The 56,581-nt window shown below is 69.6% G+C and carries 57 protein-coding genes and 2 pseudogenes (2 of these 59 cut by a window edge); 34 read left to right on the forward strand and 25 right to left on the reverse strand.

Features of this window, described 5'->3' with window-relative positions; genetic code table 11:
- Positions 1–175: the 5' end (the start) of an HNH endonuclease signature motif containing protein gene (locus tag EES41_RS44230; RefSeq protein WP_123080175.1), read on the reverse strand. The gene continues 269 nt to the left of window position 1, outside the view; only the first 175 of its 444 coding nucleotides appear in the window; the start codon lies at positions 173–175; the stop codon falls past the left edge of the window.
- Between the two features lie 498 nt (positions 176–673).
- Between EES41_RS44230 and EES41_RS41565 the strand changes: the two genes are divergently transcribed.
- The 3 genes from EES41_RS41565 to EES41_RS23325 are packed head-to-tail and all read left to right on the forward strand — an operon-like array spanning position 674 to position 2,014.
- Positions 674–874, forward strand: a complete 201-nt coding sequence (locus EES41_RS41565; protein ID WP_164495928.1) for a hypothetical protein — start codon at positions 674–676, stop codon at positions 872–874.
- Positions 871–1,509 carry a hypothetical protein gene (locus tag EES41_RS23320; protein WP_123080176.1) on the forward strand — a complete coding sequence of 213 codons (639 nt, stop codon included), beginning with the start codon at positions 871–873 and terminating at the stop codon, positions 1,507–1,509. Before EES41_RS41565 ends, EES41_RS23320 begins: the two co-directional genes overlap by 4 nt.
- Positions 1,510–1,552: 43 nt before the next feature.
- Complete coding sequence (locus EES41_RS23325) at positions 1,553–2,014, forward strand: hypothetical protein (RefSeq protein ID WP_123080177.1); 462 nt, start codon at positions 1,553–1,555, stop codon at positions 2,012–2,014.
- Between the two features lie 70 nt (positions 2,015–2,084).
- Here EES41_RS23325 and EES41_RS23330 read toward each other — a convergent pair whose 3' ends face one another.
- Together EES41_RS23330 and EES41_RS23335 are read right to left on the reverse strand one after the other, a co-directional pair.
- Positions 2,085–2,891: an IclR family transcriptional regulator gene (locus tag EES41_RS23330; RefSeq protein ID WP_123080178.1), complete on the reverse strand. Its 807-nt coding sequence runs from the start codon at positions 2,889–2,891 to the stop codon at positions 2,085–2,087.
- Positions 2,892–3,014: 123 nt separating this feature from the next.
- Entirely contained in the window at positions 3,015–3,845 is an 831-nt protein-coding gene (locus EES41_RS23335; RefSeq protein ID WP_367995784.1) for a zinc-binding alcohol dehydrogenase family protein, read from the reverse strand.
- 376 nt (positions 3,846–4,221) lie between these two features.
- On the opposite strand from EES41_RS23335, the gene EES41_RS41570 reads away from it, so the two are divergent.
- From EES41_RS41570 to EES41_RS23390, 12 genes and pseudogenes are all read left to right on the forward strand, one after another.
- On the forward strand, positions 4,222–4,521 hold the full coding sequence (locus EES41_RS41570) for a hypothetical protein (protein WP_164495929.1): 300 nt from the start codon (positions 4,222–4,224) through the stop codon (positions 4,519–4,521).
- On the forward strand, positions 4,496–5,320 hold the full coding sequence (locus EES41_RS23340; RefSeq protein WP_164495930.1) for a PD-(D/E)XK nuclease family protein: 825 nt from the start codon (positions 4,496–4,498) through the stop codon (positions 5,318–5,320). Before EES41_RS41570 ends, EES41_RS23340 begins: the two co-directional genes overlap by 26 nt.
- A complete protein-coding gene (locus EES41_RS23345; RefSeq protein ID WP_123080181.1) occupies positions 5,317–5,520 on the forward strand; it encodes a hypothetical protein in 204 nt (67 codons plus the stop codon). The genes EES41_RS23340 and EES41_RS23345 overlap by 4 nt, the downstream gene beginning before the upstream one ends.
- Before the next feature lie 21 nt (positions 5,521–5,541).
- Positions 5,542–6,051, forward strand: coding sequence for a hypothetical protein (locus EES41_RS23350; RefSeq protein WP_123080182.1), 510 nt, complete (start codon positions 5,542–5,544; stop codon positions 6,049–6,051).
- A gap of 153 nt (positions 6,052–6,204) precedes the next feature.
- Positions 6,205–6,933, forward strand: coding sequence for a DnaB-like helicase C-terminal domain-containing protein (locus EES41_RS23355; RefSeq protein WP_302186191.1), 729 nt, complete (start codon positions 6,205–6,207; stop codon positions 6,931–6,933).
- Positions 6,926–7,303: a hypothetical protein gene (locus EES41_RS23360; RefSeq protein ID WP_123080184.1), complete on the forward strand. Its 378-nt coding sequence runs from the start codon at positions 6,926–6,928 to the stop codon at positions 7,301–7,303. The genes EES41_RS23355 and EES41_RS23360 overlap by 8 nt, the downstream gene beginning before the upstream one ends.
- Positions 7,284–7,496, forward strand: a pseudogene (locus tag EES41_RS44235) (hypothetical protein); the annotation flags it as partial. The gene EES41_RS23360 and the pseudogene EES41_RS44235, both read left to right, overlap by 20 nt.
- Before the next feature lie 22 nt (positions 7,497–7,518).
- Positions 7,519–8,169 carry a toprim domain-containing protein gene (locus EES41_RS23370; RefSeq protein WP_254211549.1) on the forward strand — a complete coding sequence of 217 codons (651 nt, stop codon included), beginning with the start codon at positions 7,519–7,521 and terminating at the stop codon, positions 8,167–8,169.
- Positions 8,170–8,326: 157 nt separating this feature from the next.
- Positions 8,327–8,596, forward strand: coding sequence for a DUF3310 domain-containing protein (locus tag EES41_RS23375; RefSeq protein WP_216827267.1), 270 nt, complete (start codon positions 8,327–8,329; stop codon positions 8,594–8,596).
- Positions 8,593–9,354: a hypothetical protein gene (locus tag EES41_RS23380; protein WP_123080186.1), complete on the forward strand. Its 762-nt coding sequence runs from the start codon at positions 8,593–8,595 to the stop codon at positions 9,352–9,354. The genes EES41_RS23375 and EES41_RS23380 overlap by 4 nt, the downstream gene beginning before the upstream one ends.
- Positions 9,351–10,019 carry a hypothetical protein gene (locus tag EES41_RS23385; protein ID WP_123080187.1) on the forward strand — a complete coding sequence of 223 codons (669 nt, stop codon included), beginning with the start codon at positions 9,351–9,353 and terminating at the stop codon, positions 10,017–10,019. Before EES41_RS23380 ends, EES41_RS23385 begins: the two co-directional genes overlap by 4 nt.
- Positions 10,020–10,166: 147 nt before the next feature.
- Positions 10,167–10,412, forward strand: coding sequence for a hypothetical protein (locus EES41_RS23390; protein WP_123080188.1), 246 nt, complete (start codon positions 10,167–10,169; stop codon positions 10,410–10,412).
- Positions 10,413–10,752: 340 nt separating this feature from the next.
- Here the strand turns inward: EES41_RS23390 and EES41_RS23395 are convergent, their stop codons facing one another.
- Both EES41_RS23395 and EES41_RS41575 read right to left on the reverse strand, forming a co-directional pair.
- Complete coding sequence (locus EES41_RS23395; RefSeq protein WP_123080189.1) at positions 10,753–12,342, reverse strand: recombinase family protein; 1,590 nt, start codon at positions 12,340–12,342, stop codon at positions 10,753–10,755.
- 77 nt (positions 12,343–12,419) lie between these two features.
- A pseudogene (locus tag EES41_RS41575) lies at positions 12,420–12,554 on the reverse strand (peroxiredoxin); the annotation flags it as partial.
- Between the two features lie 135 nt (positions 12,555–12,689).
- On the opposite strand from EES41_RS41575, the gene EES41_RS23400 reads away from it, so the two are divergent.
- On the forward strand, positions 12,690–13,637 hold the full coding sequence (locus tag EES41_RS23400; RefSeq protein ID WP_123080190.1) for a hydrogen peroxide-inducible genes activator: 948 nt from the start codon (positions 12,690–12,692) through the stop codon (positions 13,635–13,637).
- Positions 13,638–13,697: 60 nt separating this feature from the next.
- On the opposite strand, the gene EES41_RS23405 is transcribed toward EES41_RS23400, so the two are convergent.
- The 5 genes from EES41_RS23405 to EES41_RS23425 form a co-directional block, all read right to left on the reverse strand.
- Positions 13,698–16,067 (reverse strand): ABC transporter permease, encoded by a 2,370-nt coding sequence (locus tag EES41_RS23405; RefSeq protein ID WP_123080191.1) that lies wholly within the window; start codon positions 16,065–16,067, stop codon positions 13,698–13,700.
- Positions 16,064–16,750, reverse strand: a complete 687-nt coding sequence (locus tag EES41_RS23410; RefSeq protein WP_123080192.1) for an ABC transporter ATP-binding protein — start codon at positions 16,748–16,750, stop codon at positions 16,064–16,066. Before EES41_RS23410 ends, EES41_RS23405 begins: the two co-directional genes overlap by 4 nt.
- Positions 16,747–17,271 carry a PadR family transcriptional regulator gene (locus EES41_RS23415; RefSeq protein WP_123080193.1) on the reverse strand — a complete coding sequence of 175 codons (525 nt, stop codon included), beginning with the start codon at positions 17,269–17,271 and terminating at the stop codon, positions 16,747–16,749. Before EES41_RS23415 ends, EES41_RS23410 begins: the two co-directional genes overlap by 4 nt.
- A gap of 116 nt (positions 17,272–17,387) precedes the next feature.
- Positions 17,388–17,663, reverse strand: coding sequence for a hypothetical protein (locus tag EES41_RS23420; protein WP_100581945.1), 276 nt, complete (start codon positions 17,661–17,663; stop codon positions 17,388–17,390).
- Complete coding sequence (locus EES41_RS23425) at positions 17,660–18,598, reverse strand: SPFH domain-containing protein (RefSeq protein WP_123080194.1); 939 nt, start codon at positions 18,596–18,598, stop codon at positions 17,660–17,662. Before EES41_RS23425 ends, EES41_RS23420 begins: the two co-directional genes overlap by 4 nt.
- 233 nt (positions 18,599–18,831) lie before the next feature.
- On the opposite strand from EES41_RS23425, the gene EES41_RS23430 reads away from it, so the two are divergent.
- Positions 18,832–21,120: a transglycosylase domain-containing protein gene (locus EES41_RS23430; protein WP_123080195.1), complete on the forward strand. Its 2,289-nt coding sequence runs from the start codon at positions 18,832–18,834 to the stop codon at positions 21,118–21,120.
- A gap of 100 nt (positions 21,121–21,220) precedes the next feature.
- Here the strand turns inward: EES41_RS23430 and EES41_RS23435 are convergent, their stop codons facing one another.
- The 4 genes from EES41_RS23435 to EES41_RS23450 form a co-directional block, all read right to left on the reverse strand.
- A complete protein-coding gene (locus EES41_RS23435; RefSeq protein WP_123080196.1) occupies positions 21,221–22,684 on the reverse strand; it encodes a catalase in 1,464 nt (487 codons plus the stop codon).
- 52 nt (positions 22,685–22,736) lie between these two features.
- Positions 22,737–24,938, reverse strand: coding sequence for an ATP-binding SpoIIE family protein phosphatase (locus EES41_RS23440; protein ID WP_174261721.1), 2,202 nt, complete (start codon positions 24,936–24,938; stop codon positions 22,737–22,739).
- A gap of 252 nt (positions 24,939–25,190) precedes the next feature.
- Complete coding sequence (locus EES41_RS23445) at positions 25,191–25,901, reverse strand: DUF402 domain-containing protein (RefSeq protein ID WP_123080197.1); 711 nt, start codon at positions 25,899–25,901, stop codon at positions 25,191–25,193.
- 104 nt (positions 25,902–26,005) lie between these two features.
- Positions 26,006–27,421 (reverse strand): aspartate ammonia-lyase, encoded by a 1,416-nt coding sequence (locus EES41_RS23450; RefSeq protein ID WP_123082647.1) that lies wholly within the window; start codon positions 27,419–27,421, stop codon positions 26,006–26,008.
- A 105-nt stretch (positions 27,422–27,526) separates the two neighbouring features.
- Here EES41_RS23450 and EES41_RS23455 point away from each other — a divergent pair, with 105 nt between their 5' ends.
- Entirely contained in the window at positions 27,527–29,053 is a 1,527-nt protein-coding gene (locus EES41_RS23455) for a ricin-type beta-trefoil lectin domain protein (RefSeq protein WP_123080198.1), read from the forward strand.
- A gap of 130 nt (positions 29,054–29,183) precedes the next feature.
- Here EES41_RS23455 and EES41_RS23460 read toward each other — a convergent pair whose 3' ends face one another.
- Positions 29,184–29,951, reverse strand: coding sequence for a glycerophosphodiester phosphodiesterase (locus EES41_RS23460; RefSeq protein WP_123080199.1), 768 nt, complete (start codon positions 29,949–29,951; stop codon positions 29,184–29,186).
- A gap of 125 nt (positions 29,952–30,076) precedes the next feature.
- Positions 30,077–31,768 (reverse strand): fumarate hydratase, encoded by a 1,692-nt coding sequence (locus tag EES41_RS23465; protein WP_123080200.1) that lies wholly within the window; start codon positions 31,766–31,768, stop codon positions 30,077–30,079.
- A 230-nt stretch (positions 31,769–31,998) separates the two neighbouring features.
- On the opposite strand from EES41_RS23465, the gene EES41_RS23470 reads away from it, so the two are divergent.
- Complete coding sequence (locus EES41_RS23470) at positions 31,999–32,664, forward strand: DUF1707 domain-containing protein (protein ID WP_123082648.1); 666 nt, start codon at positions 31,999–32,001, stop codon at positions 32,662–32,664.
- Positions 32,665–32,828: 164 nt separating this feature from the next.
- Positions 32,829–33,203, forward strand: coding sequence for a WhiB family transcriptional regulator (locus EES41_RS23475; RefSeq protein ID WP_123082649.1), 375 nt, complete (start codon positions 32,829–32,831; stop codon positions 33,201–33,203).
- 164 nt (positions 33,204–33,367) lie between these two features.
- Here the strand turns inward: EES41_RS23475 and glpX are convergent, their stop codons facing one another.
- A complete protein-coding gene (gene glpX / locus EES41_RS23480; RefSeq protein ID WP_030159594.1) occupies positions 33,368–34,399 on the reverse strand; it encodes a class II fructose-bisphosphatase in 1,032 nt (343 codons plus the stop codon).
- Positions 34,400–34,613: 214 nt separating this feature from the next.
- Between glpX and EES41_RS23485 the strand changes: the two genes are divergently transcribed.
- On the forward strand, positions 34,614–35,141 hold the full coding sequence (locus tag EES41_RS23485) for a DUF4245 domain-containing protein (protein WP_254211780.1): 528 nt from the start codon (positions 34,614–34,616) through the stop codon (positions 35,139–35,141).
- Positions 35,142–35,214: 73 nt separating this feature from the next.
- Here EES41_RS23485 and EES41_RS23490 read toward each other — a convergent pair whose 3' ends face one another.
- The 4 genes from EES41_RS23490 to EES41_RS23505 form a co-directional block, all read right to left on the reverse strand.
- Complete coding sequence (locus EES41_RS23490) at positions 35,215–35,808, reverse strand: malonic semialdehyde reductase (RefSeq protein ID WP_123080201.1); 594 nt, start codon at positions 35,806–35,808, stop codon at positions 35,215–35,217.
- A gap of 99 nt (positions 35,809–35,907) precedes the next feature.
- Positions 35,908–36,150 carry an exodeoxyribonuclease VII small subunit gene (locus EES41_RS23495; RefSeq protein ID WP_123080202.1) on the reverse strand — a complete coding sequence of 81 codons (243 nt, stop codon included), beginning with the start codon at positions 36,148–36,150 and terminating at the stop codon, positions 35,908–35,910.
- Positions 36,151–36,206: 56 nt separating this feature from the next.
- On the reverse strand, positions 36,207–37,427 hold the full coding sequence (gene xseA / locus EES41_RS23500; protein ID WP_123080203.1) for an exodeoxyribonuclease VII large subunit: 1,221 nt from the start codon (positions 37,425–37,427) through the stop codon (positions 36,207–36,209).
- Between the two features lie 32 nt (positions 37,428–37,459).
- A complete protein-coding gene (locus EES41_RS23505) occupies positions 37,460–38,833 on the reverse strand; it encodes an APC family permease (RefSeq protein WP_123080204.1) in 1,374 nt (457 codons plus the stop codon).
- 86 nt (positions 38,834–38,919) lie between these two features.
- Between EES41_RS23505 and EES41_RS23510 the strand changes: the two genes are divergently transcribed.
- Together EES41_RS23510 and ppgK are read left to right on the forward strand one after the other, a co-directional pair.
- Positions 38,920–39,912, forward strand: coding sequence for a 4-hydroxy-3-methylbut-2-enyl diphosphate reductase (locus EES41_RS23510; protein ID WP_123080205.1), 993 nt, complete (start codon positions 38,920–38,922; stop codon positions 39,910–39,912).
- Between the two features lie 26 nt (positions 39,913–39,938).
- A complete protein-coding gene (ppgK, locus tag EES41_RS23515) occupies positions 39,939–40,676 on the forward strand; it encodes a polyphosphate--glucose phosphotransferase (protein WP_123080206.1) in 738 nt (245 codons plus the stop codon).
- Positions 40,677–40,740: 64 nt separating this feature from the next.
- Here the strand turns inward: ppgK and EES41_RS23520 are convergent, their stop codons facing one another.
- Entirely contained in the window at positions 40,741–41,175 is a 435-nt protein-coding gene (locus EES41_RS23520) for a DUF6542 domain-containing protein (RefSeq protein ID WP_254211781.1), read from the reverse strand.
- Positions 41,176–41,403: 228 nt separating this feature from the next.
- On the opposite strand from EES41_RS23520, the gene ychF reads away from it, so the two are divergent.
- On the forward strand, positions 41,404–42,492 hold the full coding sequence (gene ychF, locus EES41_RS23525; protein ID WP_008737296.1) for a redox-regulated ATPase YchF: 1,089 nt from the start codon (positions 41,404–41,406) through the stop codon (positions 42,490–42,492).
- 100 nt (positions 42,493–42,592) lie between these two features.
- On the opposite strand, the gene EES41_RS23530 is transcribed toward ychF, so the two are convergent.
- Both EES41_RS23530 and EES41_RS23535 read right to left on the reverse strand, forming a co-directional pair.
- Positions 42,593–43,174, reverse strand: a complete 582-nt coding sequence (locus EES41_RS23530; RefSeq protein ID WP_123080207.1) for a Uma2 family endonuclease — start codon at positions 43,172–43,174, stop codon at positions 42,593–42,595.
- 131 nt (positions 43,175–43,305) lie between these two features.
- Positions 43,306–44,301 (reverse strand): SMP-30/gluconolactonase/LRE family protein, encoded by a 996-nt coding sequence (locus EES41_RS23535; protein WP_123080208.1) that lies wholly within the window; start codon positions 44,299–44,301, stop codon positions 43,306–43,308.
- 81 nt (positions 44,302–44,382) lie between these two features.
- Here EES41_RS23535 and EES41_RS23540 point away from each other — a divergent pair, with 81 nt between their 5' ends.
- The 4 genes from EES41_RS23540 (at position 44,383) to EES41_RS23555 (ending at position 48,111) form a co-directional block, all read left to right on the forward strand.
- Positions 44,383–44,820 carry a MarR family winged helix-turn-helix transcriptional regulator gene (locus tag EES41_RS23540; protein WP_174261723.1) on the forward strand — a complete coding sequence of 146 codons (438 nt, stop codon included), beginning with the start codon at positions 44,383–44,385 and terminating at the stop codon, positions 44,818–44,820.
- Positions 44,821–44,952: 132 nt separating this feature from the next.
- Positions 44,953–46,098 (forward strand): esterase family protein, encoded by a 1,146-nt coding sequence (locus EES41_RS23545; RefSeq protein ID WP_123080209.1) that lies wholly within the window; start codon positions 44,953–44,955, stop codon positions 46,096–46,098.
- A gap of 73 nt (positions 46,099–46,171) precedes the next feature.
- On the forward strand, positions 46,172–47,317 hold the full coding sequence (locus EES41_RS23550; protein WP_123080210.1) for an esterase family protein: 1,146 nt from the start codon (positions 46,172–46,174) through the stop codon (positions 47,315–47,317).
- Positions 47,318–47,325: 8 nt separating this feature from the next.
- Entirely contained in the window at positions 47,326–48,111 is a 786-nt protein-coding gene (locus EES41_RS23555; protein WP_254211550.1) for a serine protease, read from the forward strand.
- Positions 48,112–48,282: 171 nt separating this feature from the next.
- Here the strand turns inward: EES41_RS23555 and EES41_RS23560 are convergent, their stop codons facing one another.
- Positions 48,283–49,395, reverse strand: a complete 1,113-nt coding sequence (locus tag EES41_RS23560) for a pyridoxal-phosphate dependent enzyme (RefSeq protein WP_123080212.1) — start codon at positions 49,393–49,395, stop codon at positions 48,283–48,285.
- A gap of 250 nt (positions 49,396–49,645) precedes the next feature.
- Here EES41_RS23560 and EES41_RS23565 point away from each other — a divergent pair, with 250 nt between their 5' ends.
- The 6 genes from EES41_RS23565 to EES41_RS23590 all read left to right on the forward strand — a co-directional run.
- Positions 49,646–51,238, forward strand: a complete 1,593-nt coding sequence (locus EES41_RS23565; protein ID WP_123080213.1) for a S8 family peptidase — start codon at positions 49,646–49,648, stop codon at positions 51,236–51,238.
- Positions 51,239–51,448: 210 nt separating this feature from the next.
- Positions 51,449–52,201, forward strand: a complete 753-nt coding sequence (locus tag EES41_RS23570) for a GntR family transcriptional regulator (protein WP_073773211.1) — start codon at positions 51,449–51,451, stop codon at positions 52,199–52,201.
- 348 nt (positions 52,202–52,549) lie between these two features.
- Positions 52,550–52,744, forward strand: coding sequence for a hypothetical protein (locus EES41_RS23575; protein ID WP_037790894.1), 195 nt, complete (start codon positions 52,550–52,552; stop codon positions 52,742–52,744).
- A gap of 38 nt (positions 52,745–52,782) precedes the next feature.
- On the forward strand, positions 52,783–53,187 hold the full coding sequence (locus EES41_RS23580) for a (deoxy)nucleoside triphosphate pyrophosphohydrolase (protein WP_123080214.1): 405 nt from the start codon (positions 52,783–52,785) through the stop codon (positions 53,185–53,187).
- Positions 53,188–53,526: 339 nt separating this feature from the next.
- Positions 53,527–53,955: an ATP-binding protein gene (locus EES41_RS23585; RefSeq protein WP_123080215.1), complete on the forward strand. Its 429-nt coding sequence runs from the start codon at positions 53,527–53,529 to the stop codon at positions 53,953–53,955.
- Between the two features lie 212 nt (positions 53,956–54,167).
- Positions 54,168–56,581 carry the 5' portion of a SpoIIE family protein phosphatase gene (locus EES41_RS23590; RefSeq protein ID WP_123080216.1) on the forward strand. It continues 142 nt past the right edge of the window, so 2,414 of the gene's 2,556 nt are visible here — the first part of the coding sequence; it begins with the start codon at positions 54,168–54,170; its stop codon lies beyond the right edge, outside the window.

A 56,581-nucleotide genomic window follows, 5' to 3' on the forward strand; every position in this document is an offset into this window, starting at 1 on the left:
TGGGTGCATGCTCTGGGCATCCGCCTGACTTGATGGCGACCTTTGGGCATCCGGATCGGAAGCAGATCTGTAGTGCTCTTGGCAACGAAGTCCTTGGGGGTATCCCCCCGGGCGGGATCAGACCGCACTGTCTGTTGACGTGTTGGAATCCCGCCCGGGGGCGAATGACCTGCAAGGGATCTCAACCTGTTATGGGAAATCAACCTTGCAGGAGGTATTAAATGAGTTCATCACAGGGGCGCTTCGCGCCCTTCTGTTTTCAAAAAAGCGAGGTGCTAACTGCTTTCTTTTTATCTTCTTCTCAATATAGGAGGCGGTGTCACGTTGCTGCGGATGGCGGCGGCGAGTGTGTGACGGTCGTCACGTCACCCCAGGTTGCATCGACGTACAGAGTTAAGTAACTTCGTCCCTGTCGCCGCACAGAAGTGCTTGAGACATCCAGCTCCTCGTTGGATTGACAACCTCAAAGCAACACACGGAGGCCACCCCGAGCGCGTGGGAGGCCCCACAGGAACACGATGTCGACAGAATCGGCATCGCCGTCAGCAGTCCGCCGCGGCTGCATCAGCGTGGGCGGACTGCTGACGGAACAGACTTCTCCCGAGGGGGCAATCGGGCAGCCGGCTGTGCTGGCAGTCCCGCTAGGCCCCTCGGAACGAGAGCAGGGATCGACATGAGCAGTCCCCAGCGGGAACGGGAGAAATGGCGCATCAAGCGCCAGCGCGCACGGCAGGACCTCAGGGTCTTCTCGACCGTTGCACCCGTTCAGAAGCCCGAAGGATTGCGGGTCCGCCACACACAATCGACGTGGAACACCATCCCGATGGAGGTGTTTCGCCTGAACAATCGTGCGATCAGCACAGGAGTCGCTTGAACGAGATCACGCTTGAGGGCGAGGCGGTCGCACGGGCCGCATACAACGCCTTGGCCTTCACACCCGCACGGTCGCCGATCCCGGCAGCCATGTTCTACGTCTCGGATGGAGAGGTGTACTTCCTCGCAACCGATACCTATGCCATCGGGCGACCCACGTTGGGCCACATCGCGGAACCGAACCGTCAGGTTGCGATCGAGCTGACTCGGGAGGACCTGGCCAGCCTCGATAGGCTGGGGCGCGCATGCAAGGGGGAGGTTCGCGTCAGTATGCCGGACGACCGAGGGCTGATCGTCTCCGCTGTGCAGGTCGCGATGCAGGAGGTCATACCGGACCGGGCCGGCGCCCTGACGTACGACCGCGAGATCTGGGATCTGTGTCATTCCCTACTCGACCAGCTCGACGAAAGGAACGCCGACGTACCCGAGCTCGTTGCGCTTGACCCCACGCTCCTATCCAGGTTCGGAAAGATCAAGACGCCACGGGGAACCAGCCCAATGCTCGACATGAAGATCGTCTCGGAGAAGGAGCCGATCCTCATCAAGTGCGGGCCACAATTCAGGGGGGCTCTCATGCCAGTAGACCGAGAAGTAGCCGGAACAGCCGCAACTCGCGGTGGTGACTTCCTCTGGTGAGGGGAAAGGTTAGTCTGTATGCGACCTGTATTGGAGAAGTCGGATGGGGCGCCCATCAATACTGCCGCCGCCGAGCGAACTGTTCAAAGGCCTGGCGACGGGGAGATTCCGTAACCAGGCCGAGATTGCCCGCGAGTATGGCGTGAGCAAGGCTGCGGTAACGCTTGCGCTCGCACCGTACAAGGAAGACAAGATCGACTACCGTGCCTTCATGCCATGGGAGTTCGCCGTTCCCGGCGATGCCTCCAACCACAGGGCGGCACGGGCGCTTCGGCTGCACTTCCGGGCCCAACTCCAGCCCGAGACACTGAGCGAGAAGGACGCCACCGCACACACACAGTGGCTGGCGAGCCTGGTGGATCGAACCCTGGCGTACAGCCCAGAGGAGCGATGGCACTACGTTCCGAGGACCGCCGATCATGGCGGCCTCGTCGCAGTGCTGCCAAGCGGTGTGGACCTTCCCGCGGAAACAGTGACGCTCTACCGTTTGGGCGAGCCCGGATAGGTGCGCCGCAGTTGAGAGCCAAGCGAGCCGCCTCCGTCCATTCACGGAAGCGGCTCGTGGCATTTCAGTACTACGCGGCAGAGGCCGAGCACCACGGTGCCGTAGCCAGCTGGCTCAACGTCTCACCTGCGGTAAGCGTCGCGGCCACAAGCTGGCTCGTATCCTCCGGCATCTTCTCGGCAGGGATCCAGAGGAGGAGGGATCCCTGAATGGTCCCGCCCCAGATCACCGGCACGGCAACGGAATCCCAGCCGTTCATGCACTCCTGCCGGCCGATCGCGTATCCGAGATCGTGGATGCTCGTCAGCGATTCGATCAGCAGGTTGTTGTCCCGAATGACGCCCGGCCCCACACCCTCAGGCACCGGTTCAGCAAGAACCTGTGCCTGAATCGAAGGCGGCATGTGGGCGAGGATCACTCTCCCTGAAGCGCCCGTACGCAGCGACCTGCTGTACTTCACCAACTGGAACGGGTCGATGCCGATCGACAGCGGATCGAAGCTCCCAATGGCGTAGTCGGTGCAGATTCGGCGGTGCCCGACCACCGCGTAGTACGCGACGAGACCATCGGTCGAACGCTGAAGCTGGTCCAGCACCGCATGCGTAGTGTCGGGGCCCGGCGTCTGCGCGAGAGCCTGCATGGACAGCCTGAAAGCACCAGGTCCGAGGCTGTAGCTGCTCCGAGCCCCGGCCTTCACCTGCACGAAAGTTCCGTCAGCAAGTCCGTCTTGAAGGATGCGATACACCGTGGCGACATCAAGGCCCGTAGCCCGAGCGATGGCCGATGGCCCCTGGCTTCCTTCCAGATCAGCGAAAGTTCTCTGCACCAGGAAGACCCGCTTACCGTGCGCGGTCCCCGTCCCCTTGGTACTGGTCATTACCCATCCCGTCCCCTGAGCCCTGTGCTGCTCTCCTCGGCAGTACGCGGGCTACGCGAATGCCACCGGTTCATCCTGATACCCGGCGTTAGGTGGAGGTTACTACTGGGTTCAGACAAGTTACTACCGAGTTGGATCGAGGGTGACCTTGCCCGTCGTGGTTCGCGCCTGAAGGTCGATGTGTGCCTGGGCTGCATCTCCGAGTGCATAACTCGGGCCGGTGATGGGGCGAAGCTCTCCTCGGCCGGTGGCTGCGAAGAGGGCGGACATGCTGTCGCGCAACGCGTACCGCTCGCCGTACAGATTGGGCAACCAGAAACCGGAGACCTGCTTGGACTGCTGCATCAGCGCGGCTACTGGCACGGTGCGCTGCACGCCAGATACGGCGCCGTAGACCGCCATCCGGCCCCGCGGTGCGAGGGCTTCAAGCGTGGCGTCGAAGACGGATCCGCCGGTCATTTCCAGGGCGCAGCTCACGGGGCCTTCGGCGGCGTCGAGGATGCGTTCCTTCAGGTCCTCGGTCGTGCTTGAGTCCAGAACCACGTCGGCGCCAAGGCCTTGTACCAGCGCAGCCTTCTCGGGACCGCCGGCCAACGCAATGACGCGTGCTCCGATGGACTTCGCGAGCTGCACGGCGAGGGATCCGACGCCACCGGCGGCGGCGGGAATCAGCACCGAGTCTGCCTTGGTGACCCTGAGCACGGTGTGGAGGAGGTGCCAAGCCGAGTTGCCTTGTAGCGCGAGGGCGGCGGCCTGGTCGTCGTTGACATCGTCAGGCACGTCCCACGTCACCCGGCGATGGACGAGCGTCTGCTCTGCATACCCGCCGCCTCGCGAGAGGGCGACGACACGGCGACTGCCTATAACACCCATCACCTCATTGCCGGGTGTTACAGGGAACTCGATGGGCGCCAGGTAAGAGTTTTCCCGCAGGTGGACATCGGCGTAGTTCACGCCTGCCCGAGTGACGGTCACGACGTGATGCCCCGCTACCGGGGTTGGCTCCGGCACCTCAAGGAGCTTCAAGACCTCAGGTCCACCCGACCGCTTCATCACTATAGCGCGCATGATCATTCCTTTGTAGGAGGCGATTGTAAGTGCCATGTTAAGGGCGCTGGGGCGTGCTATTGACCTCATTTCGCCACGTGAAATGAACCTGCGGTAACACCGTGGACTTCATTTCACCACGCGAAAACATACCTATTGGCATTGACGAGAGGATTTCAGTTACATAAGTTAGCTACATGTAATCCAGGAGGGCTTGCCTTGGGGTGCCCTCCATGTGGTACGTGCGCGACCCCCGGGGGAACGCCGGGGTAGGGGAGTAGCAGTGGCAACACCGACCATGGTTTCCACTAACTATGCGTCATTGCTCGAAAAAGATTCGACCATCACGCGGATCCTTGGGGGAATGGGATCTGTGGCCGGCATGGTCATGCTGTTCGAGCACGACGAGGGAGAATACATCGTGCATTACCACTGCGAAAAGACGGATGGCCGTCAGCATCGCAGTCACTTCGAAGTAATTCCTGACGGGTACCGCTTTGTGGGGACTGAGCGGATTGACGGCTACGAGTACATGCCAAGAGCGGGAGGGGATAGGTTTGCCGATATCTACCGGCGGGACTAAGCCGCGTAGTCATAGTCAGTACGCAAGATTCGCGCAATGCGGACTTGCGTACAGGCTCGAAAGAGTGGATAGGAAGCCGTCGAATCCGGCCGGATGGTTCATTCAGGGAATCGCCGTACACCACGGCGTGGAACTGTATGAGCGATCCGGCCGCACTCTTACCCGGGCACAAGTGGCCGAAGCCTACTGCCAATCCTGGGATCGCGAGCTCCACGCCGGCCGAGCCAACCAGCCGGACGAAAGCCGCTGGATGACGGGTGGATTCAAGTCCGCGGCAAAGGACCTGGCTGACCGCAAGGCCTTGGGGGAGCACCAGGTCCTCGACTACATCAGATACGCCGAAGAGGTCAACGAGCACGAAAGTATCTGGCATGCGCCCGATGGGAAACCCGCGATCGAGCTGGAGTTCCGCATTCGCGTCGGTGACGTGGTGGTCCGGGGGTTCATCGACCAAATCGTGCAGACGCCCTACGGCCTGACCGTCAGGGACGTCAAGACCGGTACCAAGAAGCAGCCCTCAGCTCTCCAGCTCGCGCTCTACCGACGAGCCGTCTGGGAGATGTACCAAGTTGACATCACCTGGGGCGACTACTTCGAATGCGCCCGGCTCGGTCGTTCACCGAAGCGCGGAGCCCCCACTGACCCCATCGACCTCACCACCATTGACCAGCACTGGCTAGAACGGCAGTACGCGGCGATGGACGCCGCAGAGCGCAATGGTGTCTACCTGGCGAACCCGGGAGACCACTGCGTGACGTGCGGAGTCCAGCAGCACTGTCCAGCAAAGGGAAACGCGTGACAGCGGCCTTCACCTGCACCTTCCGCCCGGCCCCGACCGTCGAAATCACCTTCCACGGCGAGACCCCGATGACTGTAGGCCCCAACGTCGAGGCCTTCGCGCACGCGGCAGCCCGATACGCCGACCTCCTCAACCACGCACAGGCCGCCTTCACCATTGGCGACCTCGGCGCAACTGCCATCAGCACCATCAGCAAGTAACTACCCAGCAAAGGAACACGCTTGAGCTTCTTCGCGCCCAGCGCCCCCACCAACTATGTGAAGTTCACCAACCCCGGCGACTCTGTGGCTGGCTACGTCGAGGAGGTGGGGGCCCCGTACCCAGTCACCGAATACAAGACCGACAAGCCCAAGCTCGACTCCAAGGGCAACCCGGTCATGCAGGTGCGAGTCATCCTCGCTACCGACCAGAGCGCGGGCCAGGGCGACGATGGCCGACGGTCCCTCTTCGTCTCCGGATGGCGCATGACCACGGCCATCGGCGACGCCATGCGCCGAGCCAACGAGGCGGCCGACGAACCGCAGCCGGGGGCCTTCCTGAAGCTGACGTTCGCCAGGCTTGGGCAGTCGTCGGGCGGCATGGCACCGCCGAAGGTCTACGTGGCTGAGTACACGAAGCCGCCGCACGCCAGCACCTCTGTTGCCCCTCCGGCGCCCGCTCCCGCAGCAGCAGCCCCGGCGCCGAACGCCGGATGGATGCCTCCGCAGAACACGCCTCCGGCACCCTGGTGACCGAGGCCTCTTTTTTTACTCAATAACTTAACTCTGTACATTCGTGGCCGGTGTGTCTCGCGCACACCGGCCACCCCTTCGACAGGGGAGGCCGCCATACTCACCCTCACCCAGGCACTCAACAAGCGCGGGGCCGCAGGCGAGCCGATTCCGATCGGACTCAAGGCTCTTGCGGATCTCGGCATTCAGATACGACGTGGACAGCTCCACCTCATCGCTGCTGGTCCGGGAACCGGGAAGTCGGCTCTGGCCCTCAACATGGCGATCAAGGCGGCCGTCCCCGCCTTCTACTTCAGCGCGGACAGCGACGCCTACACGCAATACGTGCGCAGCGCCGCCAACGTGAGCGGATGGACCACGCAACAGGTCGAATGGGCCATCGAGCAGGAACAGACCGCCACCCTTGAGGCTGTCGTTGCTGCCATCGACATCAGGTGGTCCTTCGACGCCTCACCCAGCCTTGACGAGATCGAACAGTCCCTCATCGCGTACGCGATGATCTACGGCTGGCCCGCCCTGGTCGTCATCGACAACGTCACCAACGTGGACGCTCCCGAGATGGGGGAAGGACATGCCGGCCTCGATGAACTCTGCGCCTTCTTCCACGACCTTGCCCGGCGGATGGAGAGCGCGATCATCCTTCTTCACCACGTCACCGGCGTCTACAACGACGGTATGAACCCGATTCCGCTGAGCGGGATCAAGGGCCAGGTGGGACGTGTGCCGGAGGTGATCCTCACGCTGCACCGGGGCGGTACGGAGCACGAGGGCTACGACCTCCGGGTCTCGAACGTCAAGAACCGGGGTGGCAAGGCCGATGCATCCGGCTTCACCTTCGCGCGGCTCAACTGGCAGCCGGAAAGGATGCAGATCAGTGGCTAACCCCCGTCCGCGAAAGCTGGCCAAGCCCAATGGCGCCGCAGTCAAGGCCCGGGGTCGCAACTGGGAGAACGAGCTCGTCCAGGTCTTCCGCGACCTCGGATACGCCGACGCCAAGCGAAACGGCGCGATCTACGGATCGGCCGACCGCGGCGACATCGGCGGCGTGCCACTTACCGTGCAGGCCAAGGCGGTTGATCGGATCCAGCTCTGGAAGCACCTGGACGAATCGATAGCGCAAGCCCAGCGAAACGGGACCGGTCTCGAAACGTGCGTCATCTACAAACGGCACGGCGCGAGCACGATTGAATCCGCGTGGGTAATTCCCGGTGCCTTCGCTATGCGGCTCCTCCATGCCTATTACTCCAGCTGAGAAACCGGCGATCCTCGCAGTCCTCACGCATTACTTCCCGGACTGGCAGACACCCCGTCGAGATAGCGGCTCGTGGCAGCCCTGTCGCTGCCCGGACAGTAGTCACGACGACACTACGGCCAGCGCGTCAATCAATATCGACGAGAACGTAATCCACTGTCACGGCTGCGACTTCAGTCATGACAGTTGGAGCATCATCATGGAAGAGGAACGGTGTGACTTTCTCGCCGCCATCGAAGCAGCGCATCGAATACTTGGAACTAGCGGCGGCGACCTACCAAAAGCAGCTTCAGGGTTCACCCGCCGCCGAGTATTTGACGAGTCGCGGCCTCACCCAGGGCAGCGCTCAATACTTTCGGCTCGGATACGTCGAAAGCCCAGTATCGGGCCATGAGCGCTACGCCGGTCTTCTGGCTATCCCATACATAAACCGTCAGGGTGTCGTTGCCATCCGCTACAGATGTATCGAAGGCCACGACTGCAAGGCGATCGAGGGGCACAGCAAGTACACGCGAGAGCCCGGCGACAAAGCAAAGATCTTCAACATTCTCGCTCTCGCGAAACCGGAGAAGCGAATTGCCGTTTGTGAGGGCGAGTTCGACACCATGACGGGTTGGCAAAACGGCATACCGACGATCGGAGCCGCAGGGGCCAAGTCGTGGATGCCGATTTTCAACCGCCTTATCCGAGGCTATGACGAGGTAGTAACGCTGGCGGATGGCGATGACGCTGGACTGCTGCTAGCCGACACCATCGCCGAAAAGAACGAGCATGCAAAAACCAGGCAGATGCCCCACGAGAGTGACGTGAACAGCTACTTTCTGGAGCAGGGCAAGGAGCGTCTACTTGAGTACACGGGATTCTGAGATGCCGCTGTTTCGGATCGGGGCGCTGGTGTCGATTAGGCACAAGCCGTACGCCAGCTACCGACAGCATGCGGGAAAGCGCGGCACCGTACGGGAGAAACAGGGTCGAGACCCTGATGCGGGTCAAGCGTGGTCGGTATCCATCGAAGGTGGGGGCATGATCACGCTTTTCGAAGACGAGATGGAGCTCATCGAAGTGAACTTCCCTAACGGGCGCCACGATCCGGTGAGCGGCCCTAGCTACTACACCAGCGGATACAGCAACGGGGCTCAAGTGATCGACCTTATTGAAAGCCTTCCATTCAACCGCGGAGCCGCAATCAAGTACCTTGCGCGCGCCGGAAGGAAGGACGACGAAATCCAGGACCTTCGCAAGGCTCACTGGTACATAGAGCGCGAACTCGTGCGAATGGGGGCTAGCCTTTGAAGCGCATCGTCCTCATTTCCGACCTTCAAATGCCGCTCGAACACCGCCGGGCAAACCGAGCTGTCATCAACTTCATCCACGACTACCAGCCGGACGAGGTCATCAATATCGGTGACATCAACGACTACACCGCCCCCGGCCGATGGTCCGCCGGCCAGCGCGCCGAGTACGGAATGAACGTCCGGCAGGAAGCCGCTTACACCCGGCGCAACCACGTTGAACCGATCCGTTCAGGCTACGACGGACCGTACGTGCTCCTCGGCTCCAACCACGGTGAACGACCGCAGCGGTACCTGTCCGATCGCGCGCCCGCCCTCTACGACTCAGAGACCTTTCGTGAGGACAAGCTTCTCCGCCTCGCCGACTACGGCATGCGGTTTGAACCGAAGCGGTACGACTTTGCGCCCGGCTGGAGCGCAATCCATGGGCATGCGCGCGGCATCAGCCTTGCCCGTTACGCGGGAGGCACGGCGATCAACGCGGCCCGAAAGCTACAACGGTCCGTTGTGATGGGCCACACCCACCGTGCGGGCATCGTCTCCGAAACCACCGGTCCCGAAGCGTCTCGGACGCTGACCGGTGTCGAGCTGGGCCACCTCATGGACATCAGGAAGGCCGCCTACCTCGGCACCGAACGCCTTGCTAACTGGCAAATGGCCTTCGGCCTGTTCTACGTGGACGGCGCCACCGTCGTACCTCATCTCATCCCCGTACAGCGCAACGGGAGCTTCGTTGTGGAAGGCGAGCACTACAAGTGACCGATATCAACCCCGAGATCATCGACACCGCCAAGAAGGCGGCCATCCGGCTGGCCCGCGAGAACTCGTACTGCGACGCCGACGACATTGCTCAGTCCATCCTCCTCAAGTACTGGGAGGCCAAGACACGCTTTGACGGCTACGAGCCGGCGGCGCTCTACACCATCTTCCGAGGCATAGGACTGGAGTACTGCAAGGCCGAGCGCCTGCACTACACCTACGTCACCGCGGAGTGGATCTACACCCCCAAGGAGGTTCGGAACGTTCTTCAGCACGCCTACTACCGTGAGGAAGCCCGGGAGATCATTCCCAATCGCAAGGACGATCTCATGCGTGTAGCCAACGACCCCACGAGCATTGCACTCAGCATCTGGGACATCGACGAAGCGATGGGCGGCCTCTCGGATACGCACCAGGCCGCCATCGAGCGGGCCTTTCTGCATGAGGTGAAGCCACCTCACGGAAGCGCGGATGCCAAGTCGCTTCAGCGAGCCATTGACCGACTCACCGAGCGACTGAACAGCAAGACCGACATCCGGGGCAGGGAGCGGGCAGGCGTCCAGAACAAGGGCCGGAGTCGCACAGCCAGCTCGGCGGAAGCCAGCTACCAAGGTGCGGCCGGCGGCTCCATTGCCTACGTGATGGATCAGCGGATCGGGGCGTGAAGGACGTGCCTGATGCCCTCTGTTCATGGCTCACCACCAATGGCAATGGACTCGCCGTGATCTGTGCGGCAACCACCTTGTCCCTCATCTCGTGGACCTGCGGATTCATTACGCGAACCGCCATTGACACCATCGTGAAGGAAGACTGTGACTGCCTCTAGCCTGCCCGACCCCGACGAGTTCGCCGCCTACCTTGAAGGCCTTGATTCCGCCCTGATCAGCAACGCACGAGCTGACGCGTACCAGGCGGCCACCAATCAGGCCATTGAGGTGATCCACCAGGCCGCCAAGGTCCGCCAGGCGGCCGTTGAGGCCGGATTCTCTGCCGTTGCCGCAGAGGAGATGGCCCGCGACTACTGGGAGGTCGCCAGCGGCCTTGGGGAGGGTGCATGAGCCTGAGGGCCGCTGAGACCCGCAGCGTTTCTCACTACTGCCCAGGCTGCCAGGAGTGGGGAGATGAGGCGGAGACCGCTTCCGTCACGGCGTCCTACGGAGCGACAACGATCTGCTGGTCCTGCCGCGACGTCCTCGACAACCTCGGCCTGTCCGACTGACCGACCTTACTGATCTAACTTACGGGGGCCAAGAATGACCGAAGAGGAGTGGATGGAGCGCGAGTTGGCGAAAGCGCCTGAGCGTGACGAGATGTGGCGCAAGATGGTGATGGAGCTATGGGGCCTCAAGGAGGCCGCATAGCAAAATGCCCCCTCCTTCGGGAGGGGGCATTTTTGCGTTAGGCCCAAACGATCTCGATGAGTTCGGGGTCGAACCTCTTCCCCCTACCTGCCGGATGAACCATGACTGCCCTGATGCTCTGCCGGAGGCGTTGCTTCTTCTCCGAGACGCTGTAGCCATCCCAGTCCTTGAGGAGATTGGGAGAGGCGTCCTCGCGCTGGACCTTCAACGCTTGGAGCTTCCGGCGTTCACGCCGCAGATCGTTCTGTTCCTTCTCTAGCTCTTCTATGAGGTCGAGCGCCCTGATGGCGGAGATGCGTCGCTCGCGGCGCCGCACGTTGACCTCCTCGATCTCCTTGTCGATCTCCCGGAGCCTGGCGTCATTCTTGGTCTCGTCTATTTCCTCGGCTTTGGTGACGACGCCGAGGCTACGCCGTACTTCGGCAAGGAAGACTCTGATCACAAGCTCTTCAATGGGGGGGCCGACGCGCGTGATCCCTCCGCAACCCCCCTGATTTGAGAGGCAGGCGTATCGGTAGCCCCACTTCTCGTAAGCCGTTGTGCCCTTCGTGTACGGGTTGGCCAAGAGGGGAAACGAGCACTTTCCGCAGCGAACGAAGCCTGACAGAACGTACTTGTCACTGGTGTCGTGCGGCTGCTGATTTCCGTCCTTGCGGTCCTGCTTACGCTTCTCCAACGTTTCTACGCAGGCTGCCCATTCTTCAGGTTCCACGATCTTTGGCCAGTTGCCTTTCACCGGCTGGCCATCTACGTAGAGAACGTGGTCGGGCAACCAAACCTTCTTGCCCCCGCGCCGGTCCGCCTGAGCAAGGTAAGCAACGTATCCGCACACGGCCGGGTTAACCAGGTAGCTCTCCACTGTGCTGTGCTGAAGGTTGTACTTGGCCGCCCCCTCCTTGCGGCGCTTGTCAGGCCGTGGTTCATAGCCGAGTGCGATGAGCTGCTTTCGGAAGTTCCCAACTCGCAATCCCCCCGGTACCGCCCGGATCGCGGCGGCCAGAAGCCGCGACTCTTCCGGGTGAAGGGTCCCATCGCTGTTCCATCCAAACGCGCGTCGCCCGTGGTGCCTACGGCCCTTTTCGGCGTTCGCCAGGTTGGTGCCACTCGTACGGCGTTTGGTGTTGTAGACCTCCACGCCGCCCATGGTGGCTTGCATCATGAACATGGCTCGACCCTCAACAGTTGAGAGGTCGGTACCGCCGTCTACGGAACGTCCGACGAGTTTCGGGTTGATCGTGTAGAGGCGATTGATGCGGGCCGCATCGTACTCAAGACGGGCCACGCGGTCGGAGTGAGTGAAGACAATGCCCTCGATCACGCCGCTCTCAAGGTCTTTGAGCATCTGCTCGAAGTCCGGGCGGACGATAAGGGGGTCTGAGGCCGGGATGTTGTTGTCGTTGTACTCGCGAACGATCGTCCAGTTCAGCGACTCGGACAGGACGCGGTTCCGCTTGAACTGGGTGGCGACCTGCTCGCCCTCCTCGCGGTCCGTCCTCCCGGTCTTGAGGGCCTTGTCTTCCGAGAGTCGGCCGTACGAGCCAACCGGCTTGAAGGTGGCGCTGACGCCAGCCGCTGCGAACGTGCCGCGACGCACGTTTTGCCTGGTCAGGGACATGGTCGGTGTCATGGCGCGAGTGTACAGGGTTAAGTTATGGGGCGTACAGGGTTAAGTTACTCGGCAAAAAATAAGGGTTATCTAGTGGTCTTGGGCCAGAAGAAGACCACGCGCCACTTGCCCTCGTAGGTCTTGTGGTCGATCTGGGCGAACTCGCTGCCCGCTTCGAGCGAGACACAAGCGGTCAGATCGTACGAGGGGAACTTGTCGCCGACAGTGAGCACGCGCTCTCCTAGTGCATTGGAAAGTGGCCCTTTTGGGGGCTTTCCGAGAGGGTTGGACGGATCTCACATGCTGGCACACCTGCATTGATTACAGAAATAGATACTCTTGTCGCGGGTGATCGGAGGTACCTATCAGTGGCTGTCGGTAATAGAGGACTCAAGCAGGCGACGCTCGCGCAGCTGCGCGCCTTCGTGGCCGTCGCGGAACACCTGCACTTCCGCGACGCGGCCGCCGCCATCGGCATGAGCCAGCCCGCGCTCTCCGGATCGGTCTCCGCGCTGGAGGAGGCCCTCGGCGTCCAGCTGCTGGAGCGCACCACCCGCAAGGTGCTGCTCTCCCCGGCGGGCGAGCGGATCGCCGCCCGCGCGCGCGTGGTGCTCGACGCCATGGGCGGGCTGCTGGCGGAGGCCGAGGCGGTACGGGCGCCCTTCACCGGCGTGCTGCGCCTCGGGGTGATCCCCACGGTGGCCCCGTACCTGCTGCCGACGGTGCTCGGGCTGTTCCACCGGCGCTACCCCGGCATGGACCTCCAGGTGCACGAGGAGCAGACCTCCTCGCTGCTGGAGGGGCTGACCGGCGGGCGGCTCGACCTGCTGCTGCTCGCCGTACCCCTCGGGATGCCCGGGGTTACCGAACTGCCCCTGTTCGACGAGGACTTCGTACTCCTCGCGCCCCGGGACCACCCGCTCGCCGGGCGGCGCGACATCCCGCGCGAGGAACTGCGGGGCCTCCAGCTCCTGTTGCTCGACGAGGGGCACTGCCTGCGGGACCAGGCGCTGGACATCTGCCGCGAGGCGGGGCGCACCGACGGGGCGGACGTCACCACGACCGCCGCCGGACTGTCCACGCTGGTCCAACTCGTCGCCGGGGGACTGGGGGTGACGCTGCTGCCGCGCACCGCGTTGCGGCTGGAGACCACCCGCAACGAGTACCTGGCCACCGGCTGCTTCGCCGAGCCCGCGCCCTCGCGGCGGATCGCGCTGGCGATGCGCACCGGCGCGGCCCGGCAGGAGGAGTTCCGGGCCATCGCGGCCGCGCTGCGCGAAGCCGTACGCCCGCTCCCGGTGTGGCCGACGGACTGAGCCGGGCCTGCGGGAACGGGCGTAAGGCGCACGGGGACGTACGGGCCCGCGCGCCCGGTGTCACTCCGTGCGCAGGCCGTCCGGGCGCATCAGCCGCAGCAGCGGCGGCAGGCTGAGCAGGGTGACCACCAGGGCGACCCCGGCGCCGATGCCGGTCATCGCCGCCACCGAGGCCCAGTCGACGCGGACCCGCACGTTGCTCATCCGCATCAGGACCGCGCCGAGCGCGATGCCGACGGTGTTCGCCAGCGCCAGGCCGAGGCCGATCGGCAGGGCCGTCTGCCAGAGCACCGACAGGCTCAGCGTGGAGCGCTTCGTACCGAAGGCGACCAGCGAGGACAGCAGCTTCTTGCGCTCGCGCAGCTGCTCCAGCTGGGAGACCAGCAGGCTGGCCCCGATCAGCAACAGCACCAGCGTCGCGCCGACGAACAGGCCGGTCCGGATGGAACCGAAGCGCGCGGAGGTGTGGGTCTGCGCGAGGGTCATCGCGGTGGCCAGCGGCTCGGCCTTGAAGGACGCGTTGCGGGCCAGCTCCAGCCCGTCCGGCACGGCCGGGTCCACCAGTACGTACACCTGGGCGAACTGGTGGGTCCCGAGGCCCTTGGGGGCGGCGGCCGGGGTGAGCAGGACGCCGGTGCGCAGCAGCCCGATCGGGTCCTTGCGGGCGAGCGCCGGGCGGGCGTCGGCGGGCACGGTCCAGGCGACCGGCGCGGAGCCGTCCGCGTCGGCGTCGGTGCCGTGCGGGTTCCCGACGTACAGCCTGGTGCCCGGCGCGGCGGAGGCTCCCGGCGGTGCGGAGGCTCCCGGCGGCGCGGAGGGGTCGGGGGCGCCGGTCAGGACGAAGGCATCGCCGTCCTCGCAGGAGGGCAGCCGCGCGAGTTCGGCGAGGGCGGCGCAACTGCCGATGTGGAGGTTGACGTCCTGGCCGTCCCGGTCCGGGTCGGGTGCGCCCGTGGTGGAGCGCAGCGCGACGGCCTTGGTGATGCCCTTGCTCCGGGCGACGGTCGCGGCCAGCTCCTCGATCTTCGCGTCGGTGCCGTGCCGGGGCATGATCGACACCGTGGCCCGGGCCGGGTCCTGGCCGGTGTCCTTGGTGTATTCGCCCTCCGTGCCGGCGAAGAGCATCTGCAGGGCGATGGCCCCGGCGACCGCGACCGCGATGCCGTTGACCAGCCGGGCGGCGGTGCCGCTGGTGAGCTGGAGCCGGCGAACGGCCAGCTGCCAGGAGACCCCGCCGGCGCCGCCGATCCGGCCGACGACCCGCTCCAGGATCCAGGGCAGCAGCGCGGTGATGCCGACCAGCAGCAGGACGACGCCGCCGGAGACCTGCCACTGGTTGAACTGCCCGCCCTCGTTGCCGCGGCCCATCATCGGGGCCAGCAGGCCGAGACCGGCGAGCGGCAGCAGCAGCCGCCACCAGATCCGGCGCCTGCGGGGAGTGGCCGTACGCACCACGCCCAGCGGCTCGATGACCACGCCCCGCAGCGCGAGCAGGGTCACGGCGACGGCCGCCGCCGGGACCGCCAGCGCGATGAGGGAGGCCAGCCAGAACTCCGGGTTGAGGTCGTGGGGGAAGACGCTGCGCTGGGAGATGCTCACGGCCCCGGCCAGCTGCCGGGCGACCAGGAAGAAGCCGGTGCCCACCAGCAGGCCGAGCACCGAGCCGGCGAGGGCCTCGCCCGCCGCGATCCGGCGCACCATCCGGCCGTCGGCGCCGACCAGGCGGAGCGCGGCGAGCCTGCGGTCGCGGCGGTCGCCGCCGAAGCGGACGGCGGCCGCGATGAACACGGCGACCGGCATCAGGAGCGCGACGAAGGTCAGCACCACCAGGAGGGTGAGGACGGGATCGAGCGGCGGGGCCTCGATGTGGTTCTCGAAGGCCGTGATCCGTTCCACGTACGCGCCGTCGGCGATCTTCCCGAGCTGGTCGGAGCCGATGTAGAAGTAGAGGTCGCCGGGGCCCACCAGGCCCTCGTCCCCGATGGTGGAGACGATCTTCCCGTCGAGGCGCTCGCGCAGCAGCTTGCCCTCGGCGGTCTTCATCAGCTCGTCGAGGGCGGGGGAGACGGCCATCTCGCCCGGGCCGGGGAACGCGGTGAGCCCGGGCGGCAGCGGGGCGTCCGGGCCCTCGGGCTGCAGCAGCCGGCCGTCGACGCCGTACGAGCGGTACGACTGGTCGACCTGCGCGGTCAGCAGGGTGTCGCGGCCGGGCCGCTCGGCGGTCGGGGAGCTGAACGTGGTGCGCGCGGCGCCGCGCTCGTCGCGGGCCGACATCGCGGACGGCACCGCGCTGGTGATCAGCAGCAGCGCGACGCCGAGGCCGACGCCGATGCCGGTGAGCAGGGTGCGGGTCCAGCCCTCGCGGCCGCCGGCGAAGGCGAACCGGGTGCCGAGGGCGAGGTCGCGCGCCCAGGTGCGGGGCTTGCTCATACGATGCGCTCCATGTCGCGGGACTTGCCGTCGCGCACGACGATCTCGCGGTCGGAGTAGGCGGCCACCCGGGTCTCGTGGGTGACGAGGACGACGGCCGCGTTCGCGGACCGGGCGGCCTCGGTGAGCAGCTGCATCACCAGCTCCCCGTTGAGGGAGTCGAGGGCCCCGGTGGGCTCGTCGGCGAATATCACGCGCGGCTGGGTGACCAGGGCCCGGGCGACGGCCACGCGCTGGCCCTGGCCGCCGCTGACCTCGCCGGGGCGCTTGGAGCCGAGATCGGCGACCTCCAGCTCGGACATCCAGTGCAGGGCGGTCCGCTCGGCCTCCTTGCGCTTGACGCCGGCGAGGCGCAGCGGCAGGGCGACGTTCTCCACGCAGGTGAGCTCGGGGACGAGCTGGCCGAACTGGAAGACGAAGCCGAACTCGCCGCGCCGCAGGGCGCTGCGCTCGGAGTCGTTCATCGCGGACAGCTCGCGGCCGGCGTAGGTGATGGTGCCGGAGTCGGGCGTGACGATCCCGGCGAGGCAGTGCAGGAGCGTCGACTTGCCGGAGCCGGAGGGCCCCATGACGGCGACGACCTCACCGGGGTGGATCGAGAACTCGGCGCCGTCGAGCGCCTTGGTGGGCCCGTACGCCTTGCGGAGGTCCGTGGCGCAGAGCAGGGTGCCGGCCGGGGTCATCGGCGTACCTCCTGGGCGAGCTGGCCGAGGCGGGCGGCGGTGAGTTCGAGCCACCGCAGGTCCGCTTCGAGATGGAACAGGGCGTGGTCGCAGACGAGCTGGTCGGCGAGGTCGCCCTTGCGCTTGCGCTGGGTCAGGATGCGCATGAGCCGCAGGTGCTCGGCGCGCTGGACGTCCAGCAGCTCGGCGGCGCCGCGGCCGGTGAGCAGGGCGAGGACGACCTTGGTGTAGAGGGTCGAGTGGAGGTACGGCTCCGGCTTCTCCGGCTGGGAGAGCCAGGTATCGACATCCGTGATGCCGGCGTCCGTGATGGCGTACCGCTTGCGGTCGGGACCGCCGCCGCTCTCTATCCCGTCGACCTCGACGAGGCCGTTCTTCAGGAGGCGGGACATGGTCGAGTAGACCTGCCCGTAGGCGAGGGGGCGGTCGTGGCCGAACTTCTCGTCGAAGGCGCGCTTGAGGTCGTAGCCGTGGCGCGGGCCGGCCTCCAGGAGGCCGAGCAGGGTGTGACCGATGGACATGCCGGCGACTCTACACCGGGTGTATACCCTCGGTGTATACGCACCGGGTATAGATCCGGAAACGGGCGCGGCCCCGGACCTCCGTAGAGGTCCGGGGCCGCTGTCTTCCGTACGGGCTAACCCTGCGGGCCCCGCCCGGCGCCCTGGTCGGGGGGCTTGGGCGGGCGGCCGCGGGGCGGGATCGGGCCCGCGCCGCCGGGGAGGCGGCCGGCCTCGCCCAGGGCGCGGCGGAGCAGGAACTCGATCTGCGCGTTCGCGCTGCGCAGTTCCTCGCCCGCCCAGCGCGCGAGGGCGTCGTACACCTGCGGGTCGAGCCGGAGGAGTACCTGCTTGCGCGCCTGCCGGCCCGCCTTCGCGGGCTGCTCCGGTTCGCCGTCGGTGTCGGGGCTCACTGGTAGAGGGTGCCCGTGTTCACGACCGGCTGGGCCGCGCGGTCGCCGCAGAGGACCACCATCAGGTTCGAGACCATGGCCGCCTTGCGCTCCGGGTCCAGGTCCACGATGCCCTCTTCCGCCAGGCGGGTCAGGGCCAGCTCGACCATGCCCACCGCTCCCTCGACGATCTGCTTGCGCGCCGCCACGACCGCGCCCGCCTGCTGGCGCTGGAGCATCGCGGAGGCGATCTCCGGAGCGTACGCGAGATGCGTGAAGCGGGACTCGATGATGTGCACGCCGGCCGCCTCGACCCGGGCGTGGAGCTCGGCCGCGAGCTTCTCGGTGATCTCCTCGGCGTTGCCGCGCAGGGACAGGCCGCCCTCGTCGTGCGAGTCGTAGGGGTACTCGATGGCGATGTGGCGCACCGCCGCCTCGGTCTGCGTCTCCACGAACTCCGTGAAGTCGTCCACCTCGAACACCGCCCGCGCGGTGTCCTCGACCCGCCAGACCGCGACGGCCGCGAGCTCGATGGGGTTGCCGTACGCGTCGTTGACCTTCAGGACGGCGGTCTCGTGGTTGCGGACGCGGGTGGAGATCTTCTCGCGGGAGGTCAGCGGGTTGACCCAGCGCAGTCCGTCGGCGCGGATGGTGCCCCGGTAGCGGCCGAAGAGCTGGACCACGCGGGCCTCGCCCGGCGCGACCGTGTTGAGTCCGCTCATCGCGACGATCGCGGCGAGGACCAGCAGGATGCCGCCGAGGATGAGCGCGACCTTGGCGCCGGCCGTCGTGGCCGCGGCGCCGAAGGCGATCAGGCCCGCGCCGGCTATGACGCCCAACAGGCCCAGCAGCAGGGCCAGTCCGCCTCCGACGGAGCGGGCCGCGACCTCCCGCACCTCGTGCGAGGTCCCCGTAGCGGCGTTCGTGCCCGTGTCGATGGCTGATGCGTTTGTCATGGACTGCCCCCGTTTGTTCGGTCGTGGTCGCTCGGACCTTCTAGCAAAGTGATATCACTTTTTGGGTTCTCCGCAACCCTTCCGCCATCCTGTACGTCGGTTCCAGTGATGTGGGTGCTGATTCTCACGTCCGAAATGACCTGTATTGATCAGGGTTAGCCAACCTTTGTCACAGCCTGCGGTGTTAGCTTTCTGAGCTGACGTCGGGGGGGTAATCGAGCGGAGCGGGAGCGATGGGCCGAGCAGAAGCGCGACGGGCGCAGCAGCAGCGCGGAGCGCGGCGGGCACCGGGCGGGCGCGCCAAGAGTGGCAAGGACGGCAAGGGCAGCGCCGGCAAGCCGAAGGGCATACGTCGCTTCTTCACCTGGAAGAAGATCCTCGGAACCTTCTTCGGGCTGATGCTGCTCGGCATGGGCGCCCTGGTGTTCCTGTACTACTCCGTGGAGCCGCCGGACCCGAACGAGAAGGCGACGCTCCAGAGCAACGTCTACAAGTACGCCGACGGCTCGCTCATGGCGCGCACCGGCGGCCTCAACCGCGAGATCCTCCCGATCAGCAAGATCCCGGAGGACGTCCAGACGGCCTTCATCGCGATCGAGAACAAGTCCTTCTACAAGGACAGCGGCATCGACGTGATGGGTGTGGCCCGAGGCCTCTTCAACACCGTCACGGGCAAGGGCAAGGCCGGTGGTTCGACGATCACCCAGCAGTACGTCAAGAACTACTACCTGACCCAGGACCAGTCGGCGACGCGCAAGGTCCGGGAGCTGATCATCTCCCTCAAGGTCGACCAGCGCATGGAGAAGCCCGAGATCCTCGCCGGTTACCTGAACACCAACTTCTACGGCCGCAACGCCTACGGCATCCAGGCCGCGGCCCAGGCCTACTACGGCGTCGACGCCGACAAGCTGACGCTGGAGCAGGGCGCCTACCTCGCCGCCGTCATCCAGGCCCCCAGCCAGTACGACTGGGCGACCGCCGGCCCGAACGGCAAGCGGCTGGTCATGATCCGCTTCAACGCCGTCCTCGACAACATGGTCGAGATGAAGAAGCTGACCCCGGAGAAGCGCAAGGAAATCAAGTTCCAGGAGCCGATCCAGCCCAAGGCGCCCCCGGGCATGGAAGGCCAGAAGGGCTACCTGGTCCAGGCCGCCGAGGACGAGCTCGACCGGCAGGGCATCCCCGAGTCGGAGCTCAAGGCCGGCGGCTGGACGATCACCCTCAACATCGACAAGAACCGCCAGGCGGCGATGGAGAAGGCCGTCCAGGACGAGCTGGAGTCCAAGCTCGACCGCAAGGACACCAAGAAGCGCCCCGTCGACCAGAGCGTGCAGGCCGGCGCCACCTCCGTGGACCCGAAGACCGGCGCGATCGTCGCCATGTACGGCGGCCTGGGCCGGTCCCAGCAGTGGAACAGCAACGCCCTGCGCACCGACTACCAGCCCGGCTCGACCTTCAAGCCGATCGTGCTCGCGTCCGCCCTGGAGACCAAGGCGACCACCCAGGACCACAAGCCGATCAACCCGAACACGCTCTACGACGGCACCAGCAAGCGCAAGGTCGTCGGCAGCGACGTCCCGTTCAACCCGCAGAACCAGGACGACAAGGACTACGGCGACCCGATGATGACCGTGCAGGAGGCCACCAACTGGTCGGTGAACTCCGTGTACGCGCAGATGATCGTGGACACCAAGCCGTCCGCCGTGAAGAAGACGGCCCTCGAACTCGGCATGCAGGACCGTGACGGCTGGCCCGCCGACAAGCCGGCCATGACGCTCGGCACCATGAGCGCCAACACGCTGGAGATGGCCGGCGTCTACGCCACCTTCGACAACCACGGCAAGAAGGTCACCCCGACCATCGTCAAGAGCGCGACGCACAAGGACCGGCAGCTCAAGCCGACCCCCGCCATCGGCGGCCAGGCCATCACCCGCGAGACCGCCGACACCGTCACCAAGGTGCTCACCGGTGTCGTCAACGAGGGCTCGGCGAAGGTCGTCAAGAGCTCCGCCTACGAGGCCGCCGCCAAGACCGGTACCACCGAGAAGAACGTGGCCGGCTGGTTCACCGCCTACACCCCGGAACTCGTCACCGTCGTGGCGATCTTCGGTGAGGAGCCGGGCACCCACACGCAGGTCACCCTGACCGGCGCCGCCGGTGGTGGCCGCGCCGGCGGTGGTACCTTCCCCGCCGAGATCTGGCAGGCCTACACCCTCGCCGCGCTCAAGGGCGTCAAGACGGGCGACTTCAAGCTGCCGGACGCCGAGATGGGCACCCCGCAGCTACCGAGCCGCAGCACCTCCCCCTCGTCCTCGCCGAGCCAGTCCGCGAGCACCAGCTCGTCGCCGAGCACCAGCCGCTCGCCGAGCACCAGCCCGGACCCGAGCCAGAGCTCGACCAAGCCGGACCCGAGCACCAGCCAGAGCCCGGTGAAGCCGAGCACGAGCCAGAGCCCGGTGAAGCCGAGCACCAGCCAGAGCCCGGTGAAGCCGCCGCCGATACTGCCCGTCCCGGGCAACTGACGCCCACCGGATAGCCGGTACCGACACCGCCGCCCCGCAGCGCTCGCGCCGCGGGGCGGCGGTGTTCTCGCTTACGGTTCCGCTTCCGGGCGCCCGCGCCTCAGCCGCCCGAGACCGCCGCCGCGATCCGGTCGCCGACGGCCTTGTCGATGGTGCGCCAGTACTGGAAGGCGCGCTCCAGCACCGGGCCGCTGACCCCGTCCGACAGGTGCCCGCTGACGTTCGCCACGAGACGCTCGCGCGCCGCGTCGTCCAGCACCTGCCGCACCATCGTGCCCGGCTGGCCCCAGTCGTCGTCGGCGCTGCGCAGCGCGTACGCCTCCCGCACCATCTCGCCCGCCGTGGCCCAGCCGGCCGGCTCGCCGAAGCGGCCGACATCGGCCGCCGGGCCCCCGTACGAGTTCGGCGCGTACGGGCGGGCCGCGGCCGACGCCTCGAAGCGCATCGCGCCGTCCTTCGCGTACGAGGAGACCTGCGAGCGGGACCGGTTCGGCGGGAGCTGCGCGTAGTTCGCCCCGATCCGGTACCGGTGCGTGTCGGGGTACGAGAACAGCCGGCCCAGCAGCATCTTGTCCGGTGACGGGCCGATGCCCGGCACCAGGTTGGAGGGCTCGAAGGCGGCCTGCTCGATGTGGATGAAGTAGTCGTCCGGGTTCTTGTCCAGGGTCATCCGGCCGACCTCGATCAGCGGGTAGTCCTCGTGCGGCCACACCTTGGTCAGGTCGAACGGGTTGAAGCGGTAGTCCGGCGCGTCCTCGAAGGGCATGACCTGGACGTACATCGTCCACGTCGGCACCTCGCCGCGCGCGATCGACTCGTACAGGTCACGGCGGTGGAGGTCCGGGTCCTCGCCCGCCATCCGGTCGGCCTCGTCCTGGGTGAGGAACTCGATGCCCTGGTCGGTCTTGACGTGGTACTTCACCCAGAACTTCGCGCCGCCGCCGTTGACCCACAGGTAGGTGTGCGAGCCGTAGCCGTTCATGTGCCGGTACGACCTCGGGATGCCCCGGTCGCCCATCAGCCACGTCACCATGTGCGCGGACTCGGGGGACAGGGTCCAGAAGTCCCACTGCATGTCGTGGTCGCGCAGCCCGTTGTCGGGACGGCGCTTCTGCGAGCGGATGAAGTCCTGGAACTTGCTCGGGTCGCGTACGAAGAAGACCGGCGTGTTGTTGCCGACCAGGTCGTAATTGCCTTGGTTCGTATAGAACTTCAGGGCGAAGCCGCGCGGGTCCCGCCAGGTGTCGGGGGAGCCCTGCTCGCCCGCGACCGTCGAGAACCGGGCCAGCATCTCGGTCCTGCGGCCCGGCTGGAAGAGGTCGGCCTTGGTGAACTGGCTGACGTCGTTGGTCACCTGGAAGACGCCGTACGCGCCCGACCCCTTGGCGTGCACCACCCGTTCGGGGACCCGTTCGCGGTTGAACTGGGCCATCTTCTCGATCAGGTAGTGGTCCTGGAGCAGGATCGGGCCGTCCGGGCCGATGGTGAGCGAATGCTCGTCGCTCTCCACCGGAATCCCGGTGTTGGTGGTCGTGTACGGGATCTTCCGCGCTTCCTGGGTCACGAGGCGCCCTCCCCTGGGGTCGGTCGGTTCGTCTCCTCACACGCCTACCCAGTCAACGCCGATCATGCGCTCCCGGCAACGAGAGCTCGAACCAGACCACCTTTCCGCTGCTGAGCCTGGTCGCGCCCCAGCGGCGGGCCATCCGGTTGACCAGGAACAGGCCGCGGCCGCCCTCGTCGGTGTCCCGGGCGCGGCGCTGGCGGGGCAGCTGAGGGGAGTCGTCACCGACCTCGCAGCGCAGCACGTCCGTACGCAGCAGGCGCAGCGTGACGGGCCGCTCCGCGTACCGCACGGCGTTCGTGACCACCTCGCTCACCAGCAGCTCCAGGGAGTCCTGGAGCTCCTCCAGGCCCCACCGGGTCGTCGCGCGGCGGGCGAACCGGCGGGCCCGGCCCGGAGCGGTCTCCTCCGGGTCCAGGAACCAGTACGCGACGTCGCTCGGCGCGATCCCGTCGAAGCGGGCCGCGAGCAGCGCGATGTCATCGTCGCGGTCGCCCGGGCCGAGCATGTCGAGGACGTCGTCGCAGAGCGCCTCCAGCGGCGGCGGGTGGTCCAGGCCGGTCAGCTGGGCGGTGGTGGCGAGCCGCTCGCGGAGCTGCTCGATGCCGGTCCACACGTCGCGCAGCCGGGACTCCACCAGGCCGTCGGTGTAGAGGAGCAGGGTGGCCCCGGCGGGCGCGTCCAGCTCCACGGCCTCGAAGTCCACGCCGCCGACGCCGATCGGGGCGCCGGGAGGCACCCGGAGCACCTCGGCACGGCCGCCCAGGTGCAGCAGCACGGGCGGCGGGTGACCGGCGTTGGCGATGGTGATCCGGTGCGAGACGGGGTCGTAGACGGCGTAGAGGCAGGTGGCCATCCGGTCGGAGCCGAGGCGCTGCGCCTGCTCGTCGAGGTGGTGCAGCACCTCGGCCGGCGGCAGGTCGAGCTGCGCCAGCGTCTGGGTCGTCGTCCGCAGCTGGCCCATGATGGCGGCGGAGGTCATGGAGTGGCCCATCACGTCGCCGACGACGAGCGCGACCCGGCTGCCGGGCAGCGGTATGGCGTCGTACCAGTCGCCGCCGACCCGGGCCGTCTCGGCGGCGGGCAGGTAGCGGGAAGCGAGGCGGACCCCGGTGGGCTGGGGCAGGCCGTCGGGGAGCATGGTGCGCTGGAGCTCGTCGGCGATGTACGCCTCGCGGCCGTACAGGACGGCCTTGTCGATGCCGAGCGCGGTGTGGGTGGCCAGCTGGGCGGCGACCAGCAGGTCGTTGGTCTCGAAGGCGGGCCGGTCCGGGGTGCGCAGGAACACGGCCGCGCCGATGACGCGGCGGCGGCCCCGCAGCGGCGCCAGGATGGCGCGCTGCCCGCGCGGTACGGGGTGCTCGGAGCCCAGCAGCTCCGGGAGGGCGGCCTTGGCGGCGGCCGAGGACCCGAAGACGGGCCGGACGCCGCGCAGCACCTCGGCGAGCGCCCCGCCGGAGCGGATCTCGCACAGCTCGGCGGCGGGCAGGTCACCCTGCGGGCCGACCAGCGGCAGCTGGCTGAAGTCGAGCTCGCCGGAGGCCCCCAGGAGCCCGAGGCCGCCGAGGAGCCCCGCGCCGCCCATCAGCCCGGTGGGCGCCGGGACGCCCGCGGTCTGGGCGCTCTCGGCTCCGGTCAGGTCGTCGATCGGCCGGAGCCGGTCGGTGCGCCGGAGCCTTAAAACGACCGGGCCGACGGGGCGTTCGTCGCCCACGGGCAGGGGGTCGCGCAGGTAGACGAGGATGGCGTCCGAGAAGGTCGGCACGGTGGCCCGGCACAGGCCGAGCACGATCTCGTCGAGGTCGATGCCGCGCGCGATCCGCCGGGTGGCGGCGCCGACGAACCGCAGCCGGTCGCCTTCCCGCCGGGCGGAGCTGATCTCGGGGATCACGCCGCCGCCGGACGGGCCGGCTCCGGCCTCGCCGTCCAGGGCGTCGGCGTCGGCTCCGGTGTCGATGGCGTCCGCGGCGTTGCGGGCGGCCGCGCCGTCCCGGGTGCGGGCGCTGACCTGGCCGCCTTCGCCGGCGGCCGGGTCGGCCGTCGCCCGGGGCCGGGGCAGGCCGGAGGTCTCGGAGTGCGGGCGGGCGTCGGAGCCCGCCGCGCCGGCGCCGCCCGGTTCGTCGCCCGGGACCTGCGCATGCGTGCGCACGGCCTCGGCGGCCGCGATCGGGGCCTTGCCGTGGCCGGCGTCATCCGTTCCTCCGCCGGAGGCGACGGGCTGCGGGCCCTCCTGGGAGGTGGGGTACTCCGTCACGCGTGGAATTCCGTCCGTTCGCGCTCGATGTGCGCTGCACTCAACTCGGTCAGTCGCGGTATACCCGCTCAGCGGCAGGGGCACCACCGCCCCGAGGTTCCGCGTCCCGCTCGTTACCTCTCGCTCTGCGTTGATCTCCGGTCAAGTTCCGTGTACGGCACGTTATTTACGGATGTACGGGCACGCGGTGCACCGCGTGCCACCCAGCGGAGGACGATCCTACGTTTGAACCCCGGGGGCGCATCAAGGGTCTCATGAGGTCATATGCGCCGGGGTGCGGTCCCAGTCCTCGGGGAGGACCGGAACACCCCAGGCCGGATCCGGTCTCCAGTCCTGCCAGCGGTCGCGGAAGGGCGGCCCCCAGGCCCGGATGACCTCCACCGCGGCGAGCCCGGCCTCCCGGACCCGCGCCGCCTGCTCCCGGCCCATCAGGCCGAGCTGCTGGGCCTGTGCGAACTCGTCCTCGTCCAGCCACTGCCAGCTGCGGTCCGGGTGCACGGCGATGTCCAGGAAGTGGTCCTCGGAATCCACCCCGCCGGCCCACCGGGCGCGGGGCTCCTCCAGGTTCACGTACCAGTTCTTGAACCGCCAGCCGCGCTCCCAGAACAGCCACACCGACCACGGGTCCTGGGGCCGGGCCAGCTTCAGCACCCCGGTGCCGAACCAGCGCGCCCGTACGGTGGTGCGCGGCGCGGTGTAGCGGGTGGCGAGCGGCTCCGCGTGGACGGGGGTGCCGTCGGCGAGCACCGGCTTGACGCACTCGGTGCCGGGGGCCATCCACACGGCCAGCAGCTCCGGGGTGTCCTGGACCACCGTCACCGGGCGGCAGATGTGGACCTGGCCCTTCGGCCCCGGGGCGTGATCGCGGTACCGCCAGAGGATCCGCTCCCCGGGCGCCCAGCGCGTACCCGTCCAGCGCGTGTTCTGCGCGTCGCCGCCCCCGCGACCTCCGGTGCCTGTCATGCGCAGATCTTAGGGCTGGTGCCCCCGCGCCCGCTGCGGTGCAGGTCACCGAGGTGTGCGGGCGCGGGAAACGACCGGATCCGGCCCCCGGGGAGAAACGTTTTTCAGGGTCGTGTCATGCCCAGGACGTCGAGGGCGGCGTCCAGCTGTTCCAGGGTCAGGTCACCCCGGTCGACGTAGCCGGAGTCCAGTACGACCTCCCTGATCGTCTTCCGTTCGGCGAGGGACCTCTTGGCGACCTTGGCGGCCTCCTCGTACCCGATGTAGCGGTTCAGCGGGGTCACCACGGAGGGCGAGGACTCGGCGTACTCCCTGGCCCGGGCCACGTTGGCGGTGATTCCGTCGATCGTCCGGTCGGCCAGCAGACGGCTCGCGTTGCCGAGCAGCCGGATCGATTCCAGCAGGTTCCTCGCCATCACCGGGAGCATCACGTTGAGCTCGAAATTGCCCGCCGCGCCCGCCACGGCGACCGCGGTGTCGTTCCCCGTCACCTGCGCGGCGACCATGAGCACGGCCTCCGGGACCACCGGATTGACCTTTCCGGGCATGATCGAGGACCCCGGCTGGAGGTCGGGCAGATTGATTTCGGCCAATCCTGTGCGCGGGCCCGAGGCCATCCAGCGCAGGTCGTTGCAGATCTTGGTGAGCGAGACGGCGACGGTACGGAGCATCCCCGAGGTCTCGACCAGCGCGTCCCGCGCCCCCTGGGCCTCGAAGTGGTCGCGGGCCTCGGTCAGCGGCAGCCCGGTGGCGGCGGCCACCTCGGCGATCACGGCGGCCGAGAATCCCGGCGGGGTGTTGATCCCGGTGCCCACCGCGGTCCCGCCGAGCGGCAGTTCCGCGAGCCGCGGCAGGGCGGCGCGCAGCCGCTCGACGCCGTAGCGGACCTGGGCGGCGTACCCGCCGAACTCCTGGCCCAGGGTGACGGGGGTGGCGTCCATCAGGTGCGTGCGGCCGGCCTTGACCACCTCGGCGAATTCGGCGGACTTGCGCTCCAGGGCGGCCGCGAGGTGCTCCAGGGCCGGGATCAGCTCGCGGGTGACGGCGGCCGTCGCGGCGATGTGGATGGAGGACGGGAACACGTCGTTGGAGCTCTGCGAGGCATTGACGTGGTCGTTGGGGTGCACCTCCCGGCCGAGCCGCTCGGTGGCCAGGGTGGCGATCACCTCGTTGGCGTTCATGTTGGACGAGGTCCCGGACCCGGTCTGGAACACGTCGACGGGGAAGTGCTCGTCCCAGCGGCCCTCCGCGACCTCGGCGGCGGCGGAGCGGATCGCCCCGGCGAGGTCCTCGTCCACCACCCCCAGGCGCGCGTTCACCGCGGCGGCCGCGCCCTTGACCCGGGCGAGGGCCTCGATGTGGGCGCGCTCCAGGCGCTGCCCGGAGACGGGGAAGTTCTCCACGGCGCGCTGGGTCTGGGCCCGCCACTTGGCGTGCGCGGGGACCCGCACCTCTCCCATCGAGTCGTGCTCGATCCGGTGGGAGCCGGGGGTCGCACCGGTGGTCTGATCATCGGTCATGTTCATTGCCTCCTCAAAAAGTTGAGCAATTGTCTTGTTCGAAGTGTTCCCAACTCCCCTACCGGCCAGTAAATACCGTGGGTAACACCGACAGGGGAGGCGTTCATGACACGTGTACGTACCAGACCCGGGCTCAGATCTACCTTCGCCGCCGTCGCGGCGGTCGCGGCCGCCCTCGGGGGCGTCACCGCCGTCACCCCCATGGCCCAGGCGGCCGCCCCCGCCGCGGCCGTGACCCCGCTGCCGCCCGAACTGGAGGCCGTCCGCGCGGCGGAGGCCACCAGGATCTACGGCGACCCGGCGATCCGCCCGCTGAACGAGCGCAAGACCGGCCTGATATCGCTCGGCGACAGCGAGATCTCGGGCGAGGGCGTCGGCAACTACGACCCCGCCACGAACACGTCCGCCAACCAGTGCCACCGCTCGCCCGACTCCGCGATCCTCCGCACCGGCATCCCGGCCGACCTCACCTTCAACGTCGCCTGTTCCGGCGGCTACACCGGCAACATCCGGATCGGCGGCAGCAAGCAGTACGCCGACGAGCTGGTGCAGAGCGACAGCCTCGCCATCAAGGCCCGCAACACGAAGATCAAGATGGTGCTGCTGGTCGCCGGCGCCAACGACGACCTCCAGTTCGGCCCGGTCATGACCGACTGCGTCACCCGCTGGGTGCTCAGCCAGGGCACCTGCGAGCCCAAGTACTCCCCGGGCTGGCAGGCCCGCGTCGACGGCCTGAAGCCCAAGGTGGAGGCGACCGTCGCGGACCTCAAGACGGTCATGCGCGACGCCGGCTACGCCGACTCCGACTACAAGCTCGTCGTGATGGGCTACCCGAGCCCGATCGGCCCCGACTTCTACGACAACCCGGCCTTCCCCGGCAAGCTCCCCGGCGGCTGCGCCGGCTACGACTCCGACGCGCAGTGGGGCCGCAACGTCGCGGTGCCGGCCTTCGAGAAGGGCGTGCGCGCCGCCGCCCTCGCGGCGGGCGCCACCTACCTCGACAACTCCCGCCTCTTCCACGGCCACGAGGTGTGCATGGAGGACGCCTGGGCCCGCGGCCTCTACCTGGACCTCGGCGACCACTTCCCGTGGGACGAGAACACCGCCCGGCAGTCCTTCCACCCCAACTACCGGGGCCACGGCGCCTTCGCGTCCTGCCTGACCCAGCTGTACGACTCGGGCCTGCGCGAGGCCTCCTGCGCCGACCCGGCGAGCACGGGCACCCCGGTCCTCCAGGCCGGAGCCTGGGACTCCCTCTACGCGCCCCTGAAGAACGAGGCGACCGGCAACTGCCTCGACTCCTTCGGCGGCGCCAGCGCGAACGGCACCAAGGTGGTCGGGTGGGACTGCCACGGCGGCCGCAACCAGGGCTGGTGGTACGACCCCGCGACGAAGTCCGTCCACGTCGAGCTCACCCACGACCGCTGCCTGGACGTCCCCGGAGCCGACTACGGCGCCGGCGCCGGCCTGATCCTCTGGAACTGCCACGGCGGCGCCAACCAGCGGTTCGTCCGCGACGGCGCCACCCTGCGCCCCGCGGCCGCCACCGGCATGTGCCTCACCGTGGCCGCCGCGCACGAGCCGCTGCGCCTGCAGACCTGCGACGGCTCGGCGAAGCAGCGCTTCGCGTAACCGCGCCGACCGCACTCCGACCGACCCGCACTCAGATCGCCCCGCACTCAGGTCGACCGAATCCCGATCGACCCGAATCCCCCCCACACCCGGCCGGCGCACCCCGGCCGGGTGGCCGTACGTCGGACGGTCACAGGGCGTACAGGTGCTCCCGTACCTCCCGGGGCCGGTTGGTGATGATCGTGTCCACGCCGAGGCGCAGGCACAGCTCCACGTCCTCCGGCTCGTCCACGGTCCACACCCGCACCGACAGCCCCCGGGCCTTCAGCCGGCCGACCAGCCCCGGATCCCGGCGGACCAGCTCGATCCCCGGACCCGCGTGCGTGGCGTACGGCGGCCGCGCGGGCCGCAGCCGCCGCTCCATCAGGTACACGGCCGGCAGCCCCGGCGCGAGCCGGTGCATCCGGGTCAGCGCGGTCCGGGAGAAGCTCATCACCTCGACGCGCCCGCCGGCGCCGTCGGCGAGCCCGTACTCCCGGAGCACCCTCACCAGCTCGGCCTCCAGCGCCCCGCCCGCCCGTGTCGGGTGCTTGGTCTCGACGGCCAGCCCGACGGGCCGGTCCGCGGCCAGCGCCTCGCCCAGCAGGTCCTCGAAGAGCAGCACCCGCGCGCCGCGGTGCTCCGCGCCCTTCCAGCCGCCGAAGTCGAGCGCGGCCAGCTCCTCGTACGTCATCTCGGAGACGACCCCGCGCCCGTCGGAGGTCCGCTCGACGCGCCGGTCGTGGACGCAGACGAGCCGCCGGTCGGCGGTGAGCCGCACATCGCATTCGAGGGCGTCGGCCCCGTCGGCGATGGCCTGCCGGTAGGCGGCGAGCGTGTGCTCGGGATGCTCGTGGGAGGCCCCGCGATGGGCGACCACCCTGGTCGCGCGGGCGGTGGAGAGGAACAGCCGGGTCATGCCACAGACGTTATCCGGCCGCGCCGGCCCGGCAGGCGCAGCATGCCGCACCAGTGGGCGAACAGCTCGTGACACTTCACCGCGCCCCGTGCGCGGCGCCCCCGGGGCGGGGGCGCCGCGGGGGGTCAGGCCAGGCCCGGGCCGCGGACCGGGATGTGGGTGAAGGTCGGCTCCGGGGCCGGGTTCTGGAAGAAGTCGTTGCCCTTGTCGTCCACGACGATGAACGCCGGGAAGTCCTCGACCTCGATCTTCCAGACCGCCTCCATGCCGAGCTCCTCGTACTCCAGGACCTCGACCTTCTTGATGCAGTCCTGCGCGAGGCGCGCCGCCGGGCCGCCGATCGAGCCGAGGTAGAAGCCGCCGTGCGCACCGCACGCGTCCGTCACCTGCTGCGAGCGGTTGCCCTTGGCCAGCATGACCTTCGAGCCGCCCGCCGCCTGGAACTGCTCGACGTAGGAGTCCATCCGGCCGGCCGTGGTCGGGCCGAAGGAGCCCGAGGCGTAGCCCTCGGGGGTCTTCGCGGGACCGGCGTAGTAGACCGGGTGGTCCTTCAGGTACTGCGGCATCGGCGCGCCCGAGTCCAGCAGCTCCTTGATCTTGGCGTGCGCGATGTCGCGCGCCACGACCAGCGGGCCGGTCAGGGACAGCCGGGTCTTGACCGGGTGCTTGGTCAGGGTCGCGAGGATGTCGTCCATCGGCTGGTTCAGGTCGATGGAGACGACGTCCGAGGAGTCGCTGAGGTGCTCGTCCGTGGTGTCCGGGAGGAAGCGGGCCGGGTCGCGCTCCAGCTGCTCCAGGAAGACGCCCTCGGCGGTGATCTTCGCGGTCGCCTGGCGGTCCGCCGAGCAGGACACGGCGATCGCCACGGGGAGGGACGCGCCGTGGCGGGGGAGGCGGACGACGCGCACGTCGTGGCAGAAGTACTTGCCGCCGAACTGCGCGCCGATGCCGATCTTCTGGGTCAGCTCGAAGACCTGCTGTTCGAGGTCGACGTCGCGGAAGCCGTGGCCGAGCGGCGAGCCCTCCGTGGGGAGCTCGTCCAGGTAGTGGGCCGAGGCGTACTTCGCGGTCTTGAGCGCGTGCTCCGCCGAGGTGCCGCCGACCACGATCGCCAGGTGGTACGGCGGGCAGGCCGCGGTACCGAGCGAGCGGATCTTCTCCTCCAGGAACTTCATCATGGAGGCCTCGTTGAGGACCGCCTTGGTCTCCTGGTAGAGGAAGGACTTGTTGGCCGAGCCGCCGCCCTTGGCCATGAAGAGGAACTTGTACGCGCCGCCGTCGGTCGCGTACAGCTCGATCTGCGCGGGCAGGTTCGAGCCGGTGTTCTTCTCCTCCCACATGGTGAGGGGGGCCATCTGCGAGTAGCGCAGGTTCAGGCGCGTGTACGCGTCGAAGATGCCGCGGGACAGGGCCTCCTCGTCGGCGCCCTCCGTCAGCACGTTCTGGCCGCGCTTGCCCATCACGATCGCCGTGCCCGTGTCCTGGCACATCGGCAGGACGCCGGCCGCCGCGATGTTCGCGTTCTTCAGCAGGTCGAGCGCGACGAACTTGTCGTTCGACGAGGCCTCGGGGTCGTCGATGATCCGGCGCAGCTGCGCGAGGTGCGCGGGGCGCAGGAAGTGCTGGATGTCGTGGATCGCCTCTTCGGCGAGCGTGCGCAGCGCCTCGGGCTCGACCTTGAGGAACGTACGGCCGTCGGCCTCGAAGGTCGAGACGCCCTCCGCGGTCACCAGCCGGTAGGGGGTGGTGTCCTCGCCCAGGGGGAGGAGATCGGTGTACTCGAACGCCGGGCTGGGCGGGCGGGGGCTATTCGACATGACGGCAGTCAATCCTCACTCGGCAGACAGCGCTGACGACCAATTTGGCAGCGCGGCTATCCAGCGTAGGACCTCCCCCGGAAGCCGTGCTTGTGAGGTAAGGCTCACTAGGGCCTGTCTTTCGGATCGGGCCGGGTTCGCGGGGCCTGATCCGAAAGACAGGCCCTGGCCGCCGCGACGGGATCGTCCATGGCTATCGCGATCTATCGTGTCTGGCTATGCTGGGCGGCGTGGACTTGGAAAAGCACGCCGCCGCCCCCGCCGCGCCCGCCGATCTGCGCGCCTCCGACGCCGACCGGGACCGGATCGCGCAGATCCTCGCCGATGCCGTCGCGGAGGGCCGGCTGACCGCCGACGAGCACTCCGAGCGCCTCGACTCGCTGTACGCCGTGAAGACGGTCGGCGAGCTGGAGGTGCTGGTGCGCGACCTGCCCGTGCCCGGCGTCACCCCTCAGGTCCCGACAGCCGGGGCCGGTTGCGCCGCCGGTCCGGCGGCGGGCGCGGCCTTCGACACCGTCGTCGCCGTGTGCAGCAGCTCCGCCCGCAAGGGCCGCTGGCGGCCGGGCGCGCACACCCGGGCCGTCTCCGTCATGGGTGACATCAGCATCGACCTCACCGAGGCCGTCTTCGAGCAGCAGGTCACGGAGATCAACGTGACGTGCGTACTCGGCAACGTCGAGGTCCTGGTCCCGGAGAACGTCACCTTGCGCGGCTACGGCAGCGGCGTCCTCGGCAACTTCGAGGTGCGCGGCGAGGGCCGGGGCGAGACCGACCCGCAGGCACCCGTCGTGATCGTGCGCGGCTTCGCGCTGCTGGGCAACATCGAGGCCCGGCCCAAGCCCGGCGCGCGCCTGGTGGACCTGGCGCTGAAGTCGCGCAAGCGCCTGGAGGGGTAGGGCCGTCCCACGGGCTCATGTCAGCGTCATGTTTCGGTCGAAGCCCCGCCCCGCTTGGCACGGGGTGCATAGGGGCGCGTACAGCGGGTAGGGACAGGTGCATCGTCTCTCGCTCGCGTATACGTCGTCAGGAGTAGACCGTGCAGCATCCGCCGCATCAGTCCCTGCAGGTAGCCGCCGTACAGAGCCTTCAGGGGCGTTCGGCCGCCGTGCCGAAGCCGCGGGTGCCGGCGAGGGAAGAGGACGGCCCATGGCACGCGGAGGCGGTGTGCCGCCGGGACGAGGCGGGGCTCTTCTTCGCCCCCTCCAAGGAGCCGACCGCCGCCAGGCTGTCGCGCGAGGAGGCCGCCAAGCGGGTCTGCGCCCGCTGTCCGGTCATGGTCGCGTGCCGGGAGCACGCGCTGCTCCAGCCGGAGCCGTACGGGGTCTGGGGCGGGCTGACGGCCGCCGAGCGCCGGGTGGTGCTGGCCCGCAGGCGCCGCCGGGCGGCGGAATTGCGCCAGGGCCCGGGGGCCGGGCCGATCGCCGCCGCCGGCTAGGAAGCACCGTTCCGGAATCGGGAAGGCCGTTCAAGTCGTTCAGTTCGGGAAAACGTTCAGGAAAGCCGTTTCAGGAAAGCCGTTCAGGAAACGCCGGAGGGGCGGTCCCGCCGCACACGGGAACCGCCCCTCTCGTCTGCCGTCGGCCGGACCGGCGGCCGCTCCTACTGGGCGCGGTCGAAGTCGATCGCGCTGTACGCGCGCAGCTTCGACAGGCGGTGGGTCGAGTCGATCTGCCGGATCGTGCCCGACTTCGAGCGCATGACCAGCGAGGACGTGGTGGCGGTCTCGGAGCGGTAGTGGACGCCGCGCAGCAGCTCGCCGTCCGTGATGCCGGTGGCGACGAAGAAGACGTTGTCGCCGGAGACCAGGTCGTTGGTGTGCAGGACCCGGTCCAGGTCGTGGCCCGCGTCGATGGCCTTCTGGCGCTCGGCCTCGTCCTTCGGCCACAGCTTGCCCTGGATCGTGCCGCCGAGGCACTTTATGGCGCACGCCGAGATGATGCCCTCGGGGGTGCCGCCGATGCCCAGGAGCAGGTCCACGCCGGTGCCCTCGCGCACCGCCATGACCGAGCCCGCGACATCGCCGTCGGAGATGAACTTGATGCGCGCGCCGGTCTCGCGGATCTCCTTGACGATGCCCTCGTGGCGGGGGCGGTCCAGGATGATCACCGTGACGTCCTCGACGGCCATGTTCTTGGCCTTGGCGACGCGGCGGATGTTGACCGACACCGGGGCGTTGATGTCGACGAAGTCGGCGGCCTCGGGACCGGTGACCAGCTTCTCCATGTAGAAGACCGCGGACGGGTCGAACATGGTGCCGCGGTCGGCGGCCGCGAGCACGGCGATGGCGTTCGGCATGCCCTTGGCGTTCAGGGTGGTGCCGTCGATCGGATCCACGGCGATGTCGACCTCGGCGCCGGTGCCGTCGCCCACCCGCTCGCCGTTGAAGAGCATGGGGGCTTCGTCCTTCTCCCCCTCGCCGATGACGACGACGCCGTTCATCGAGACGGTGGAGATCAGGGTGCGCATGGCGTTGACCGCGGCGCCGTCCGCGCCGAGCTTGTCGCCGCGCCCGACCCAGCGGCCGGCGGCCATGGCGGCGGCCTCGGTCACCCGGACGAGTTCGAGGGCGAGGTTGCGGTCGGGGGCCTCGGGAGAGACTTCGAGCTGGGGCGGCAGGTTGTGCTCGGTCATCGGAGCGCACCTTTCTGTACGACGACGGCCGGGATGTGAGGGTGCTGGAACTCTATCGGTACGTCGATAAATTGAGCAGACCGGGGCACGTATGAGCGGCGTATCGGTCAGCGGATTGGCCTGAGCGGACGTCTTGCGTCCACCCGGGTCCGCCGCGCCGCCCCCCGGGCGGTGATCGCTCCCGGCGATGCGGGACGATGGTGCCGTGGCAGGTATGAAAGGCAAGCAGACGATCTGGGACATGGTCCGGTCGCTGGCGGTGATCGGTCTCGTCGTCGGGGGGATCTACATCTTCATCCCGCATGACGAGGACGGCGATCCGACACGCGTGGTCGACTACCGGGTGGAGACGATCACGGCCCGGCGCGCGGCCCCGTACCCGCTGGCCGCGCCCGTCGGCCTGGCCAAGGAGTGGCGGGCGACGTCGGTGGAGTACGAGCGCAAGAACGCCAACTCCTGGCACCTCGGCTTCCTCGACCCGCAGGACCAGTACGTGGCCGTCGAGCAGTCCAGCGAGCCGTCCGACAAGTACCTCGCGAAGATCACCCAGCAGGCGAAGGCCTCCGGGCAGACGCAGCAGGTCGGCGACACCGCCTGGGAGCGCTGGGAGGGCGAGAAGTACGACGCGCTCGTCCGGCGGGGGGAGGGCTACGTCACCGTCGTGACCGGTACGGCCCCCTTCGAGCAGCTCGGCGCGATGGCGGCGGCCCTGGAGTTCAAGCAGACGCCCGCCGCCGGCTAGGGCCTGTCCTTCGGATGCGAAGAAGCCGCCCGCCCCGGGATCCGGGGCGGGCGGCTTCTTCGTGGCGCGGGGCTCAGACGGTCGTGACGACCTGGTCGAACTCCAGGCGCGGGGCGCGGTCGAACGCGGCGGGCTCGTCGCTCGGCTTGCCGATGTTGACGACCATCAGCGGGGTGTGGTCGTCGTCCAGGAACTCCTTCTGGAGGCCCGCGAGGTCCGCACCGGTCATCGGGCCGGCGGCCAGGCCGGCGGCGCGGACGCCGACGATGAAGTACGCGGCCTGGAGCGCGGCGTTCAGCAGCGCGGACCGCTCGCGGACCGGGCGCTCGGTGAAGAAGACGTCCTTGGCCTGCGGGAAGTACGGCAGCAGGTGCGGGAGCTCCTCGTGGAACTCGTTGTCGGCGGAGAGGATCGCGACCAGCGGGGCGGCGGCGGTCTTGGCCTTGTTGCCCTCGGCCATGTGCTGCACGAGGCGCTCGCGGGCCTCGGCCGAGCGGACCAGGGTGATGCGCAGCGGCGTCTGGTTGAAGGCGGTGGGGCCGTACTTCACCAGGTCGTAGATCGCCTGGACCTGCTCCTCGGTCACCGGCTCGTCGGAGAACGAACCAACGGTGCGAGCCTCGCGGAACAGCAGGTCCTGCGCGGCGGAGTCAAGGACGAGAGACATCGGAAAGCCTTCTTACGTGCAGGGGGGTGAAGCCGATGCCCCGACTTTACGACGGGGATAGATGAAAGTTCAACTAAATCCGCGTCGGGGTGAGGGGGATCACTTCCGGCCATCCTCCGGGTCCCCGTCCGGGGCCCCGGCCTCCCGGGCCGCCAGCGCCGAGTCCAGCCGGGCGCGGGCCCCCTCCAGCCAGTGCCGGCAGACCTGCGCGAGCTCCTCGCCCCGCTCCCACAGGGCCAGGGACTCCTCCAGCGAGGTGCCGCCGGCCTCCAGCCTGCGGACGACCTCGACGAGTTCGTCGCGCGCCTGCTCATACCCCAGCGATGTATCGGTTTCAGCCATTCCCGTTTCCCACCTCGAATTGTGTGTACGGCCGGTCCAGCGCCGGCAGTGCCCGTTCAGTGCTGTGGCGAGCCGTCGACCCGTACGTGGAACTCGCCCTCCGCGACCCGCGCGCGCAGTTCGTCGCCCGCCGCGACCTCCTCCGGCGAGCGCACCACATGCCCGTCCGCCCGCTGGAGCACGGCGTACCCCCGCTCCAGCGTCGCCGCCGGGGACAGCGCCACCACCCGGGCCAGGGTGTGCGTCAGCTCCGAGTCCGCCCGGTCCAGCAGGTGCCCCAGGGTCCGCCGGGTGCGCGCCAGCAGCGCCTCCACCTCGTCCTCCCGGGTCTCCACCATGCGCTGCGGGTGGACGAACACCGGGCGCGCGAGCGCGTGGGCCAGCCCCCGCTCCTCCCGGTCGAGCAGCCCCCGGACCGCGCGCAGCCCCCGGCCCTGCAGCTGGCGTACGCGTTCCAGCTCCTCGTTGACGTCCGGGACCACCTTCTTCGCGGCGTCCGTGGGCGTGGAGGCCCGCAGGTCCGCCACCAGGTCCAGCAGCGGGGAGTCCGGCTCGTGCCCGATCGCCGAGACCACCGGGGTCCGGGCCGCCGCCACCGTCCGGACGACCTCCTCGTCGGAGAACGGCAGCAGGTCCTCCACGCTGCCGCCGCCGCGGGCCACGATGATCACGTCCACCTCGGGCAGCGCGTCGAGCTCCTGGACCGCCCGGATCACCTGCGTCGCCGCGTGGACCCCCTGGACCGCCACGTTGCGCACCTCGAAGCGGACCGCCGGCCAGCGCCGCCGGGCGTTCTCCAGTACGTCGCGCTCGGCCGCCGAGGCCCGCCCCACCACCAGCCCGATCAGCTGCGGCAGGAACGGCAGCGACTTCTTGCGGTCCAGCGCGAACAGCCCCTCGGAGGCCAGCGACCGCTTCAGCTTCTCCAGCCGGGCCAGCAGCTCGCCGATGCCGACCGGCCGTATCTCCGTGGCCCGCAGGGACAGCTGTCCGCGCGGGGCGTACCACTCCGGCTTGGCCAGGACGACGACCCGCGCGCCCTCCGTCACGGCGTCCGCGACCTCGTCGTAGACCTGCCGGAAACAGGTCACGCTGAGCGAGACGTCGTGCGACGGGTCGCGCAGCGTCAGGAAGACCACCCCCGCCCCCGGCCGCCGCGAGAGCTGCGTGATCTGCCCTTCCACCCACACCTGGCCGAGCTTGTCGATCCAGCCCCCGATCAGCCGGGACACCTGCCCGACCGGCAGCGGCGCGTCAGCCGACGTATTCAGACCCATGCACGCAGGCTAACGGGCCGCGCCGACAGAGGTCAGGGGGCGTCGCCCGGGGCGCCCTCCGCGCGTCGCCCGCGCTGGGCCACCAGCACGCACAGGCCCACCACCAGCCACACCGCCCCCACCAGCTGCGCCGTCCAGGACGCCTCGACGATCACCGCGACGGTCACCAGCGCGCCCAGCACCGGGATCACCAGGTGCTTCCACCAGTTCGGCGGCCCTTCGGCGCGCCGGACCACGAACCAGCCGACCACCGAGGCGTGCAGCAGGGTGAACGCCACCAGCGCTCCGATGTCGACCACCGAGACCAGGTGGTCGAGACCGTCGTCGCGGCGCGCCGCCCACACCGCCGCGACCAGCGTGATCGTCGCCGCCACCAGCAGGGCCGGCCGGGGCGTCCCGTCCGAGGTGCGCGCCAGCGCCCGCGGCAGCCGCCGCTCCCTGGCCATCGCGAACACCAGCCGGCCGGCCGCCGCCTGCCCGGCCAGCGCCGCGAACGCAGCCCCGATCGCCTTGCTGACGGCGACCAGGTCGTGCAGCCAGCCCCCGACCGAGAACTCCACCGCGTCGTAGAACGCCGGCCCCTGCCGCCCCGGATCGGCCGCCAGCTCCGCCGAGGACACCGGCATCAGCAGCGCCACCAGGTAGCTCTGCGCGATGAACAGCACCCCGGCCATCGCCAGACACCACAGCACCGCCCGCGCCACCTTCTCCGAGCCGCCCGTCACCTCCTCCGCGAAGGAGGCGATGGCGTCGAAGCCCAGGTACGAGAGCACCGCCACCGACACCGCGCCCAGTACGGCGGCCGTCGAGAAACCCGGCGAGCCGTCACCGGTGAACGGGGACAGCCAGCCGCGCCGCGCCCCGCCCTGGACCAGCACCGACACCGCCGCCACCACGAACACCAGCAGCACCGCGATCTCCAGGGCCAGCACGGCGAACCCCACCCGCGCGGCCGCCCGTACGCCCCACAGGTTCAGCAGGGTCGTCACGATCACCGCCAGCGCCGTCCACACCCACCGGGACACCTCCGGGACCAGCGCGTTCATCGCGATCCCGGAGAACAGGTAGGCCACGGCCGGGATCAGCAGGTAGTCGAGCATCGCCATCCACCCGGCGATCAGCCCCGGCCCCTCGCCGAGGCCCTTGCGGGCGTAGGTGAACACCGAGCCGGCCTGCGGGGCGACCCGCACCATCTGCGCGTAGGAGAAGGCGGTGAAGCCCATCGCGACCGTCGCGAACAGGTAGACGAGGGCGACCGCCCCGCGCGACTTGGCGTCGAGGGTGCCGAACACCCCGACCGGGGCCATCGGAGCGATGAACAGCAGCCCGTAGACGACCAGGTCCCGGAAGCCGAGGCTGCGCCGCAGCGAGGTCCGCTCCGCACCGGGCTCCGTCACGGCCGCCATCGTTCCTCCGGGGGATGGGCAGTACGGACATTCGACCCAGTCTGTGCCGAACGGGCGACGACCGGCCTGCTGGAGACCCCCGTACGATGGAGCCCATGACTGCTCCCGCTTCCCGCCGTGTCCTGCTCGCCGCCCCCCGCGGCTACTGCGCGGGCGTCGACCGAGCCGTGATCGCTGTCGAGAAGGCTCTCGAGCAGTACGGTGCGCCGGTCTACGTCCGCCACGAGATCGTGCACAACAAGTACGTCGTCCAGACGCTGGAGAAGAAGGGCGCCGTCTTCGTCGAGCGGACGGAGGAGGTGCCCGAGGGCTCCATCGTGATGTTCTCCGCGCACGGCGTGGCCCCGGTGGTGCACGAGGAGGCCGCCCGCGGCAAGCTCGCCACGATCGACGCGACCTGCCCGCTGGTCACCAAGGTGCACAAGGAAGCCATCCGGTACGCGAACGAGGACTTCGACATCCTCCTCATCGGCCACGAGGGCCACGAGGAGGTCATCGGCACCTCCGGCGAGGCCCCCGAGCACATCACCATCGTGGACGGCCCGCACGACGTGGAGAAGGTCCAGGTCAGGGACGAGTCGAAGGTCGTCTGGCTGTCGCAGACCACCCTCTCGGTCGACGAGACGATGGAGACGGTCGACGCGCTGAAGACCAAGTTCCCGCTGCTCGTCTCGCCGCCGAGCGACGACATCTGCTACGCCACCTCCAACCGCCAGGCCGCGGTCAAGGTGATGGGCGCCGACTCCGACCTGGTCATCGTCGTCGGCTCGAAGAACTCCTCGAACTCGATCCGGCTCGTCGAGGTCGCCCTGGACGCCGGCGCGCGCGCCGCGTACCTCGTCGACTTCGCCAGCGAGATCGACGAGGCCTGGCTGGAGGGCGTCACCACCGTCGGCCTGACCTCGGGCGCCTCGGTGCCGGAGGTCCTCGTCGAAGAGGTGCTGGAGTGGCTCACCCAGCGCGGCTTCGCGGACGTGGAGATCGTCAAGACGGCCGAGGAGTCGATCGTCTTCTCGCTTCCGAAGGAGCTGCGCCGCGACCTGCGCGCGGAGGCGGCTCGGCTGATCGCCGAGAAGTAGGGCGCGTCGTTTCGTACGGTGAGTCCATGCAGATCTTCGGTGTGGACATCGGCGGTTCCGGGATCAAGGGCGCTCCCGTGGACCTGGAGCGCGGCGACCTGGTGCAGGAGCGCCACAAGGTACTGACACCACAGCCGGCCACCCCCGACGGGGTGGCCGGCTGTGTCGTCGAGGTGGTGCGCCACTTCGACTGGGACGGGCCCATCGGGGTGACCTTCCCCGGGGTCGTCACCGGCGGTGTCACGCGGACGGCCGCCAACATGGACAAGGCCTGGGTCGGCGTCGACACGGCGACCCTGCTCAGCGACCGGCTCGACGGCCGTCCGGTCACGGTGCTGAACGACGCGGACGCCGCCGGGGTCGCGGAGATGACGTACGGGGCGGGGCGCGGGCGCTCCGGCACGGTCATCCTGCTCACCCTGGGTACGGGCATCGGCAGCGCCCTCTTCACGGACGGGCACCTGGTCCCGAACTCGGAGCTCGGCCACCTGGAGCTCAAGGGCCACGACGCGGAGACCCGGGCGTCCGTCAAGGCCAAGGAGGACGGGGACCTCACCTGGGAGCGCTGGGCGCACCGGCTGCACAAGTACCTGGAGCACGTAGAGATGCTGTTCTCCCCCGACCTGTTCATCATCGGGGGCGGGGTCAGCCGCAAGCCCGAGAAGTTCCTGCCGCTGATCGAGGGCATCAGGGCCGAGATCGTGCCGGCGAAGCTGCAGAACAACGCGGGCATCGTCGGCGCGGCGATGGCGGCGAAGCACTAGTCGGGGGCCGGGAAGCGGGTCAGGCCATGCGTCGCTCGGGCTCGGACTTGGGCTCGGGCTTGGCCTAGGCCTTGGCCTTGGGCCGCTTCCCGATCAGTGCCGCCTTGCGGACGAGCGCGATCAGCGCGGCCACGAGGGTCCCCGCGTACAGCCAGCCGGCGTGCAGGGACAGCGCCGAGACCACCCCCATCAGCTGACCGCCGAAGCCGCCGGAGCCGCCCGCGATGGGCCACACTCCGGCGGCGAAGGCGAGGGGGGCGCTGACCGGCGCGGTGATCAGGTCGGCCGGCCGCACCCAGAGGGCGGTGGCCGCGGCGACGGGCAGGAAGAGCAGCCCGTACACGAAGAGCGACGAGCCGAAGAGCAGCCAGACGATGCCGCCGACCAGCAGCATCGTCACGCACCCGAACAGGCCGCCGCCGAGGCCGGTCAGCTTCGGGCGGGGCAGCCGGCGGCCGAGCACGGGCGCACCGGGCCGCCCGCCGCTCTGGGCGGGCACACCGGCGCCGGTGTGCGCGGCGGCGCCGGCGGCCGGGCCGCCCGGCTGCTGTCGCTGCGGGTGAACGACGGGTCGCGTCCTGTATTGCTCCACCCCACCAAAGTAGGCGCGGACCGTGCGGTTCCGGCGGCCGGACACGCGTACATCCACCCCCACTCATCGGAAAGTAAACTGTCCGGTGGCCCACTCCCGGGCCGCCGCCCCCTCCAGCTACGGGAAGTCGCCAACGTGTCGCTCACGATCGGAATCGTCGGCCTGCCGAATGTCGGCAAGTCGACCCTGTTCAACGCCCTGACCAAGAACGACGTGCTGGCGGCCAACTACCCGTTCGCCACGATCGAGCCGAACGTCGGCGTCGTCGGCGTCCCGGACCCGCGCCTCGCGGTCCTGGCCGGCATCTTCGGTTCGCAGAAGGTCCTCCCGGCGACGGTCGACTTCGTCGACATCGCCGGCATCGTGCGCGGCGCCTCCGAGGGCGAGGGCCTGGGCAACAAGTTCCTCGCGAACATCCGCGAGTCGGACGCGATCTGCCAGGTCATCCGCGCCTTCAAGGACGAGAACGTCGTCCACGTCGACGGCAAGGTCTCGCCGAAGGACGACATCGAGACGATCAACACCGAGCTGATCCTCGCGGACCTCCAGTCCATCGAGAAGGCCGAACCGCGCCTGACGAAGGAGTCCCGCCTCCAGAAGGAGAAGGTCGCGGTCCTCGCGGCCGTCGTCGAGGCCAAGAAGATCCTCGAAGCGGGCGACACCCTCTTCTCCAAGGGCATCACCAAGGGCACGGAGCAGGGCGACCTCCTCCACGAGCTGCACCTGCTGACCACGAAGCCGTTCCTCTACGTCTTCAACGTGGACGAGGACGAGCTGACGGACGACGCCTTCAAGGCGGAGCAGAGCGCCCTGGTCGCCCCGGCCGAGGCCATCTTCCTGAACGCGAAGCTGGAGCAGGACCTCTCCGAGCTGGACGACGAGGAAGCCCTGGAGCTCCTCCAGTCGGTCGGCCAGGAAGAGCCCGGCCTCGCCACCCTCGGCCGCGTCGGCTTCGACACCCTGGGCCTCCAGACGTACCTGACGGCCGGCCCGAAGGAAACCCGCGCCTGGACGATCAAGAAGGGCGCCACCGCCCCGGAGGCCGCCGGCGTCATCCACACGGACTTCCAGCGCGGCTTCATCAAGGCCGAGGTCATCTCCTTCGCGGACCTGGTCGCCTGCGGCTCGGTAACGGAAGCCCGCGCCAAGGGCAAGGCCCGCATGGAAGGCAAGGAATACGTCATGCAGGACGGCGACGTGGTGGAGTTCCGCTTCAACGTGTAGCGGCTGTCATGCCACCACGTCACTGACGTGGCAGACACGCAGGCCAGAAGGGGTCGACTCCGCCAGGAGTCGACCCCTTCTGCGTTCCCGCGCTTTGCTTTCAGCTGCTTCGGGGTGGTGTGAGCTTGTCGAGGTCCAGGCTGACCTCGAAGGGCACCGGGCGCTGGAGGGTGCCGCGGAAGATGCCGGCGGGTGCGTAGGCGCCGGTCGGTTCGTCGAGCTCGTAGACGTGGACGACGGGTGCGCCGTCCTCGTCCTCGATGCACCAGTAGTGCGGGATGCCGGCCTCCGCGTACTTGCGGAGCTTCACTGTGCGATCGCGATGGGCGGATTCGGGGGATACGGCCTCGACGACGAGTTCCACGTCCTCCGGGGCGTACCAGGTGCGGTCGGGATCGTAGGGCAGGTTCGTCAGCAGGAGGTCCGGCTCGGGGCGGTTGCGGGCATCGAGGCGGATCGTCATCTCACGCTCGACCTCGAAGCCGGCCGGCGCCTGCGCCATGAGCGTGGTGGTCAGGGCGGTGACGAGGCGGCCGTGCCAGGACCGCTGCGGCGACATCATGAAGACGAGGGCTCCATCGATCAGCTCGGTGTGGCGGGGTGCCTCGGGGAGGCGGTCGAGGTCCTCCGCGAACCAGCCTTCCGCGCGCGGCGGGCGCATCCAGTCGGGCAGTGCGGTCATGGGACAACCCTAGCGATCGCGGCCGTCGAGAGAGGGGGTTGTGCTGCTGATCCCCGTGCGCGGGCGTCGTCCGGGGTGATCTCGTGTTCCTCCCTGGCGCTGAGGCGGTGCGACGGGCGGGGCGGGTGGGGTTACAGGGCTTGGGTCGTGGCGATGGTGAAGGTGGTCGGGGTGCCTGTGGAGGGGGTTAGGGGGCCGTTCTTGTCGAATTGGGAGCGGACGACCAGGGTGCGGCCTCGGGTGTGGGTCAGGGTGGTGGGGATCTGGAGGGCCGGGTCCGTGAGGGTGCGGGTCAGGCGGGCTCGGGTGCCGTCCGGGGAGAGCCGCCAGCGGGTCAGGGTGTTGGTGGTGTTGTGGGCCGCGCGCAGGGTGCCGTCGGGGGAGAGGTCGAGGCCGTCGGCGTGGAGGAGGTCGCCGCCGGTCAGGGTGACCCGGGTGATGGCGCCGGTGCGCAGGTCGAGGCGGTGGAGTTCGCCGGCCGTCATGTCGACGGTGAGCAGGTAGCGGCCGGTCCGGTCGGCGACGATGCCGTTCAGGGTGGCGGTGCCGGCGGGCTGGGGCTTCAGGTGGCCGCGCAGGTCGAACGCCGTGCGCAGGGCGCCGGAGCCGGCGGCCAGCTGGGCCGGGGTGACGTGGTAGACCACCCCGCGGTAGCTGTCCGTCAGGTAGGCGGTGCCGTCGGGGGTGATGGCCAGGTCGTTGACGAAGGAGGCCCCGCCGCCCTCGACCTCGAAGTGGGCCAGGCGGGTTCCGGTCCGGGGGTCGTAGACCGCGACGCCGGCGGTGGAGTCGGTGACCCACAGGCGGCCCCGGGCGTCGACGCGCAGTCCGTTCGCGGTGTGGCGGCCGTCGGTGCCGGCGGGCAGGAACACCTCGGCGGTGCGGGCGCCGGGGCGGGCCCGGTAGATGGTGCCGTCCGCGTACGAGCCGACGTAGACCGTGCCCGTGCGCGGGTCGGTGGCTATGCCCTCGGGGTAGACCTTCTCGCCGGGGAGGGTGAACGCCGTGGAGATCCGGGGGGTGGGGGTCCGGGGGGTGGGGGTCGTGGCGTGGGCGGTCGTCGTGGCGGTCAGGGTCGCCGCCGCTGTGAGGGTGAGTGCGGTGAGGGGGAGGAGTACGCGTCGCATGATTGTGTGTCCTCTACTTGAGTGGTGAAGGCGAAGGTATGTTAGAGCTCTAATGTTTGCAAGGGGCCGTAGGATGCGGCCATGACCTCCATGCCCGCCGAGGAGCGCATCGGCTCCCACATCAAGCGCGCCGAGCAGGCGCTCCTCGCGGCGAAGAACGGGGCCCTGAAGCCCGCGGGCGTAACGGTTCCGCAGTACGCCGCCCTGCTCTGGCTCTCCGAGAAGCCGGGCATCTCCGCCGCCGCCCTCGCCCGGCTCTGCGGGGTCACGCCGCCGACCATGAACACCGTGCTGAAGAACCTCCAGGAGCGCGGGCTCATCGAGCGGACCCCGCACGAATGGCACCGCAACGTCCTGGAGACCCGGCTCACCGAAGAGGGCGACGCGGTGATGCGGCGCGCCGACACCGACGCCGTCCGCGTCGAGCGGGCGCTCGCCGCTGCGTTCTCGGACGAGGAGCGGGAGCTGCTGATCGGACTGCTCGGGCGGTGTGCGCGCGTACTCGACGAGCAGCGCTGAGTGCGCCTCGGCGATCGTGTTTTTTGCCTGGATTTGGAACTTTCCCGGGCGTTCCGCCATCAGGACATGTGGGGATGCCCAGCCGTTCTGTCCCGTCCCCCGGGGCAGTCATGACCGTTCGGAGCGAAGTTCGTGCACGACTACCCGCAGCGCCCGCAGTCCGATGGCCAGGAGCCGTACGAGCCCGCGCGCCGCTCGCCCGGGCGGTCGCGCCGCGCGATATGGATCAGCGCGGGCGTGGTCTGCGCGCTCGCGCTCGGCGGCAGCGGCTTCGCGGCCTGGAAGTACGAGTGGTTCGCGGGCAACGGGGAGACCGTGAGCTTCGGCAAGAACCAGCCGCCGGCCGCGAAGCGGCAGGAGACGCCCGCCCCGGCCGCCTCCGGCGAGCCCTCCCCGGCCGCGCCGACCGGTGACCCGGACGTGCTCATGCCGGCGGGCCCGAAGGCCGCCTTCAAGCAGACCGCCAAGCTCGACGACGGCACGATCATCGCCAAGACCCGCCTCGCGGGAGCGAAGTCCGGCTTCGAGGGCGACGTGTGGGTGTGGGCGCCCAAGGAGTACGACGACCCGAAGTACGCCGAGAGCGCCTTCCCGGTCCTCATCGCCCTCCCCGGCGGCAACGGCTACCCGGGCAACTACTGGTCCGACCGCAGCCTCGGCCTCCAGAAGGCCATCAGCGAGGGCGTCAAGGCGGGCACCAGCCTGCCGTTCATCGTGGTCATGCCGGTGCTCAACCCGGACGCCAAGTACTACTACGACGGCTCCGACATACCCGGCCGGGCCAAGATGGGCACCTGGCTCTCCGAGGACATACCGGACTTCACCCGCGCCAACTTCCGTACGTACAAGTCCCGCGACGGCTGGGCCTTCATGGGCTCCTCCTCGGGCGCGTTCGTCGGCATGAAGCTGCTCCTCCAGTACCCGGACCGGTTCAAGGCCGTGATCGCCAGCGGCGGCGAACTCGTTCCCGACTCCCCGCTCTGGAAGGGGCACCAGGCGGAGATGGACGCGAACAACCCCGAGAAGCTCGCGGGCAAGCTGATCGACACCAACGGGCCCGAGGTCTACATCAACTTCCAGATCGGGACCAAGGAGAGCGGCAAGCCGGCGATGACGCGCTTCAAGGACACGTACGGCAAGGGCCCGGTCAAGATGACCATCCGCGACATCCAGAACGGCGAGCACAACGGCTGGCACTACGTGCGGGGCATGCGGGAGGGCTCGCTGGAGTGGATCAGCAAGGTGCTCAAGGCGCCCAAGCCCGCGACCACGGGCTGAGCCGGCCGGCGCGGAGTGGCGTTCGCCACGCCCCCGCGCCCACGCGGGCGGTCCGGTCGTTCAATCCTCTGTAATGGGTGTGAGGGGGACCGACCGGTCCCACCCGCGCTCCCTCGGAAGCGCCGGAGAGGAAACGGACATTTCCGTGCGGCAACACGACGACCACGACGACCACGACGACCAAGGCCCCCGGCGGCGCAGGCGCCTCCTCCTGATCAGCGGCGGCCTCGCGCTCACCCTCACCGCCGGGGGCGTGGCGGCGTACCAGTCGGGCCTCTTCTCCGACACGGGGGATCCCACCTCCTTCGGGAAGACCGAGCAGAAGACGGCGGCCGCCGCCGACATCCGGCCCGGCATGAGCATGCCCACCGGCCCGGCCGCGGAATTCGTCCGCACCTCCCGGCTGCCCGACGGCACGCAGATCGCCCGCACCACCCTCAAGGGCAAGAAGTCCGGCTTCACGGGTGACGTGTGGGTGTGGGTCCCCAAGGAGTACGACGACCCGCGCTACGCCAAGAGCGGCTTCCCGGTCCTGATCTCCCTCCCCGGCGGCCGCGGCTACCCCAAGAACTACTGGGGCACCGGTCCCGCCCTCGGCCTCCAGCAGGCCGTGACCGACGGGGTCAAGGAGGGCACCAGCCTGCCCTTCATCCTCGTCATGCCGGTGATCAACGCCGACACCAAGCACCACTTCGACGGCTCGGACATCCCCGGTGAGCCCAAGATGGGCACCTGGATGGCCGATGACGTCCCGGATTTCACGAGGGCCAATTTCCGCACCTTCACCGACCGCGACGGCTGGGCCTTCATGGGCTCCTCCTCGGGCGGCTTCGGCGCCTTCAAACACGTCCTGAAGTACCCCGACCGCTTCAAGGCGGTGATCGCGAGCGGTACCGACTTCGTCCCCGACTCCCCGCTCTGGAGGGGGAACACGCGGGCCATGGACGAGAACAACCCCGAGAAGCTCGCCGAGAGGCTGATCGAGGAGGGCGGCCCGGACGTGTACGTGAACTTCCAGATCGGCACCGAGGAGGGCGGCCGCGAACGGGCCGAGCAGTTCATGCGGGAGTACGGGAAGGGCCCCGTGCACACCCGGCTCCAGGTGATCGAGGATGGTCAGCACAACGGAAAGTCGTACGTGCGCGGCATGAGGGAGGGCTCCCTGGAGTGGATCAGCAACGTGATGCGGGCGCCGACACCCGACCCCGCCCTGGGATGAGCCCCGCGGTGAAGGGGGCCTACGCCGCTGCCGCGGCCGGGGTCGCCGCGGTGGTCGCGGTGGCGGTCCTCCAGGTGCCGGCCGATTCCGACGGGGCGGCCGCCCGCCCCTTCCCCACCGTCGGCGTGCTCATGGCGGGCGGGGAGCACTGGTGCACGGCCAGCGTGGTCGACAGCCCCCACGGCAACGTCGTCGCCACCGCCGCGCACTGCGTGGCCCCGGCGGGCGAGGACGGGGAGCCCGGCGAGGTCGCGCACGACGGCCTCGCCATCGGCGAGCTCGCCTTCGCCCCCGGTTTCTCCGGAGAGGGCGCGGGGAGCCAGCCCTTCGGGGTGTGGAAGGTCCGCTCGGTCCACGTCGACGACCGCTGGACGAAGTGGGGCGACGACACCGCCGACTTCGCCTTCCTCACCGTGGAGCCCGACCGGGACGGCCGCAGCCTCCAGCAGACCGTGGGCGAGGGCGGGGCGCCCGGCCCCGACTGGACCTCCGGCTACGAGCGGGAGGTCACGGTGGTCGGCTACCCGGAGTCCGACCGCAACCCGGAGAACAAGCCCGTCTCCTGCACCACCCAGACCCGGCACGACGAGGACGACCCCGACATGCTGTACATCGGCTGTTCGGGCTTCTGGACGGGCACCAGCGGGAGCCCCTGGATCGCCGACCGGGGCGGGCCGGGGGAGCCGGGCCGGCTGATCGGCGTACTGAGCGGCGGGGACACGGACGTGGACTCCACCGCCGCCCTCTTCGACGAGCGCGCGAAGGCCCTCTACGACCGGGCCGCCCGGGACTGAGCCGCGCCGCGTGCGCCGCGCCGCGTGCGCCGCGCCGCGTGCGCCGCGCCGCCAGGGCCAGCCGTGCCGCCACCGCGCCGCCAGCGCGCCAGGGCCAGCCGCGCCGCCACCGCGCCAGGGCCAGCCGCGCCGCCACGCGCCAGGGCCAGCCGCGCCGCCGCCGCGCCGGGCCTAGGGCGCCAGGCCCGTCTTCGCGCCCGCGCCGCACAGCGGCAGCACCGCGGTGCGTCCGCGCAGCGGGTCGCCGGGCGCGCCCGGGCCCACCGCCGCCCAGCAGGCCGCGGCCGTCGGCTCCACGAACAGCCCGCGGCGCGCCAGGTCGAGCTGGGCCGCCCGCAGCCGGTCGTCCGGGACGGTCAGGAAGGTGCCGCCGGAGGCGCGGACCGCCGCCAGGATCTGCCGGGCCCGCGGCGGGGCCGGGATCGCGATCCCCTCGGCCAGGGTCGGCCGCTGCTCCACCGGGGCGGCGTCCTCGGCCCCCGCCGCGAAGGCCTCGGCCAGCGGGGCCACCGCCTCGGACTGCACCGCGATCAGGGCCGGCGGCCGCACCCCGCGCCGGGCCAGCTCCGCCACCGCCAGGGCGGCGCCGAGCAGCAGGGTGCCGTTGCCGACCGGGACGACCAGGGCCTGCGGCAGCCGGCCGCCGAGCTCCTCCCAGACCTCGTACACGTACGTCTTCGTACCGTGCAGGAAGTACGGGTTGAAGACGTGGCTGGCGTAGAAGACGCCGGGCTCGTCGGCGGCCGCGCGGGCGGCCAGCGCGGCGGCCTCCCGGCCGCCGGGGACGACGTGGACGGCGGCCCCGTGGGCCCGCATCTGTCCGGTCTTCCGCTCTGAGGTGCCCTCGGGCACGAAAACTTCACAACTCAGCCCGGCCCGCCCGCAGTAGGCGGCGACGGCCGTCCCCGCGTTGCCGCTGCTGTCCGCGACCACCCGCCGCGGAGCCAGCCGCCGGGCCACCTCGGCGAGCATCACCGCGCCCCGGTCCTTGAAGGACAGCGTCGGCATCAGGTAGTCGAGCTTGGCGTGAATCCGCTCGGCCATCGGGACCAGCGGGGTGTTGCCCTCCGACAGCGTCACGGCGAAAGCCCCCGGCAGCGGCAGCGCGGATCCGTACCGCCAGAGCGAGGGGGGTCCGGCGGCCGGGGTCAGGGGCGCGGCCGGGTCCGGCGTGAAATCGAGGTCCCAGGGTCCGGCGCACAGGGGGCAGCGCCACGGCGCCGTCCTTACGTCCGCACGCGCGCCGTCGTCGGGGCAGACGTAGCCGGGCAGTGCGTGCGTCATGTGCGCTTCACCTTTGCTCAATCATGGCCGGTGTATGGCACGGATGTTACGCGTCCGTTGTCCTCTTGTGGGATGCCGGGACGGTGGGTCAACCTTTCGGAGGCGGCGGTCCGGCCGACAGGAATTCTTGTCATGGACATGCCCGCACGAGCGGTCCTGCGTGCCCACGCACCCCCACGCACGTCCGCCCGGATCCCCATGTCCCACCCGGACCGCCGCCGCCACCCCCGCCTACCAGGAGGACCCCCACATGTCCGTGATGCGTCACACCCGCCGGAGGATCGCCGGCATCAGCGCGACCGCCGTCGTGGCCCTCGCGCTCGGCGCGGCCGCCGCGTTACCCGCCGCCGCGGCGGACGGCGCCCCGCAGGGCGTCATAGAGAACGCGGGCGCCGCCGACGCGGTCCCCGGCAGCTACATCGTGACCTTGAAGGACTCCGCCGCCCGTTCCACCACCGACAGCGGGAAGGCCGTCGCCAAGCGGTACGGCGCGAAGATCGACCGGACCTACAGCGCCGCCCTCAACGGCTACTCCGTCGCCGTCTCCGAGGCGCAGGCCAGGAAGCTCGCCGCCGACCCGGCGGTCGCGTCGGTCGTGCAGAACCGGGTGTTCACCGTCGACGACGCCCAGGGCGCCCAGGGCACCCAGCCCAACCCGCCGTCCTGGGGCCTGGACCGCATCGACCAGCGCGCCCTGCCCCTCGACAACGGCTACACCTACCCGGACAAGGCCGGCGAGGGCGTCACCGCGTACATCATCGACACGGGCGTGCGCATCACCCACGGCGAGTTCGGCACCCGCGCCTCCTACGGGTACGACGCCATCGACAACGACAACACCGCCCAGGACGGCCACGGCCACGGCACGCACGTCGCCGGCACCGTCGCGGGCAACACCTACGGCGTGGCCAAGAAGGCCAAGATCGTCGGCGTCCGCGTGCTCGACAACAACGGCTCCGGTACGACGGCCCAGGTCGTCGCGGGCATCGACTGGGTGACCCGCAACGCCGTCAAGCCGGCCGTGGCGAACATGTCCCTCGGCGGCGGCGCGGACTCCGCGCTCGACACCGCCGTACGCAACTCCATCGCCGCCGGCATCACCTACGGCGTCGCGGCGGGCAACGAGTCCACCGACGCGAGCACCAAGTCCCCGGCGCGCGTCGCCGAGGCCATCACGGTCGGCGCGACCACCAACACCGACGCCAAGGCCAGTTACTCCAACTACGGCTCCATCCTGGACATCTTCGCCCCCGGCTCCTCGATCACCTCCTCGTGGGGCACCGGCGACACCGCCACCAACACCATCTCCGGTACGTCGATGGCCACGCCGCACGTCGTGGGCGCGGCCGCCCTCTACCTCTCGCAGAACCCGGCGAGCACCCCGTCCCAGGTCTCCGCGGCCCTGGTGGGCGCGGCCACCCCGAACGTGGTCACCGGTCCCGGATCCGGCTCCCCGAACCGGCTGCTGTACGTCGGCGGCACCACCACCCCGCCGAACCCGGGCACCCGCTTCGAGAACACGGCCGACTACGCCGTGGGCGACAACGCCACCGTCGAGTCGCCGCTCACCGTCAGCGGGATCTCCGGCAACGCCCCGGCGGCGCTCCAGGTCGCGCTCGACATCAAGCACACGTACATCGGTGACCTGAAGGTCGACCTGATCGCCCCCGACGGCACCGCCTACAACCTGCACAACCGGACCGGCGGCAGCGCGGACAACATCGTCAAGACCGTCACGGTCAACGCCTCGTCCGAGGTCGCGAACGGGGTCTGGAAGCTGCGCGTGAACGACAACGCGAACGCCGACACCGGGAAGATCGACTCCTGGGCGCTGCAGTTCTGAGCGGCTGAGCCGAGGGTGAGGTGAACAGCTGGGGCGACCGCCGGTGCGGTCGCCCCAGCTGCGTACCATTCGCGGCTTTCGGGTAACGCGTGGCCATGGGGTTTGAGTGACCAGGCTTCATCACTTCGGGTGAAACTCTGGCCCTTGCTTGCGGTGCACAACCGTCGGTTGCCAGGGTGTAGCTGTCTGTCAACCTGATGGGAGTGGCCAGTGACTTTCGGTGAGCAGCCGGCCTATCTGCGCGTCGCCGGGGATCTGCGACGGAAGATCGTCGATGGGTCCCTGCCCCCGCACGCCCGGCTTCCCTCGCAGGCCCGGATCCGCGAGGAGTACGGGGTCTCGGACACGGTCGCGCTGGAGGCGCGCAAGGTCCTGATGGCGGAGGGGCTGGTCGAGGGCCGGTCCGGGTCGGGTACGTACGTACGGGAGCAGCCGGTGCCGCGGCGGGTGGCGCGCTCCGGGTACCGCACGGGCGGCGTCTCGACGCCGTTCCGGCAGGAGCAGGCGGAGGCGGGGGCGCGCGGGACCTGGGAGTCGAGCAGCGAGCAGACGGCCGCGCCGGCGGAGATCGCGAAGCGGCTCGGCATCGCGGCGGGCGACCGGGTGATGCGGACGCGGTACGTCTTCCGCGACGCGGGCGAGGCGATGATGCTGTCGACCTCGTGGGAGCCGCTGGCGGTGACGGGGCGCACGCCGGTGATGCTGCCGGAGGAAGGGCCGCTCGGGGGCTCGGGGGTGGTCGACCGGATGGCCGCGATCGACGTCGTCGTGGACAACGTGGTGGAGGAGGTCGGCGCGCGGCCGGGGCTGGCGGAGGAGATCCTGCTCCTCGGCGGGGTGCCGGGACACGTGGTGCTGGTCATTGGGCGTACGTACTTCGCGTCCGGACTGGCCGTCGAGACCGCCGATGTGGTGGTTCCGGCCGACCGGTACCGGCTGGCGTACCACCTGCCGGTGCGGTGAACCGGGCGGTGTGACGAGGCGTCATACCGGCCGGATCCGGTGCGATGGAGAGCGCCCGCACCTGCGTCGTCGCCGGACTCGCCCCCGGCGCGCGCCCGTTGGGCCGCGCGTGAGTACTCCCGCGCCCGCCCCTGCCGCCGCCGTCACCTGGGAGGACGGCCGCCGGTGACCCCGTGCGCCCGCTGTGAACCGGCGCGCACGGCGCACTCGTACGCATGGCCGGATGCGTACGCCTGTGAGGTACCTCTTCGTGAAAAACCGTATCCGCTCTGTAAAGGTCGGGCGTAAGGTCGGGCATATGCGCAATGGGGTTTCCCGGGCGGGTACATCGGCGGAGGGTGAAGCGCGATGAGCGAGAGCGGTGCCCTGCTCCCATGGCTGGTCATACGTCAGGACGACAACGGCAACCGCTATCGGGTGGGCCGGTACGCCACCCGGTCCGAGGCCCAGAAGGTCGTCGACAGCCTCGGCGGCCACGGGCACAAGCAGCTCTACTGGGTCGAGCGGCTCGGTCAGGGCAGCCAGACGGCCACCAAGAACTGAGCGACGGGCCGGCCGGGCCACTGACATAGGCTCCGCCCATGACTGTACGCGTGGTCGTGGGCGGAGCCCTCTGTCATGACGGGCGCCTGCTGGCCGCCCGCCGCAGCGCGCCGCCGGAGCTGGCCGGCCGCTGGGAGCTGCCGGGCGGGAAGACCGAGCCCGGCGAGTCCGTACCCGAGGCGCTGGTGCGCGAACTGCGCGAGGAGCTCGGCGTCGAGACGCAGGCGCTGGAGCGGATCCCGGGGGAGTGGCCCCTCAAGCCGGGCCTCGTGCTGCACGTGTGGACCGCCCGGCTGGTGTCCGGGGAGCCCGCGCCGCTGGAGGACCACGACGAGCTGCGCTGGCTCGGGCCGCAGGAGCTGGATTCGGTGGACTGGCTCGACCAGGACCGGCCGGCGGTCGCGGAGGCCGGCCGCAGGCTGCGCGCCGAAGGCCGGGCCTGACGGTCGGGGCTGACACCCGCGCCTGGCGCCCCCGCCTGACGGTCGGGGCTGACACCCGCGCCTGGCGCCCCCGCCTGACGGTCGGGGCTGACACCCGCCTGACGCCCCCGCGCGACGCCCGCGCCGGGGCGGAGGCGGGGGGTCGGGAGCACGTCGGGTCGCACCGGGGCGCATGGTGCGCGCGCTGTAGGCCGTCTGCGCCACAGTGCGCCGGTGCGTGTGGGATCGAGTGGTACGACGCCCCAAATGTGGGGTATGTCGCTATTGATTGCTCTCTCATGCTCCTCCTCGTGGCTCTGTCCCTGCTGAACCCGACTGGGGTCGCTGCCGGCCCGGGAAGTGATCGGCGTGATCGACACAGACGGTGAATGCGCCGAGTGGGCCTTTCCCGCCGAGCCCGGCGCCGTCCGCACCGCCCGCCACGCCGTGCGCGGAAAGCTCCGGGCCTGGGGCCTTGAGGCAGTCGGCGACGTGACCGTCCTGCTGGTCAGCGAGCTGGTCACCAATTCCCTGCGCCACGCGTCCGGCCCCATCGGGGTCCGGCTGGTACGGCCGGATCCGGCCGCCGGGGAGCCCGAGGGGGGCGCCGCACTGCTCGTGGAGGTTTCCGATCCGCTTCCGGATCCGCCCCGCGAGCGCGTCGCGGAGCCCGATGACGAAGGCGGCCGCGGACTTCACCTCGTGGCCGTCTCGGCGCGGCGCTGGGGGACCCGGCACGGGAAGTCGGGCAAGACGGTGTGGTTCGAGTTGGCTCTTCCTGGTCAGTAACAAGGGGAAGGATGGCCGACGATCACCGGACGTGGCCGGAAACTAACGGGACCTTTTTGTGATCGTGAACGTCGTGCCGTCCGGGGCCGTGGTGCTGAATACTTCGGTCATGGCCGGTCCGGTTGCGGTGAGCTGGAGGGGACGGTCGCGTGAGCGAGATACCTGCGCAGGCACATCAGGCCCGAGTGCCCGAGGAGTCATGGCACGACTCCATGTGGCACAGCAGCCCGCCTGGCTCGATATATGACTACATAAAGGTCGCGTCGTTCTCGATCGGTCCGGACGGGCTCGTCGACCAGTGGAGCCTGCGCGCCGAGGAGCTGTTCGGCCTCACCGCGGCCCAGACGGTCGGCCGCGATCCGGTCGAGGCCTTCATGCCGCCGGAACTGCGCGCCGGCGGGCACCGAAAGGTGGCCGAGATCCTCGACGGCAAGGAATGGACGGGTCTCGTCCCGTTCCGGATCCCCGGCGGCGACGGTGCGCACGGCGTGGCCGAGATCTATGTGATGCCGACCAGGGCGGAGACCGGTGAGCGGGCCGCGCTGTGCGTCGTCGTCGACGTACGCGCGCTGCGGCGGATCGAATCCGATCTCGCCGCGTCGCAGGCCATATTCGGCCAATCTCCCTTCGGATTCGTCCTCTTCGGTACGGACCTCACCGTGCAGCGCGCCAACCGCCGCTTCGCGACCGTGTTTGGCGGCGACGCCGAGGAGCACCGCGGCCGCACCGTCCACGACTACCTCCCCGCCCACGAGGCCGACCGGATGTCCGACGCCCTGCGCCGGGTGCTGGAGACCGGGGAGTCCGTCACCGACCTGCGGATCACCGGCGCCGCCCCGGGCAGCCGGGACAACCGCCACTGGTCCATCAACCTCTACCGGGTGCACGGCGGCTCCGGCCGACCCATCGGCGTCGCCGGTCTCGGCACCGACGTCACCCGGCGCCACCTCGCCGCCCGCGAGGCCGCCGGGGTACGGCGCAACCTCGCCCTCCTCAACGAGGCCGGGCACCGGATCGGGAACTCCCTCGACCTGGAGACCACCGCCCGGGAACTCCTCGACGTCACCGTCCCCGGCTTCTGCGACCTGGCCTCCGTCGACCTGTACCAGGGGCTGCTGCTCGGCGACGACGACCGGCCCGCCCGGCCGCAGGGCCCCGGGCTGCCGTCGCTGCCCGGGCAGGGGGCCGGGCGGGCGCCGTCCGCGCCGCTGCGGCGGGTCGCCTTCGCCTCGGCGGTGTCGGACGCGCCGCTGTCGGGTCCCGGCGCGCTGGTCTCCGTAGGGGAGGTCCACCGGTACCCGGCCGCCTCGCCCGGAGCGCTCGCGCTGCGGACGGCGCAGCCCCGGCTGCTGGTGTCCGGCGGGGCGGACGACCTCGTGCAGTCCACGCTCTTGGTGCCGCTCGTGGCGCACGACACCGTGGTCGGACTCGCCCAGTTCTCCCGTACGAAGGGCAGCGAGCCCTTCGGGGAACGCGACCGGGCCGTGGCGGTGGAGCTGGCCGCGCGGGCCGCGGTCTGCATCGACAACGCGCGGCTGTACCGGCGCGAGCACGAGCGGGCGTTGATACTCCAGCGCAGCCTGCTGCCCCCGGGGGACCCGGAGGCGGCGGGACTGGACATCGCCTGCCGGTACCTCCCGGGCAACGCGGCGACCGAGGTCGGCGGCGACTGGTTCGACGTCATCGAGCTGCCGGGGCACCGGACGGCGCTGGTCGTCGGGGACGTCATGGGCCGCGGACTGCGGGCGGCGGTGGCCATGGGCGAACTGCGCACGGCCGTAAGGACGCTGGCGCTGCTGGACCTCGAACCGGCGGAGGTGCTGAGCGCGCTGGACGAGATCGCCCGGGGGCTCGGCGCGCCCGGCGGCTCCCAGCAGGCCTCGCGGGCGGCGCTGCACTCACGGGACGCGGACCGCTCGGAGGTCTACCTCGCCACCTGCGTGTACGCCGTCTACGACCCGGTGACGCGCCGCTGCACGATCGCCAACGCCGGCCACATGCCGCCGGTGCTGGTCGAACCCCCGGAACCGGGCGGCGCACCGCGGCCGGGGCTGCTGCTGGAGGTGCCGACGGGATTGCCGCTGGGCGTGGGCGGGGAGCCGTTCGAGGAGGTGGAGGTCGACCTCCCCGAGGGCGCGCTGCTGGCGCTGTACACGGACGGGCTGGTCGAGTCGCGGGACCACCCGCTGGAGGAGGGCCTGCGGGGCCTGCGGGAGGCCCTGGCCGATCCGGTGCGGCCGCTGGAGGACGTCTGCGACCACGTACTGAACACGCTCGACACGCGGCACGGGGAGGACGACATCGCACTGCTGATGGCACGGGTACAGGGGCTGCCGGTGGACGCGGTGGGCGACTGGCAACTGCCGAGGGAGGCCCGGTCGGTGGGGCGCGCGCGGGAACTGGCGCGCGCGAAGCTGCCGGCGTGGGGGCTGGAGGGGCTGCTGGACACCACCGAACTGCTGGTCAGCGAGCTGGTGACGAACGCGCTGCGGTACGGGGAAGGGGAGATCCGGCTGCGGTTGCTGCTGGACCGGACGCTGGTGTGCGAGGTGTGGGACGCGAACCTGGTGCAGCCCCGGCGGCGGCGGGCGCGGGACACCGACGAGGGCGGGCGGGGGCTCCAGCT

The organism is Streptomyces sp. ADI95-16, from assembly GCF_003721495.1.
In the GTDB taxonomy this organism is placed as follows: Bacteria; Actinomycetota; Actinomycetes; order Streptomycetales; family Streptomycetaceae; genus Streptomyces; species Streptomyces goshikiensis.

Coding starts and splice junctions, on each gene's coding strand:
- EES41_RS23540 (WP_174261723.1), top strand. CDS start 44,383: ATGACCTCCATGCCCGCCGAGGAGCGCATCGGCTCCCACATCAAGCGC.
- EES41_RS23505 (WP_123080204.1), bottom strand. CDS start 38,833: ATGGCGGCCGTGACGGAGCCCGGTGCGGAGCGGACCTCGCTGCGGCGC.
- EES41_RS23535 (WP_123080208.1), bottom strand. CDS start 44,301: ATGCGACGCGTACTCCTCCCCCTCACCGCACTCACCCTCACAGCGGCG.
- EES41_RS23550 (WP_123080210.1), top strand. CDS start 46,172: ATGGGTGTGAGGGGGACCGACCGGTCCCACCCGCGCTCCCTCGGAAGC.
- EES41_RS23560 (WP_123080212.1), bottom strand. CDS start 49,395: ATGACGCACGCACTGCCCGGCTACGTCTGCCCCGACGACGGCGCGCGT.
- EES41_RS23325 (WP_123080177.1), top strand. CDS start 1,553: ATGGGGCGCCCATCAATACTGCCGCCGCCGAGCGAACTGTTCAAAGGC.
- EES41_RS23530 (WP_123080207.1), bottom strand. CDS start 43,174: ATGACCGCACTGCCCGACTGGATGCGCCCGCCGCGCGCGGAAGGCTGG.
- EES41_RS23425 (WP_123080194.1), bottom strand. CDS start 18,598: ATGACAAACGCATCAGCCATCGACACGGGCACGAACGCCGCTACGGGG.
- EES41_RS23485 (WP_254211780.1), top strand. CDS start 34,614: ATGAAAGGCAAGCAGACGATCTGGGACATGGTCCGGTCGCTGGCGGTG.
- EES41_RS41565 (WP_164495928.1), top strand. CDS start 674: ATGAGCAGTCCCCAGCGGGAACGGGAGAAATGGCGCATCAAGCGCCAG.
- EES41_RS23565 (WP_123080213.1), top strand. CDS start 49,646: ATGTCCGTGATGCGTCACACCCGCCGGAGGATCGCCGGCATCAGCGCG.
- EES41_RS23580 (WP_123080214.1), top strand. CDS start 52,783: ATGACTGTACGCGTGGTCGTGGGCGGAGCCCTCTGTCATGACGGGCGC.
- EES41_RS23465 (WP_123080200.1), bottom strand. CDS start 31,768: ATGTCGAATAGCCCCCGCCCGCCCAGCCCGGCGTTCGAGTACACCGAT.
- EES41_RS23405 (WP_123080191.1), bottom strand. CDS start 16,067: ATGAGCAAGCCCCGCACCTGGGCGCGCGACCTCGCCCTCGGCACCCGG.
- glpX (WP_030159594.1), bottom strand. CDS start 34,399: ATGACCGAGCACAACCTGCCGCCCCAGCTCGAAGTCTCTCCCGAGGCC.
- EES41_RS23330 (WP_123080178.1), bottom strand. CDS start 2,891: ATGACCAGTACCAAGGGGACGGGGACCGCGCACGGTAAGCGGGTCTTC.
- EES41_RS23510 (WP_123080205.1), top strand. CDS start 38,920: ATGGAGCCCATGACTGCTCCCGCTTCCCGCCGTGTCCTGCTCGCCGCC.
- EES41_RS23445 (WP_123080197.1), bottom strand. CDS start 25,901: ATGACAGGCACCGGAGGTCGCGGGGGCGGCGACGCGCAGAACACGCGC.
- EES41_RS23375 (WP_216827267.1), top strand. CDS start 8,327: ATGATCACGCTTTTCGAAGACGAGATGGAGCTCATCGAAGTGAACTTC.
- ppgK (WP_123080206.1), top strand. CDS start 39,939: ATGCAGATCTTCGGTGTGGACATCGGCGGTTCCGGGATCAAGGGCGCT.
- EES41_RS23450 (WP_123082647.1), bottom strand. CDS start 27,421: ATGACCGATGATCAGACCACCGGTGCGACCCCCGGCTCCCACCGGATC.
- EES41_RS23455 (WP_123080198.1), top strand. CDS start 27,527: ATGACACGTGTACGTACCAGACCCGGGCTCAGATCTACCTTCGCCGCC.
- EES41_RS23430 (WP_123080195.1), top strand. CDS start 18,832: ATGGGCCGAGCAGAAGCGCGACGGGCGCAGCAGCAGCGCGGAGCGCGG.
- EES41_RS23415 (WP_123080193.1), bottom strand. CDS start 17,271: ATGTCCATCGGTCACACCCTGCTCGGCCTCCTGGAGGCCGGCCCGCGC.
- EES41_RS23395 (WP_123080189.1), bottom strand. CDS start 12,342: ATGACACCGACCATGTCCCTGACCAGGCAAAACGTGCGTCGCGGCACG.
- EES41_RS23575 (WP_037790894.1), top strand. CDS start 52,550: ATGAGCGAGAGCGGTGCCCTGCTCCCATGGCTGGTCATACGTCAGGAC.
- EES41_RS23495 (WP_123080202.1), bottom strand. CDS start 36,150: ATGGCTGAAACCGATACATCGCTGGGGTATGAGCAGGCGCGCGACGAA.
- EES41_RS23490 (WP_123080201.1), bottom strand. CDS start 35,808: ATGTCTCTCGTCCTTGACTCCGCCGCGCAGGACCTGCTGTTCCGCGAG.
- xseA (WP_123080203.1), bottom strand. CDS start 37,427: ATGGGTCTGAATACGTCGGCTGACGCGCCGCTGCCGGTCGGGCAGGTG.
- EES41_RS23410 (WP_123080192.1), bottom strand. CDS start 16,750: ATGACCCCGGCCGGCACCCTGCTCTGCGCCACGGACCTCCGCAAGGCG.
- EES41_RS23460 (WP_123080199.1), bottom strand. CDS start 29,951: ATGACCCGGCTGTTCCTCTCCACCGCCCGCGCGACCAGGGTGGTCGCC.